The organism is Nocardia sp. NPDC041819, assembly GCF_055590505.1.
On record NZ_JBVJAP010000001.1, the window covers coordinates 112,979 to 168,950 of the forward strand.

54 protein-coding genes, 1 other RNA gene and 2 pseudogenes (2 of these 57 cut by a window edge) are annotated in these 55,972 nt (G+C 68.4%); 26 read left to right on the forward strand and 31 right to left on the reverse strand.

The annotated features are described in order from the left end of the window. The 5 genes in view from ACZ6DL_RS00540 to ACZ6DL_RS00560 are tightly spaced (at most 28 nt apart) and all read right to left on the reverse strand, a layout consistent with a single transcriptional unit that may run on beyond the window. Nucleotides 1-1,280, reverse strand: partial view of an N-acyl-D-amino-acid deacylase family protein gene (locus tag ACZ6DL_RS00540; RefSeq protein ID WP_466048017.1) — the 5' portion only. It extends 472 nt beyond the left edge of the window; the window shows 1,280 of its 1,752 coding nt (coding positions 1-1,280); the start codon lies at nt 1,278-1,280; its stop codon lies off the left edge, out of view. Nucleotides 1,281-1,284: 4 nt separating this feature from the next. Continuing rightward, a complete protein-coding gene (gene casG, locus ACZ6DL_RS00545) occupies nt 1,285-2,934 on the reverse strand; it encodes a steroid-24-oyl-CoA synthetase (protein ID WP_466048019.1) in 1,650 nt (549 codons plus the stop codon). A 28-nt stretch (nt 2,935-2,962) separates the two neighbouring features. Next, nucleotides 2,963-4,009, reverse strand: coding sequence for an NAD(P)-dependent alcohol dehydrogenase (locus ACZ6DL_RS00550; protein ID WP_466049497.1), 1,047 nt, complete (start codon nt 4,007-4,009; stop codon nt 2,963-2,965). Continuing rightward, nucleotides 4,009-5,166: a serine hydrolase domain-containing protein gene (locus tag ACZ6DL_RS00555; protein ID WP_466048020.1), complete on the reverse strand. Its 1,158-nt coding sequence runs from the start codon at nt 5,164-5,166 to the stop codon at nt 4,009-4,011. Before ACZ6DL_RS00555 ends, ACZ6DL_RS00550 begins: the two co-directional genes overlap by 1 nt. 7 nt (nt 5,167-5,173) lie before the next feature. Further along, nucleotides 5,174-6,541 carry a flavin-containing monooxygenase gene (locus ACZ6DL_RS00560; protein ID WP_466048022.1) on the reverse strand — a complete coding sequence of 456 codons (1,368 nt, stop codon included), beginning with the start codon at nt 6,539-6,541 and terminating at the stop codon, nt 5,174-5,176. A 209-nt stretch (nt 6,542-6,750) separates the two neighbouring features. Here ACZ6DL_RS00560 and ACZ6DL_RS00565 point away from each other — a divergent pair, with 209 nt between their 5' ends. Together ACZ6DL_RS00565 and ACZ6DL_RS00570 are read left to right on the forward strand one after the other, a co-directional pair. Beyond that, entirely contained in the window at nt 6,751-7,371 is a 621-nt protein-coding gene (locus tag ACZ6DL_RS00565; protein WP_466048024.1) for a TetR/AcrR family transcriptional regulator, read from the forward strand. Between the two features lie 332 nt (nt 7,372-7,703). Continuing rightward, nucleotides 7,704-8,462: a DUF6319 family protein gene (locus ACZ6DL_RS00570; RefSeq protein WP_466048026.1), complete on the forward strand. Its 759-nt coding sequence runs from the start codon at nt 7,704-7,706 to the stop codon at nt 8,460-8,462. 1 nt (nt 8,463) lies between these two features. On the opposite strand, the gene ACZ6DL_RS00575 is transcribed toward ACZ6DL_RS00570, so the two are convergent. Both ACZ6DL_RS00575 and ACZ6DL_RS00580 read right to left on the reverse strand, forming a co-directional pair. Beyond that, nucleotides 8,464-9,996 (reverse strand): diguanylate cyclase domain-containing protein, encoded by a 1,533-nt coding sequence (locus ACZ6DL_RS00575; RefSeq protein WP_466048028.1) that lies wholly within the window; start codon nt 9,994-9,996, stop codon nt 8,464-8,466. Nucleotides 9,997-10,040: 44 nt separating this feature from the next. Beyond that, complete coding sequence (locus ACZ6DL_RS00580; RefSeq protein ID WP_466048030.1) at nt 10,041-10,190, reverse strand: hypothetical protein; 150 nt, start codon at nt 10,188-10,190, stop codon at nt 10,041-10,043. A 327-nt stretch (nt 10,191-10,517) separates the two neighbouring features. Between ACZ6DL_RS00580 and galK the strand changes: the two genes are divergently transcribed. From galK to ACZ6DL_RS00595, 3 genes are all read left to right on the forward strand, one after another. Next, nucleotides 10,518-11,642, forward strand: a complete 1,125-nt coding sequence (galK, locus tag ACZ6DL_RS00585) for a galactokinase (RefSeq protein WP_466048032.1) — start codon at nt 10,518-10,520, stop codon at nt 11,640-11,642. A 265-nt stretch (nt 11,643-11,907) separates the two neighbouring features. Continuing rightward, nucleotides 11,908-13,599 (forward strand): sodium:solute symporter family protein, encoded by a 1,692-nt coding sequence (locus ACZ6DL_RS00590; protein ID WP_357963143.1) that lies wholly within the window; start codon nt 11,908-11,910, stop codon nt 13,597-13,599. A gap of 12 nt (nt 13,600-13,611) precedes the next feature. Continuing rightward, nucleotides 13,612-13,866, forward strand: a complete 255-nt coding sequence (locus ACZ6DL_RS00595) for a hypothetical protein (RefSeq protein ID WP_466048034.1) — start codon at nt 13,612-13,614, stop codon at nt 13,864-13,866. Nucleotides 13,867-14,100: 234 nt separating this feature from the next. Here the strand turns inward: ACZ6DL_RS00595 and ACZ6DL_RS00600 are convergent. Then, nucleotides 14,101-14,559 (reverse strand): annotated as a pseudogene (locus ACZ6DL_RS00600) (SRPBCC family protein); the annotation flags it as partial. Nucleotides 14,560-14,692: 133 nt separating this feature from the next. Then, complete coding sequence (locus ACZ6DL_RS00605; RefSeq protein ID WP_466048036.1) at nt 14,693-15,886, reverse strand: helix-turn-helix domain-containing protein; 1,194 nt, start codon at nt 15,884-15,886, stop codon at nt 14,693-14,695. 313 nt (nt 15,887-16,199) lie between these two features. Between ACZ6DL_RS00605 and ACZ6DL_RS00610 the strand changes: the two genes are divergently transcribed. Together ACZ6DL_RS00610 and ACZ6DL_RS00615 are read left to right on the forward strand one after the other, a co-directional pair. After that, nucleotides 16,200-16,496 carry a hypothetical protein gene (locus ACZ6DL_RS00610; RefSeq protein ID WP_466048038.1) on the forward strand — a complete coding sequence of 99 codons (297 nt, stop codon included), beginning with the start codon at nt 16,200-16,202 and terminating at the stop codon, nt 16,494-16,496. A 151-nt stretch (nt 16,497-16,647) separates the two neighbouring features. After that, on the forward strand, nt 16,648-17,343 hold the full coding sequence (locus ACZ6DL_RS00615; RefSeq protein ID WP_466048040.1) for a hypothetical protein: 696 nt from the start codon (nt 16,648-16,650) through the stop codon (nt 17,341-17,343). Between the two features lie 101 nt (nt 17,344-17,444). Here the strand turns inward: ACZ6DL_RS00615 and ACZ6DL_RS00620 are convergent, their stop codons facing one another. Beyond that, nucleotides 17,445-17,804 (reverse strand): Rv2640c family ArsR-like transcriptional regulator, encoded by a 360-nt coding sequence (locus ACZ6DL_RS00620; protein ID WP_466048042.1) that lies wholly within the window; start codon nt 17,802-17,804, stop codon nt 17,445-17,447. A 98-nt stretch (nt 17,805-17,902) separates the two neighbouring features. Here ACZ6DL_RS00620 and ACZ6DL_RS00625 point away from each other — a divergent pair, with 98 nt between their 5' ends. The 4 genes from ACZ6DL_RS00625 (at nt 17,903) to ACZ6DL_RS00640 (ending at nt 20,040) form a co-directional block, all read left to right on the forward strand. Continuing rightward, a complete protein-coding gene (locus ACZ6DL_RS00625; protein ID WP_466048044.1) occupies nt 17,903-18,433 on the forward strand; it encodes an ArsI/CadI family heavy metal resistance metalloenzyme in 531 nt (176 codons plus the stop codon). Nucleotides 18,434-18,508: 75 nt separating this feature from the next. Then, a complete protein-coding gene (locus tag ACZ6DL_RS00630; RefSeq protein WP_466048046.1) occupies nt 18,509-18,886 on the forward strand; it encodes an ArsR/SmtB family transcription factor in 378 nt (125 codons plus the stop codon). Then, the gene (locus ACZ6DL_RS00635) at nt 18,883-19,614 is read left to right on the forward strand and encodes an aquaporin (protein ID WP_466048048.1); all 732 of its coding nucleotides are present in this window, start codon (nt 18,883-18,885) and stop codon (nt 19,612-19,614) included. Before ACZ6DL_RS00630 ends, ACZ6DL_RS00635 begins: the two co-directional genes overlap by 4 nt. Nucleotides 19,615-19,629: 15 nt before the next feature. Continuing rightward, a complete protein-coding gene (locus tag ACZ6DL_RS00640) occupies nt 19,630-20,040 on the forward strand; it encodes an arsenate reductase ArsC (protein ID WP_466048050.1) in 411 nt (136 codons plus the stop codon). Between the two features lie 111 nt (nt 20,041-20,151). Here the strand turns inward: ACZ6DL_RS00640 and ACZ6DL_RS00645 are convergent, their stop codons facing one another. From ACZ6DL_RS00645 to ACZ6DL_RS00670, 6 genes are all read right to left on the reverse strand, one after another. Beyond that, the gene (locus tag ACZ6DL_RS00645) at nt 20,152-20,772 is read right to left on the reverse strand and encodes a DUF8020 domain-containing protein (RefSeq protein ID WP_466048052.1); all 621 of its coding nucleotides are present in this window, start codon (nt 20,770-20,772) and stop codon (nt 20,152-20,154) included. A gap of 274 nt (nt 20,773-21,046) precedes the next feature. After that, nucleotides 21,047-21,835, reverse strand: a complete 789-nt coding sequence (locus ACZ6DL_RS00650) for a DUF8020 domain-containing protein (RefSeq protein WP_466048054.1) — start codon at nt 21,833-21,835, stop codon at nt 21,047-21,049. A gap of 98 nt (nt 21,836-21,933) precedes the next feature. Next, nucleotides 21,934-23,403: a PepSY-associated TM helix domain-containing protein gene (locus ACZ6DL_RS00655; protein WP_466048056.1), complete on the reverse strand. Its 1,470-nt coding sequence runs from the start codon at nt 23,401-23,403 to the stop codon at nt 21,934-21,936. Nucleotides 23,404-23,740: 337 nt separating this feature from the next. Further along, nucleotides 23,741-24,304 carry a hypothetical protein gene (locus ACZ6DL_RS00660; RefSeq protein WP_466048058.1) on the reverse strand — a complete coding sequence of 188 codons (564 nt, stop codon included), beginning with the start codon at nt 24,302-24,304 and terminating at the stop codon, nt 23,741-23,743. A 146-nt stretch (nt 24,305-24,450) separates the two neighbouring features. Continuing rightward, nucleotides 24,451-26,109, reverse strand: coding sequence for an acyl-CoA synthetase (locus ACZ6DL_RS00665; RefSeq protein WP_466048060.1), 1,659 nt, complete (start codon nt 26,107-26,109; stop codon nt 24,451-24,453). 176 nt (nt 26,110-26,285) lie between these two features. Continuing rightward, nucleotides 26,286-27,911, reverse strand: a complete 1,626-nt coding sequence (locus ACZ6DL_RS00670) for an acyl-CoA synthetase (protein ID WP_466048062.1) — start codon at nt 27,909-27,911, stop codon at nt 26,286-26,288. A 250-nt stretch (nt 27,912-28,161) separates the two neighbouring features. On the opposite strand from ACZ6DL_RS00670, the gene ACZ6DL_RS00675 reads away from it, so the two are divergent. Beyond that, nucleotides 28,162-28,764, forward strand: coding sequence for a carboxymuconolactone decarboxylase family protein (locus ACZ6DL_RS00675; RefSeq protein ID WP_466048064.1), 603 nt, complete (start codon nt 28,162-28,164; stop codon nt 28,762-28,764). Here the strand turns inward: ACZ6DL_RS00675 and ACZ6DL_RS00680 are convergent. Continuing rightward, complete coding sequence (locus tag ACZ6DL_RS00680) at nt 28,732-29,232, reverse strand: ArsR/SmtB family transcription factor (RefSeq protein ID WP_466048066.1); 501 nt, start codon at nt 29,230-29,232, stop codon at nt 28,732-28,734. The two genes, ACZ6DL_RS00675 and ACZ6DL_RS00680, sit on opposite strands and share 33 nt — an antisense overlap. Nucleotides 29,233-29,317: 85 nt before the next feature. Then, complete coding sequence (locus ACZ6DL_RS00685) at nt 29,318-29,950, reverse strand: hypothetical protein (protein ID WP_393227938.1); 633 nt, start codon at nt 29,948-29,950, stop codon at nt 29,318-29,320. Nucleotides 29,951-30,421: 471 nt separating this feature from the next. Between ACZ6DL_RS00685 and ACZ6DL_RS00690 the strand changes: the two genes are divergently transcribed. Together ACZ6DL_RS00690 and ACZ6DL_RS00695 are read left to right on the forward strand one after the other, a co-directional pair. Then, on the forward strand, nt 30,422-30,586 hold the full coding sequence (locus ACZ6DL_RS00690; protein WP_466048068.1) for a hypothetical protein: 165 nt from the start codon (nt 30,422-30,424) through the stop codon (nt 30,584-30,586). After that, a complete protein-coding gene (locus tag ACZ6DL_RS00695) occupies nt 30,586-31,509 on the forward strand; it encodes a phosphatidylinositol mannoside acyltransferase (RefSeq protein ID WP_466048070.1) in 924 nt (307 codons plus the stop codon). Before ACZ6DL_RS00690 ends, ACZ6DL_RS00695 begins: the two co-directional genes overlap by 1 nt. Before the next feature lie 255 nt (nt 31,510-31,764). Here ACZ6DL_RS00695 and ACZ6DL_RS00700 read toward each other — a convergent pair whose 3' ends face one another. From ACZ6DL_RS00700 to ACZ6DL_RS00735, 8 genes are all read right to left on the reverse strand, one after another. Then, nucleotides 31,765-32,994 (reverse strand): acyl-CoA dehydrogenase family protein, encoded by a 1,230-nt coding sequence (locus ACZ6DL_RS00700; RefSeq protein ID WP_466048072.1) that lies wholly within the window; start codon nt 32,992-32,994, stop codon nt 31,765-31,767. A 33-nt stretch (nt 32,995-33,027) separates the two neighbouring features. Beyond that, on the reverse strand, nt 33,028-34,422 hold the full coding sequence (locus ACZ6DL_RS00705) for an acyl-CoA dehydrogenase family protein (protein WP_373686132.1): 1,395 nt from the start codon (nt 34,420-34,422) through the stop codon (nt 33,028-33,030). Nucleotides 34,423-35,212: 790 nt separating this feature from the next. Further along, nucleotides 35,213-36,118: a permease-like cell division protein FtsX gene (gene ftsX, locus ACZ6DL_RS00710; RefSeq protein WP_062969379.1), complete on the reverse strand. Its 906-nt coding sequence runs from the start codon at nt 36,116-36,118 to the stop codon at nt 35,213-35,215. Beyond that, the gene (ftsE, locus tag ACZ6DL_RS00715) at nt 36,118-36,807 is read right to left on the reverse strand and encodes a cell division ATP-binding protein FtsE (RefSeq protein ID WP_040868868.1); all 690 of its coding nucleotides are present in this window, start codon (nt 36,805-36,807) and stop codon (nt 36,118-36,120) included. The genes ftsX and ftsE overlap by 1 nt, the downstream gene beginning before the upstream one ends. A gap of 84 nt (nt 36,808-36,891) precedes the next feature. Next, nucleotides 36,892-37,017, reverse strand: a complete 126-nt coding sequence (locus tag ACZ6DL_RS00720; protein WP_357808226.1) for a hypothetical protein — start codon at nt 37,015-37,017, stop codon at nt 36,892-36,894. Between the two features lie 16 nt (nt 37,018-37,033). Next, nucleotides 37,034-37,894 carry a mechanosensitive ion channel family protein gene (locus ACZ6DL_RS00725; protein WP_062969381.1) on the reverse strand — a complete coding sequence of 287 codons (861 nt, stop codon included), beginning with the start codon at nt 37,892-37,894 and terminating at the stop codon, nt 37,034-37,036. Beyond that, complete coding sequence (gene prfB, locus ACZ6DL_RS00730) at nt 37,895-39,010, reverse strand: peptide chain release factor 2 (protein ID WP_062969587.1); 1,116 nt, start codon at nt 39,008-39,010, stop codon at nt 37,895-37,897. Nucleotides 39,011-39,402: 392 nt separating this feature from the next. Further along, nucleotides 39,403-40,263, reverse strand: coding sequence for a helix-turn-helix transcriptional regulator (locus ACZ6DL_RS00735; protein WP_466048076.1), 861 nt, complete (start codon nt 40,261-40,263; stop codon nt 39,403-39,405). A gap of 142 nt (nt 40,264-40,405) precedes the next feature. On the opposite strand from ACZ6DL_RS00735, the gene ACZ6DL_RS00740 reads away from it, so the two are divergent. Both ACZ6DL_RS00740 and hisN read left to right on the forward strand, forming a co-directional pair. Beyond that, nucleotides 40,406-41,002, forward strand: a complete 597-nt coding sequence (locus ACZ6DL_RS00740; protein ID WP_466048078.1) for an NADPH-dependent FMN reductase — start codon at nt 40,406-40,408, stop codon at nt 41,000-41,002. 49 nt (nt 41,003-41,051) lie between these two features. Beyond that, complete coding sequence (hisN, locus tag ACZ6DL_RS00745) at nt 41,052-41,837, forward strand: histidinol-phosphatase (RefSeq protein WP_466048080.1); 786 nt, start codon at nt 41,052-41,054, stop codon at nt 41,835-41,837. 229 nt (nt 41,838-42,066) lie between these two features. Here the strand turns inward: hisN and ACZ6DL_RS00750 are convergent, their stop codons facing one another. Continuing rightward, a complete protein-coding gene (locus ACZ6DL_RS00750; RefSeq protein WP_466048082.1) occupies nt 42,067-43,038 on the reverse strand; it encodes an NHL repeat-containing protein in 972 nt (323 codons plus the stop codon). 187 nt (nt 43,039-43,225) lie between these two features. On the opposite strand from ACZ6DL_RS00750, the gene recQ reads away from it, so the two are divergent. The 5 genes from recQ to ACZ6DL_RS00775 all read left to right on the forward strand — a co-directional run bounded on the left by recQ (nt 43,226) and on the right by ACZ6DL_RS00775 (nt 47,964). Beyond that, on the forward strand, nt 43,226-45,109 hold the full coding sequence (gene recQ / locus ACZ6DL_RS00755; RefSeq protein ID WP_466048084.1) for a DNA helicase RecQ: 1,884 nt from the start codon (nt 43,226-43,228) through the stop codon (nt 45,107-45,109). 75 nt (nt 45,110-45,184) lie between these two features. After that, nucleotides 45,185-46,264, forward strand: coding sequence for a metallophosphoesterase (locus ACZ6DL_RS00760; RefSeq protein ID WP_466048086.1), 1,080 nt, complete (start codon nt 45,185-45,187; stop codon nt 46,262-46,264). A gap of 67 nt (nt 46,265-46,331) precedes the next feature. Continuing rightward, nucleotides 46,332-46,574 carry a hypothetical protein gene (locus ACZ6DL_RS00765; protein WP_466048088.1) on the forward strand — a complete coding sequence of 81 codons (243 nt, stop codon included), beginning with the start codon at nt 46,332-46,334 and terminating at the stop codon, nt 46,572-46,574. A gap of 56 nt (nt 46,575-46,630) precedes the next feature. Beyond that, nucleotides 46,631-47,104, forward strand: a complete 474-nt coding sequence (gene smpB, locus ACZ6DL_RS00770; RefSeq protein WP_062969387.1) for an SsrA-binding protein SmpB — start codon at nt 46,631-46,633, stop codon at nt 47,102-47,104. Beyond that, nucleotides 47,101-47,964 carry an EamA family transporter gene (locus ACZ6DL_RS00775; protein WP_466048090.1) on the forward strand — a complete coding sequence of 288 codons (864 nt, stop codon included), beginning with the start codon at nt 47,101-47,103 and terminating at the stop codon, nt 47,962-47,964. The genes smpB and ACZ6DL_RS00775 overlap by 4 nt, the downstream gene beginning before the upstream one ends. Nucleotides 47,965-48,142: 178 nt before the next feature. Here ACZ6DL_RS00775 and ACZ6DL_RS00780 read toward each other — a convergent pair whose 3' ends face one another. Further along, nucleotides 48,143-49,441, reverse strand: a complete 1,299-nt coding sequence (locus ACZ6DL_RS00780; RefSeq protein WP_466048092.1) for an ABC transporter substrate-binding protein — start codon at nt 49,439-49,441, stop codon at nt 48,143-48,145. A gap of 11 nt (nt 49,442-49,452) precedes the next feature. After that, a complete protein-coding gene (locus ACZ6DL_RS00785; RefSeq protein WP_466048094.1) occupies nt 49,453-50,766 on the reverse strand; it encodes an ABC transporter substrate-binding protein in 1,314 nt (437 codons plus the stop codon). A 424-nt stretch (nt 50,767-51,190) separates the two neighbouring features. Here ACZ6DL_RS00785 and ssrA point away from each other — a divergent pair. Beyond that, nucleotides 51,191-51,561, forward strand: a transfer-messenger RNA (tmRNA) gene (gene ssrA, locus ACZ6DL_RS00790). A gap of 192 nt (nt 51,562-51,753) precedes the next feature. On the opposite strand, the pseudogene ACZ6DL_RS00795 reads toward ssrA, so the two are convergent. After that, nucleotides 51,754-52,442: pseudogene (locus tag ACZ6DL_RS00795) on the reverse strand (DUF899 domain-containing protein). A gap of 306 nt (nt 52,443-52,748) precedes the next feature. On the opposite strand from ACZ6DL_RS00795, the gene ACZ6DL_RS00800 reads away from it, so the two are divergent. Next, the gene (locus tag ACZ6DL_RS00800; RefSeq protein WP_466048096.1) at nt 52,749-53,639 is read left to right on the forward strand and encodes a phosphotransferase; all 891 of its coding nucleotides are present in this window, start codon (nt 52,749-52,751) and stop codon (nt 53,637-53,639) included. A 36-nt stretch (nt 53,640-53,675) separates the two neighbouring features. Then, nucleotides 53,676-53,972, forward strand: a complete 297-nt coding sequence (locus ACZ6DL_RS00805; RefSeq protein ID WP_466048098.1) for an MmyB family transcriptional regulator — start codon at nt 53,676-53,678, stop codon at nt 53,970-53,972. Between the two features lie 93 nt (nt 53,973-54,065). Here ACZ6DL_RS00805 and ACZ6DL_RS00810 read toward each other — a convergent pair whose 3' ends face one another. Continuing rightward, entirely contained in the window at nt 54,066-54,974 is a 909-nt protein-coding gene (locus tag ACZ6DL_RS00810; protein ID WP_393227978.1) for an EamA family transporter, read from the reverse strand. Between the two features lie 255 nt (nt 54,975-55,229). Here ACZ6DL_RS00810 and ACZ6DL_RS00815 point away from each other — a divergent pair, with 255 nt between their 5' ends. Together ACZ6DL_RS00815 and ACZ6DL_RS00820 are read left to right on the forward strand one after the other, a co-directional pair. Next, entirely contained in the window at nt 55,230-55,628 is a 399-nt protein-coding gene (locus ACZ6DL_RS00815) for a hypothetical protein (RefSeq protein WP_466048100.1), read from the forward strand. 67 nt (nt 55,629-55,695) lie between these two features. Continuing rightward, nucleotides 55,696-55,972, forward strand: the beginning of a protein-coding gene (locus ACZ6DL_RS00820; protein WP_466048101.1) for a universal stress protein. 629 nt of this gene lie beyond the right edge of the window; only the first 277 of its 906 coding nucleotides appear in the window; its start codon is at nt 55,696-55,698; its stop codon lies beyond the right edge, outside the window.

Below are 55,972 nucleotides of genomic sequence, written 5' to 3' on the forward strand. Positions count from 1 at the left end.
CGATGATTGGAGATCGTCGTGCGCCAGCGCACCTTGCTGCCGTGCTCCACCACGAGGTCGAGGAACGCGTCCACCGGATGCACGCCGCCGCGCTCGGAGCCCACCTGGCCGAAGGTCTTGCCGATCACGGTGGGGTCGGGGCATTCGACGATCTGCGCGTCGAAGAAGTCGCGGTGCCATACACGTGGACCGAACTTCTTGTCGTAGTCCGCGCGGAAGCGGCGCCGATAGTTCTCGTCGCGCAGCAGTTCCCGTCGTTCGTCCACCTGATCGGCCAAGTGCAGCGCTTCGGCGCCGGAGCCGAACTCCTCGAACACCACCAGGTCGATGCCGTCGGCGTAGACCTCGAAGGGCACCGGAAGGTGCTGCCAGCGGAAATTGCCGCCCAGCTTGTTCAACACCCGCGCGATCAGTGGAAACAGGTGCACGACAGCGGGAATCGCCTTGATGTCGGCGGCCGAGAGCAGGCTGACCTTCAGCGGCCTGCGGAACAGGCCGAGACTGCTGGCCGCCATGGTGATCAGGCTGTGCGGCCGGGACACGTCCGGCCCGCCCTGCAACGCCCCGCCGCGCCGTCGCAGCACGGTGTTGAGCCGGTGCCGTTCCCGCAGCGTCGCGTAGGTGGAGGGCAGCGTGCGCGATCGGCACACCTCGCCGTCGAGTTTGTCGAACAACAACTGCTGAGAGGACATGCCGACGAATCCCGCGTCCAGCGCCTCGGTCAGTTTCGCCTCCATCCCGGCCAGTTCGGCGGCATCGGGCCGGACGTCCTTGCGGGTGGCGCGCTCCAGACCGAGTTCGGCGGCGCGAATATCCGAATGCCCGATGAACGCGGCGACATTCGGTCCCAAGGGCAGCCGGTCCAGGGCGGCCGCGTACTCGTGCGCCGAGCGCCAGGTCTTGTGCTCGTCCACCGCCGCGACGACGTGCTTGCGCGGAATCGCCTCGACCCGGGCGAACAAGTCGCCCGCGTCGGAGGCGTCGACGTGCACGGTCGACAACGAACACGAGCCCAACAGCACCGTGGTGATGCCGTGCCGCAGCGATTCGGTCAGCGCCGGATGCTGGAGCACCTCCACGTCGTAATGGGTGTGGATGTCGAGCATCCCCGGGATCACCCACTTCCCGGTGGCGTCCACGACGTTCGGACAGGCCGGGTCGTCGATCGGCTCGGCCGAGATGGTCGCGATCCGCCCGTCGTGGATGCCGAGGTGCCTGATCGCCGAGGGCGCGCCGGTGCCGTCGAACCAGCGGCCGTTCGCGATGATGGTGTCGTACATGGATTCACACCTCGAGTTGGGCGCGTACGACCTTGCCGGTCGCATTGCGGGGGAGTGCGGTGGTGGTGAGCCGCCAGCGGGCGGGCACCTTGTAGTAGGCGAGCCGCTCGGCGGTGAACGCGCGCAGCTCGTCTTCGCTGATGGCCGTGCTGTTGTCGACCACGACCAACGCGGCGACCTGCTGACCGAGGTCGGCGTCGGGCACGCCGATGACCGCGCATTCGCGCACCGCGGGATGCTCATCGAGGCACTGCTCGATCTCGGTGGGATAGACGTTCTCCCCGCCGCGCAGGATGAGATCCGAACGGCGCCCGGACAACCGCAGTCTGCCGTCCTCCAGGATCCCGATATCGCCGGTACGCAACCAGCGATCCGCGGTGATCGCCGCCGCGGTCGCCGTCTCGTCCTGCCAGTACCCCAGCATCACGTAGGGGCTGCGCACCCAGATCTCGCCTTCCGCGCCGTCGGGGACGGCGTTGCCCGCGCTGTCCCGGATCTCCAGCGTGACCCCGACGACCGGTCGTCCCACGGTGTCCGGGAACGCCGCCAGCTCGGCCGGACTCGCCAGCGTCGCGGCGGTGCTGCATTCGGTGAGCCCGTAGCTGGTCACCAGCGCGTTGCGGGCGACGGGCAATTGATCGCGCAGCTTCTGTTGCAGCGCGGCCGACGACGGCGCCGAGTTCAGTGAGAACGAGGCCAGCGAGGACAGGTCGTAGCCGGACAGGTCGAGCTCCAGCATCCTGGTGGCCATGGTCGGCATGGCGCCCCAGTTGGTGACCCGTTCGGTCTCGATCAGTCGCAGCACCCGGTCGGCGTCGAACGACCCTCGGTGGATCACCGCCGCGTCGCCGGTGACCAGCCGGGGGACCACCAGGTTGTGCAGGCTGGCGATGTGGAACAGCGGCGAGGTGAGCAGGAAGCGTCGCCCGCTGGGCAGCTCGGTCGCGCCGGTGAGCGCGGCGGCCAGCGCGTCGTTGAAGAGGTGGTAATCGGTGACAGCCACCAGGTTCCGGTGCGAGTGCACCGCCCCCTTGGGGCGTCCGCTGGTGCCGCTGGTGTAGAGGATCACCGCGGGGTCGTCTTCGTCGATATCGGCGTGCGGCAATTCGTCGGTCCGGTGTGCGGCGATGAGCGCTGGTACGTCGTGCTCCATGGTGAGCAGGGGGATCCTGATGTCCAGTTCCGCCACCGTCGCGGCGCGCTTCGCGTCGACGACGAGCACGGTGGGGCTGGTGTGCTCGACGCCGTAGGCGATCTCGCGCGGCGCCCACCACGCGTTGTAACCCACCGCGATCGCGCCGAGCGCCTGGGCCGCCCAGAAGGTGATGACCCACTCGGGTGTGTTCGCGGCGAGAATGCCGACGCGGTCGCCCTTTCCGACGCCGAATCGGTCGCGCAGGGCCGTGGCCAGTGCCGCGACCGCGGCGGCGTGCTCGGTGAACGATATCCGGCGGTCCGCCGTGACCAGGTAGTCCTGGTCGCCGTGCGCCGACGCGGCGAGGAGTACCTCGCGTAGCGAGGACTTGCGGTGGCGTAGCACCGGCATCGGTGCGCCGAGCACATCCTCGACCACCATCTCGAATCGACCGCCGGGTCCGGTGAGCCGGCCCGCTGCTTCCGCCACGAACGCCTGCTGGTCCAAGGGCTTTGTCATATCGGGTACTTCCTAGTGGGTCGATGAGTCACGGCTCGGGGATCAGGACCGCTCGGCCGGTGACCAGGCCGCGTTCCAGCCGGTCCAGGGCAGCGCGCCCCTCGGCCAGGGGATAGCGCTCCACCTCGACGCGTAGCTTGCCCGACGTGGCCAGTGCCACGGAGTCGATCAAGTCGGATCTGGTGCCGCCGTAGGTCTTCCGTACCGACGCTCCCCACGGCCAACCGGTGCCGTCGGCCGGCGCCGCGGTGATCTCCGGCGCGCCGCCGCCGAGGCCGATCATGCGGTATGCCCCGTTGGGCGCCACCGACTCCACCGCGAGCCGTGCGGTGGTCTGGACGCCGACGAAGTCGAACACCGCGTCGGCGCCGCGGCCTGCGGTCCGGGCGAGGATCTCTGCGGCGGTGTCGTCGCCCGCGACGAATCCCTCCGCCGCTCCGCAGCGCGCGGCGAGTTCGAGTTTGTCGGCGCTCACGTCCACGGCCAGCACCCGGGCCGCCGTGGTCGCGGCGAGGATCTGCACCGCGACGTGACCGAGCCCGCCGATCCCGATGACCACTGCCACCGACCCGGGGCCGAGGTGCTCGCGAGCGCCGCGGATGGCGTGATAACTCGACAGCGCGGCGTCGGCCAGCGGCGCGGCCTGGGCGAAATCGAGGTCGCCGATCGGCACGAAGGAACTCGCGGGCACCCGGATGTAGTCGGCCATCCCGCCGTCCGGCCCGAGACCGGGGCACGGCGGCATGGCGGTGCGGCCCGCGGCGCGGCAGACGTTCTCGTTGCCGCTCACGCACTCCCGGCAGACCCCGCACGACCAGCACAGGTACACGATGCCGCGCTCGCCGGTCCCGCGGCCGTCCACCCCGTCGCCGACGGCCTCGATGGTGCCCGCGATCTCGTGGCCCAGGGTCAACGGCTCCTCGCGCATCCGGAACGGGAGGTGCAGCACGTGCAGGTCCGAATGGCAGATGCCGGCCGCGCCCACGCGCAGCAGTAGATCGGTGGGACCGATCTCCGGAATCGGCACCTCGCGCAGTTCCAGCACGCCGGGGTCGGTGAGCTGCAATGCCCGCATCATCCGCGTACCGCCGCGAACGTCGCGCGCAGATAGGCGTCGGCACGCTCGGAGCCGATCAGGCCCGGCGCCATCCGGTTCATGGTGTAGGCGAACGTGGTGCGGTGCTCGAGGTCGTTGACCACCATCGCGCCTCCGTACCCGGCCCACCAGCACACCCGGCCCTCGGGCACCTCCGGGGCGGTCTGCCGCTGCGGCAGACCGTAGCCGATGCCGAACCGCAGCGGCGTCGCGAGCGCGAGATCCACTCCGTCGGACTGCTGCCGGAAGATCAGCTCGATCGTGTCCTCCGACAGCAGCCGCCGTCCGCCGAGTTCGCCGCCGCAGGAGACCAGTGATTGCACCCGCGCTACCGAACGCGCGTTGCCGTGACCGTTCACCGCGCCGATCTCGGCTTGCCGCCATGCCGCGCTCGCGGTCTCGGCGATGTCGAGCAGCGGGCTGGTGAGCGTCTTGACCAGCACGCTGTCCTGATCGAGCGCAGCCATGTCGAACTCCGGCATGGTGGGCGGGACCAAGGTGGCGATCCGCCCGTGGTGCTCCGGTGCGGTGCCGATGTGGAAGTCCGCGCCCAGCGGCCCGGCTAGTTCCGCGGCGAAGAACTCGCCCAGCGAGCGTCCGGTGACGCGGCGGATCACCGCGCCGATCAGGTGGCCGTAGGCGAGCGCGTGGTACCCCGAGGCGGTGCCCGGCTCCCACCACGGCGGTTGGCTCGCCAGGCGGGCGGCGGACGCTTCCGCGTCGTAGATGTCGGCGAGTTCGATCGGCGGCTGCCATCCCGAGACGCCAGAGGTGTGTGCCAGCAGATGACGAATCTCGATGTCGCCCTTGCCGTTCGCCGCGAACTCCGGCCAGTGCTCGGCCACCTTCGCGTACACGTCCAGCTCGCCGCGCTCGACCAGCAGCAGGGCGCACAGCGCCGTCATGGTCTTGGTGAGGGAGAAGACGTTGACCAAGGTGTCCTCGGTCCACGGCGCGGTGCGTCCGGGGTCGCGGTACCCGCCCCAGAGGTCGACGACCGGTTCGCCGTCGACGCTGACGCAGATCGAGGCGCCGAGTTCGTCACCGGAAGCGAGCCGGGTCTCCAGTTCCGTTCGGACCTGCGCGAATCGCTCGGCGCAGAAGCCCGATGTGGCAGTTCCCGCGGTAGTGGTCATCGCCGCCTCACACCTGTTCGAGTGCCCAGGCCCGCACCGGCAACGCGTTTCCCGCGGCGGTGGCGCGTTTCGCGCCGCGCGCGAGTTCCCGCCGCAAGTCCCGCACGTAAGGTTCGAATTCGATCTGGATGGTGTGCCGGGGCGAGTCGTAGTAGCGGCCCGTCCTGGCCGATTCCGCGGACCGGATGGCCGCTCGCATCTCCTCCGCCGACGGCAGGTGATAGCGGCCGGTGAGGTAGGCGGCGACCAGCTTGCTCTGCTGCTCGGCGAAGTTCACCAGCGTGGGCAGCGGCTGGGCCAGCCCGAGGAAGAACAGATTGTCGATGCCGGGCTTGATCATCTGCTTGAACAGCGGGAAACGGTTGTCGCGGTCGGGCAGCAGCTCGGGGTCGGAGAAGAACGGGAAGGAGATGCGGTAACCGGTGGCGCAGACGATCACGTCCACCTCTTCGACGCTGCCGTCGGCGAAGCGCACCCGCGAGCCTTCCAGCGCGGTGATCGCGGGCTTGAAGGCGATGTCGCCGCAGCCGGCGCGGTGCAGGAATTCCTCGCTCGCGGAGGGATGGGCCTCGAACGGCAGATGGTCCGGCTCGGGCAGGCCGTAGTCCCGCATATTGCCGCGGAACTTCCGGACGAATCGCTGCTTGAGCTTGAGACCGAGCTTCGGCGGCATCCATCGTGGCATCGAGCGCTTGTCGCCGACCTTGCCGTTGACGTACTTCGGCAGCACCCAGACCCCGCGCCGGGCGGAGACGTAGAGCTTCGCGGCGATGAATCGCTGCGACAGCTCGGAGGCGATATCCAGTCCCGAATTGCCCATGCCGACCACCACGACCCGTTTGCCACGCATGTCGACGGGGTCGAACGGGTCGTTGTAGGCGTGGCTGTGCAGCAGCGTGCCGTCGAATTCTCCCGGGTAGTCCGGCAAGCGCGGATCCCAATGGTGCCCGTTGCAGACGACGAGCGCGTCGTAGTCCTCGGTGTGCCCGTCGCTCGTCGTGATCAGCCAGCGACCGTCCGCCCCGCGCTCGGCGGCGGTCACCTTGGTGCCGAACACGATCCGGTCGCGGATGCCGAAATGGTCGACGTAGTCGCGGAAGTACTGGAACAGCTGCGAATGATGCGGGAAGTCCGGCCACTCGTCGGGCGCCGGATAGTCCTCGAAGGCCAAGCGGAACTTCGACGTGTCGATGTGCAGGCTCTGATAGCAGGCCGACATGCCGTTGGGGTTCTTGAAGTACCAGTTGCCCCCGACTTCGTCGGACGCCTCGTAGCAGTCGAAGGGGATGCCGTGGTCGTTCAGCCGTTTGGCGGCGGTGATCCCGGAGGGGCCCGCCCCGATCACGCAGACGCGGGGGAGTGCGGTTGACGTCATTCACTGTCCTCGTGCTGGGGGGCCGTCGTCGATGACGGCCGAACAATCCGGCGCGGGTGGCGCCGGAGTGACGTAGGCAACAAAATAACACTCGCTAGACATTGCGTCCAGTGAATGACGCACTGTCTATCAAGACCGTCCGTGCGTAGACTCGGTCAGCGGAAGCAGCACGTCAGCCCGGCTTTACGGAGACGAGGTACCGGTTCACCATGCGGACGAACGCGAACACGAACCTGCGGGAGGAGCAGAAACAGCAGACCAGGGCTCGCCTGCTGGAGGCCGCCAAGGAGCTGTTCGCCACCCGCGGCTACGCGGCCGTGCGGGTGGACGAGATCGCCGCCGCGGTCGGTTGCAGCCGCGCCACGTTCTACCTGCACTTCGCGGGCAAGCTGGAGATCCTGCGCGCGATCGCCGAGCAGGGCACCGCGCCCACCGCGCTGCACTTCTACCAGGACCTCGACCGGGTGCTCGAGACCGGTTCGCGCGCCGAGTTCGCCGGCTGGATGACCCGCGCGATCGAGTGGTTCCACGAGTACAAGGACATGCTGCCCGCCTGGGACGAGGCGACCGCACTGGAGCCGGAGTTCCGCGAAATCGCCCGCAACGGCATTCTCGCGCTGCCCAACGCGATGACCGCCTATCTCGCCGCGTGGCCCGCCGATCGGCGCGACGAAGCGAGGTTGCGGGTGGAATTGCTTGTCGCGCAACTGGAACGATTCTTCACCCGCTGGGCGATGCAGGGCACCATCGACGTTTCGGCGGACCGAGCCGTCGAGGTGCTCACCGACATCTGGTTCCCCGCGCTGCGCCCACCGACGGCGTCGAGCTGACCGCGCCGCGGGGAATTCGGTGTGCGGTGGCGCTGCCGCGAGCATCGTCGTATGCCGCGCATCGCTGATGTCCCCCGTTGCCTGTTCGAGGGGAGCGGCGCCTGATCACCGGTGCTGCATACCGATTCGCCGGAGCGGATCATGTCGCGCATGGGGTACCGGAGTCGACTGCCGAGTCGCCGCTCGCGCAGCCCGAAATCTGTTGCCAGATATTCGCTGGTTGCTCGGATCGGACTATCCGCGGCCTCGATCCGACGGTGGCCCGCGAATCTGTCGGCGGCGTGGGGCATCATCTGTGCACGCAGCCAACCACGAAATCGCTCGGAGTCACCATGCCCTCCCCACGAACCAAGCCGCAACCATTGTCGGACAGCGAGATTCAGCAGATCGCCACGGACATCGCCGGTGGCCGCCCGCCCATGGTGTGGTTCACCGCCGCCGCGGTCGGCGTTCCGGAGGGGCGCTCGGGCAAGGTGATCGCCCTCGGCGACCCTGCCGACGGTGACTTCCTGCAGGTCCGCCCGACCGGATCGAAGGATGTACTGTCCTTCTCTCCCATCGAGGTGACCTTGACCAAGCCGCCGCGAGGGGCGGCGGGCGCCACCGCCCAGCCGAAGTCGACACCTAGGAAGGAAAACCCTGTGACCCAATCGTCGACCACGACGAGCACCGCGACTCAGCCCGCGCAGGCGAGCGCACCCCAGCCGTCGGCAGGCCCGAAGCCCGCGGAGACCCCCGCGGCCGCGAGCCGTGCCGAGAGCGCGGGCAAGCAAGCCGCGACGGCGACGGCGCCGAAGCCCGCCAAAGCGCCCGCCCGCAAGACCAAGGCGCCCGAGGTCACCGTGACGCTCACCGGCACCGCCGACGGCGAGTGGTCGATCGACGTGGTCAGCGGTAAGAAGCGCACCCTGCGCGGCCTTCCGGTGGCCGGATCCACCGTGGCGCAGGCGGCGAAGATCCTGCATCCGGAGGTGGCCGAGGTGGTCGCCGGGGTCCTGGACGCGTTGCGCGGTGTGCAGGAGGCCAAGGTGCAGCAGTTACAGGCCGAGCTCGAGGAGGCCAAGCGCCTGCTGGACGAGCTGAGCGACTGAGTCACACCGCGGGACTGGCGGATCGGGCGGCCGCGCGCCAGATCCGGCGTTCGGCGCCGGGAGTCTCGCGCCGCACGTCGTCGTGGAACGCGTAGCCGAGCGAGTACTGCTTCGCGTGGTACATGGCCGCGTCCGCGTCCCGCAACAGGCTGTGCGCATCGGTGTTCGAGCTGCGCGGACCCACGCACGCCACGCCGACACTCGCGGTGATCGGGATCTCGCCCGCGCTCAGCCCGAACGGCCGGACGAACGCGCCGAGCAGCCGTTCGGCCAGCACCGCGGCCTCCGGCCGGGCGAGCGGGGCGAGCACGACGAACTCGTCGCCGCCGTAGCGGGTCACCACGTCTTCCTGGCGCACCACCCGCCGGATCCGGCTCGCCGCCGTCGCGATCAGCTCATCGCCGACGGCGTGGCCGTAGCTGTCGTTGACCCGCTTGAAGCCGTCGAGGTCGATGAACAGCAGGCAGATCGGTCGCTCGGCCCATTGTTCGCCGCGCTGCCGCAGCGCGCGCAGCAGCGCGGCGCGGTTCAGCAATCCGGTGAGCATGTCGTGGTCGGCCTGGTACTGCGCGCGCCGCTCGCTGCGGGCACTGCGCACGATCGCGCGCTCGCTGCGCACCAGCATCCCGATCAGCAACAGTGCGAACAGCGACGACACCACCACGCGGTCGAGCGGGCGCAGGCTGGACCCGACCACCGGCACCAGCGAGGCCACGATCAGCGCGATCGCGATGAGGCTGGCGCGCTGTCGGGAGTGGTGCGGGTGGATGCGCCGCGGCATGCCGAGCGCGGCCATGGTCGGGTGCAGCGCCGCGACGCCCACGGTGGCGTAGGCGGCGAGCAGGGGAGCAAGCAGCACCTCGCGCCCGAACGCGGTCGCGCCCGCGGTCTCCAGGCTGTAGCCCAGGTCGCCGAGCAGCACCGCGATCAGCCCGGCGTGCAACAGCCACAGCGAGGTCTCCGCGCGCGTGGAGGTGGCCATCGAGTGCGCCACCAACGTGAGCAGCAGTGCGTCGAGCACCGGGTAGGTCGCCGCTACCACCGCGTCGAGCCCGGTCTCGGTGGACTGGAGAATCGGGGAGATGAGGAAGGTCCAGGAAGCCAGCAGCGCGCCGAGCCCGATGAGGGCGGAGTCCAGCAGCAGGTCGTAGTTGCCGTGCACGTGGCGCGGCCAGAACCAGATGAGCGCGGCGAGCCCCACACCGAGATAACCGAGCAGGGTGAACGCGTCGTCGAGCGGATGCAGCGCATGGTCGCCGATGTCACGCAGCGTGGTGCCGGTGGCGAACAGCACCGCCGAGCCGGACAGCAGATACCACGGCAACGGGTGCGCGGGCCGGTGGATGTGCACGCCGACGGCGATCATGGCGAGGGTCTCGCCGACGATGACGGCCATCGTGGCGAACGCCACCACCTGCGAGTCGAGCGTCAGGTGGACCGCGATCGCGGCCGCGCCTCCCCCGAGAAGCACCGCGTACCAGCCCGATCCGATCCCGCGCCGACAGCCGGGCTGTGGCTGTTCACTGGGTGTCATCAGCCCCCCTTGGTCGCTCCATCCCCGGTGCACCGGGCCGCGTACTAGATCTGGGAATCCTCCACCGCGACTTCGACGTTCGCCTGTTCGTCGAGCACTGCCCGGATGCTGTCGGCGAACGGGAACCGAGTGTTGTTGTACGAGCAGATGTCCCAACCGACCGCAGCGCGCTCGGCAACCAATGCCCTGGACAACTGATTTGATCATGGCATGGAATGCCGCCCCCTCGCGGGCAGTTGGCGCAACAAGAGTGAAACCGTGCGCGCCACGTACTCCTGCACGCGCGGGTCCGCCATCTCGGCGCGAAACTCCTCGGGACGCGGCACCGGCCGTGCGATGAAATCGCCGCGCGGGCGTCGTGCATCATGATGCCCTCCCGGTCCGACGCGGCCACCGAATTCGCAGACCGGTCTTGCGTCGGAATCGACTGTGCGTCACGAGCGCGATCGCGCGGCGCGAACAACGGTCGGGCGGGGTGTCTCGTACCCTGACACGACCGACGAGGACAGCGAGGGACGAGCTTGCGGACATGGGTGGCGCCGGGGCGGGTCAACATCATCGGTGAGCACACCGACTACAACGACGGTTACGTCCTGCCGATCGCGTTGCCGCTGGTGGTGCGGTGCGCGGCGGCGGCGCGCACCGACGGGTTGGTGCGGGTGGGCTCGCGGCAGCGGCCCGGCGAGCCGGTGCTCGTCGCGGTATCCGATCTCGACCGGCGGCGGGCAGTGGTGCCCGGGTGGGCGCGCTATCCGCTCGGCGTGGTCGCCGAGTTCACCCGGCGCGGGCACCGGATTCCCGGCGTGGATCTCGACCTCGACGGCGCGGTGCCGATCGGTGCGGGGCTGTCGTCCTCGGCGGCGCTGTCCTGCGCGGTGGCCATAGCGCTGCGTGACCTGTTCGCGCCCGGCCTGACCGACCGGATGTTGATCGACATGGCCCGTGCCGCCGAGAACGACTACGTCGGCGCGCCGACCGGCTTGCTCGACCAGTCGGCCGCGCTGCTGTGCACGGCCGGGCACGCGCTCTTGCTGGACGTGCGGGCATTCGCCGCCGACACCGCCGCGCCGCGCGGGACCGGGCACGAACAGATCCCCTTCGACCTCGCCGCGTTCGGACTCGAACTGCTGGTGATCGATACCGGGCAGCCGCACGAACTCGTGGACGGCCACTACGCCGAGCGACGCGACCAGTGCGCCGCGGCGGCCGAGGCGCTGGGCGTCACCGCTTTGCGCGATGTGGCGGCGGCCGACGTCGACCTGATCGCCGACGACGTGCTGCGCCGCCGCGCCAGGCACGTGGTGACGGAGAACGCCAGGGTGCTCGCGGTTGCCGAGAAATTGCGAGAAGGCGTCGACCCCCGGGGAATCGGGCCGATACTCACCGCGGGGCACACCTCGCTGCGCGACGACTTCGAGGTGTCCACCCCGGCACTCGACGCGGCGGTCGAGGCCGCGGTGGCGGCGGGAGCGCACGGCGGGCGCATGGTCGGCGGCGGGTTCGGCGGAAGCGCCATCGCGCTCGTCGACCGGGAGGGCACCGAGGCGGTGGTGGCGGCGGTGCGGCGGCGTTTCGCCGACGCGGGTATGGCTGCTCCGCGCACCTTCGCGGTGGTCGCCGCCGCCGGAGCGCACCGAGCCCGCTGAGCGACCGACCTGATTGTGCGCGAATGTGCCGCGCCGGTAGGGCATGATCACGCAGAGTGGTGTCAGCCGACACCATTCGGCGGGCGACGAGGAGGTCGCGCGACGCCGGGCAGGACAGCACGACGCATGCTCTCGCACGACGGACGATCTCACTCGCCGCCCCGGTTTCACCGCCAGGAGGAACGCTGTGCCGCTCGCCGATCCGTCCGTTCTCGCCGCCGTGCCGATCGTGTCCGACCTGCACCCGGCCGCCCCACCCCCGCACCTGGTAGCCGCCGAGACCCTCCGGTTGGACGCGCAGCCGGTCGATTACGCGCTGGTCGCCCTGTATTTCGTGTTCGTGATCGGCATCGGCCTGCTGGCCAGGCAGCGCGTGTCCTCCAGCATCGACTTCTTCCTGTCCGGGCGCTCGCTGCCCGCGTGGGTGACCGGCCTGGCGTTCATCTCCGCCAACCTCGGCGCGGTGGAGATCATGGGCATGTCCGCCAACGGCGCGGAGTACGGGTTCCCGACCTTCCACTACTTCTGGATCGGCGCGGTACCGGCCATGCTGTTCCTCGGCGTGGTGATGATGCCGTTCTACTACGGCTCCAAGGTGCGCAGCGTGCCGGAGTTCATGCGCCGCCGCTTCGGCACCGGCGCCCACCTGGTGAACGCGCTGAGTTTCGCCGTCGCGCAGATCCTCATCGCCGGGGTCAACCTGTATCTACTCGGGTCCATCGTGAACGTGCTGCTGGGCTGGCCGCTGTGGGTCTCGGTGATCGTGGCCGCGGTGATCGTGCTGTCCTACATCACCCTCGGCGGTCTGTCGGCCGCGATCTACAACGAGGTGCTCCAGTTCTTCGTGATCGTGGCCGCGCTGCTGCCGCTCACCCTGGTCGGCCTGCACAAGGTCGGCGGCTGGGACGGCCTGCGCGACAAGATCGGCGCGTCACCGGGCGGAGCGCAGCAGTGGGAATCCTGGCCGGGCAACGCCCTCAGCGGGTTCGGCAACGACTTCCTGTCGATCCTCGGCATCGTGTTCGGACTGGGTTTCGTGCTGTCGTTCGGATACTGGACCACGAACTTCGTCGAAGTGCAGCGCGCCATGGCGACGCATTCCATCTCGGCGGCGCGGCGCACCCCGATCATCGGCGCCTACCCGAAGATGTTCATCCCGTTGATCGTCGTGATCCCCGGCATGATCAGCGCGGTGCTGGTGCCGCAGATGTCGGAGTACAAGGCGGCGGTGACCGCGAACCCGGACTTCGAGAGCGACACCACCTACAACCAGGCGCTGCTGTACCTGATGAAAGACGTGCTGCCCAACGGCCTGCTCGGGGTGGGGCTGGCCGGCCTGCTCGCGGCGTTCATGGCGGGCATGGCGGCCAACATCTCCGCCTTCAACACGGTGTTCAGCTACGACCTGTGGCAGCAGTACGTGCGCCGCGACCGCCCGGACGGCTACTACCTCGGCGTGGGCCGGTTGGCCACCATCGGAGCGACCGTGGCGGCGATCTTCACCGCGTTCATCGCCTCCGGGTTCAGCAACATGATGGACTACCTGCAAACCCTGTTCAGCTTCTTCAACGCGCCGCTGTTCGCCACGTTCATCCTCGGCATGTTCTGGAAACGGATGACGCCGACCGCGGGCTGGATGGGGCTGGTCTGCGGAACCGGTTCGGCCATCCTGGTTTTCCTCCTGCACGAGACGGGCGTGTTCGAGTTATCCGGGCAGGGCGCGAGTTTCGTCGCCGCCGGTGTGGCCTTCGTGGTCGACATCGTGGTCAGCGTCCTCGTCACCCAGGTGACGCGGCCGAAGCCGGCGTCCGAACTGGTCGGGCTGGTGTACTCGGAGACGCCCAAGGAGGTCCGCACCGATCCCGAGGCAGGCACGCTGCCCTGGTATCAGCGCCCGGTCCTGCTGGCGGGCATCGCGCTCGCGCTCGTCATCGCGCTCAACGTTGTCGTCGGATAAGGAGCCGCCACAATGCTTTTCGATATCCGCACCATCGTCGGCGCGTTGCTCGGGTGCTACGCGGTCGTTCTCGTCGTCACCGGCCTGGTGCACGACACCGCGGCGGAGCAGGCCAAGACCGGCGGGATCAACGTGAACCTCTGGGCCGGGCTCGGTATGGGGGCCGTGGCGCTCGCCTTCGTGGCTTGGGTCTTGCTGCGCCCGGTCCAGGTGCCGCCCGAACCGCGCCCGGCGGACGACGCCGATGAGGAGCGCGACTCCGCCTGACACGACGGTGCCCCCCGGGAAAACCCGGGGGGCACTGGTTGTCGCGAGGATCAGGCGTCAGGGGCGGGTGGTTCCGCCGGGCCAGGCGCCGGTTCCGCCGGTGCCCGGCGTACCACCGACGCCTGGCGTGCCGGTTCCGCCCATTCCCGGTGCGCCGGTTCCGCCGACACCAGGGGTGCCGGTCTGGCCGGCGCCGGGGCGGGGAGCCGCACCGCGCTCCGTGGCGGTGTCCGCGGCGCCCGGGCGCGGAATATCACCGCGCCAAGCGCCTGTTTCGCGCCCTCGTTCTTCGACGAAGTGCTTGAAGCGCTCGAGGTCACCGCTCACGCGGTGCTTCAGCACCCCGAGCTTGTCGGCGACGTTCTCCACGAACCCTTCGGGGTCGACGTCCATCTGCGCGGTCACCCGGGTGTGGGTGTCGTCGAGCCGATGGAAAGTGACGACGCCCGCGTGTTTGGGTCCGCTGTCGGACTTCCAGGCGATCCGTTCGTCGGGATGCTGCTCGGTGATCGTCGCGTCGAACTCACGCGTCGACGGGCCGACATGAACACGCCAGTGCGTGTGCCGGTCGTCGAGCTGGTCCACTGCTTCGACACCCTCCATGAAATGCGGAAACGACTCGAACTGCGTCCACTGGTTGTAGGCGGTACGAACCGGAACCTCGACGTCCACCGTGGCGGCCATTGTGCTCACTTGCTACCCCTTTCCTCGCCCACCCACACCATCTCGCGTGGACGGGCGTCTTTCGGTTGACAAGCGCTCCCTTGGGGGCGACTCGGGACATTCATCGCTTACCCGAGGGGTGGGAGGACAAACAGGGCGAGGCCTACACCAATACGGTCGCCGCGTAAAAGTCCAGCTCCCGGACCGGTTGTGTCGCGGCCCACGGTTCGAATCCCGCCCGGGTTTCCGTGTATGCCCGGCGCAGCCGCGGCGAGGTGTTCCGCGCGGCCAGGTCGATGGCATGCCTGGCGGCCGCGCACGCGCGGTCGACGTCACGTGGCGCGGTCAGTTGCGCGAGGCTGAGATTCCACAAGGCCCGGTCGCGGGCCGCATGGGCCGGAATCAGTCCCAGCACGCCGTCGATCGTGTCGGCCGCCGCTTCGAACTCGCCACCCGTTTCCAGGCAGCGGGCGGTCATGGCGCCGGTCGTCCACGCGCTCTGGTAGTAGCAGTACGACTCGTCCGGAGTCGTCTGCTCGGTGAATTCGTCGCGTACTCGAAGCAGCTGTCGCCACGCGTCGAAGTTCCGTCCGGCGGAGGCGAATGCCTGCGCGGCGCACAGCTTGCGAAAGTCGTCGACGCGACCGTCCTTCACCTGCGGCCGCAGCATTCCGTCCGCGAGGGCGGCGGCAGGTCGGAATTCGCGCATGTGGACCGCCAGTTGGGTCCGGTGACAGAGGATGCCGGTCGCGATATCGGGATCACCGGATTCGTCCGCGTGCCGATAGGCGATTCGAAACTGCTTGTCCGCGTTTTCCAGATCGCCCTGATCCCACGCGGACCACGCGCTGCTGGCCATGGCCTCCGCGGTCAGCGATTGCAGTGCCGGGCGAAGACTCGGCGGACAGTCGCGCAGCAGCGACACGCATGTCTGCGCTTGGGCTTCGATGATCGGTCGCGCCGCATCCGACCCCAGCTGGTCGTCCAGGAGTTGTGCGGAGTGCACGGTGTTGCGCAGATGGCCGATCGCGTCGGGCGTGACGGTCGGACAACCACCGCTGCTCATCGTCGCCACGCCGATGACCGCGCTGGTGGCGGCGATGAAGTGTCGCCGGTTCACGTCCAGGTCTCCGATCAACACCCGGAAACGCTGCTGCGCCCCATGGTCCGCATCTTTCAACACCCTGTCCAGCCGCGCTTGATGGCCGATACCGACGTGGCGGTTCGGTCGGCTCTCCCAGAAGCTCACCGTCCGTTGACCGCAACGCAGCAGCTCCGCGAGTTCGCTCTGCGTCAACCTGCACGCGTGCCGGAGCGTCTTCACATCCGTGCCGGTCCACATCGTCACTTCTGCCACGGTTCCCCCTCGGCCCGCTGAACGGTTGTTGCTGCCGATTGCTCGAACTTGCGTGTCCGTTGCCTTCCACCAGGCATTTTCCCCCGGCATTGTGGCCTGTGTACCTGGAACCGGGAAACCTTGTCGCACAACCGAACCCTGTGTGACGGGACGTCCGAATCGGGCACGCCACCTCGTGCCGGGTGGCGTTGCGTCCCCGGTCCCGGCTCGATCGACGACCGCGAAGGGCCTGTCAGTGCAGAAGATTCCTGATGGGGACGCTCCGTCGCCCCGCCGCGGTCGACGACCACCAGCGCGACCCAGAGGCGACCGCATGATCTACGACGAACGCGCCGAAGCCGAGATAGCCGTTCTCACCGACGTCATCGTCGCCGTCGACGCGGCGCTGACGGTCGCCGCGTGCCGGGGCCGCCACCCCAGCGATCAACGCGCTCACGTGGTCGCGATCGTGCTCTACGAGTTGATCGCCAGTGCCCGAATGGTGGCCGGCCCCGATACCGGCCGCCTCTACGCCGCCCCCCTTCTCGATCACCCTGTCGAAAACGCGGCCCCCGACCTGTCCCCGCTCGATCTCTTGATCCCCCTCCTCGTCAACCGGCACACCTCTTGACGCCCTCCGCGCAGCCACCTCGGGCCAGGTGCGAGGACCACCCGAAATGTGCGAGGACAGCCGAGAACGCGCTGCGCCATTCTTGGGGATGCGGCAGTGACCGCTTTCGTAATGGCGACTGCACATGACCATCGAGTCGAGGAGGGTCCGAATGAAGAAGGTCGACATTCTCGAGATGCCCACCCGGAGCGAGATGCGGAATCCCGAGGCACTGAAGAATCGCATGCGGGCCTCCAACGGGGGCAGGGCCGACGCGTTCGACACGTTTCGGTTCGGCTGCCTGATCGCAGCCACGGGGGCGGAAGAGAACGGCAGCGACGACAACGCATGTGTCCACCAGTTCGCGGACGCGCTGCCGGGCTGGCTGAGCCGCCTCGGCTTGAACCTGGACGTCCACGCGTGCGGCGTCCTCCACACGGCGGACGGCAACAACACCACCGATCGTGGCGATGCCTCATCGATCTATTGGACGATGACGGGATTCAGCGACCGCCCTCGTGTCTACGAGGCCATCGCTTTCCCAGCCGGTACACCGGCGCCTTCCGACTCGTTGATCCAGCAATACGATGGCTGGTCGCAAAATGCCGCCAGGATAGCGGAGGAGGAGTCCAGTGACTCGGCGCGATTCTCCGCGTTCGTGGAAGCGATGTCCGGCTCGCTGAACTCCTCGGGCAAGAACTTCGGCGGAACCTCGTTCAGTTACTGCAACTGCGACGGCAGCGAAACGTACATCCCCGCCACCGAAGACATCCGAATGCTATGGAGCGTTTCAGGATTGCCCTCCTTCGCATCCAGGGCCTCCTACGACAACCACATGTACGAGTGTGTCTCCACCCTCCCGAAGTAACCTCTCCGGCGATTTTCATGATCAACGGCACGTGACTGCGGCATTTCGCGAGGAGTCGCTCCACCATGTGCCGTTGATCATGACGCAGACGGCGAAGGCGTTCAGCGGCAGCAGTTGGGGTCGAGGACTACGCAGAGAGCTGCCAGGGCATCGCGACGGGCGCGGTGGAAGGTGTTCATGCCGCGCCGTTCCGACTCCACCAACCCGGCCTTGCGGAGCTGGCCGAGGTGATGGCTGACCGTCGACTCCGACAGTCCCACCGCTGTGGCGAGGTCGCCGCCGTTCTCTTCGCCAGGAGCGCTGGTCAACAGCAGGGACAGCAGCTTCACCCGCACCGGGTCGGCGATCGCTTTCAACCGCAACGCCACCTCCAGCGCGGCATTGTCGTCCACCGGCCCGGCCGCGACCGGCTGGCAGCAGACCGGGGCGGACATGTCGATCACGGGCAGTGTCTTGGGCATGCGGTCAACCCTACCCACTTCATTGACATATGTCGAAAAGGTGGCAGACTCGACCTCGAACCGGTTCTTCGATATATGTCACACAAGTGGAGGTAGTCATGTCCCGCATCCAACTCGCCCTCAACGTCGATGACATCGATCGTGCCGTGCGGTTCTACTCGACGCTCTTCGGCGCCGAGCCCGCCAAGCGCAAGCCCGGCTACGCCAACTTCGCCGTCGGCGAACCGCCGCTCAAGCTCGTCCTGATCGAGAACCCCGGCCACGGCGGCAGCGTCAACCACCTCGGTGTCGAGGTCGAGACCTCCGACCGGGTGCACGCAGAGATCGCCCGCCTCTCCGCGGCGGGGTTGTTCACCGAGGAGGAGATCGCCACCACGTGTTGCTTCGCGACCCAGGACAAGGTCTGGGTCACTGCCCCGGACGCCGAGCGCTGGGAGGTCTACACCGTCCTCGCCGACAGCGACACCTTCGGCGGAGCGCCCGAACCCGAGAGCGCGTCCGAGCAGTCCGACGCCGAGGCGGTCCAGGCGTGCTGCGGCACCGCCGAGGAAGCCGCCGTCGAGGGCGCGTGCTGCGGCTCGAACGCGAAGAAGGAAGCCGTCGCCTCCGGCGCCACCTGCTGCCGCTGACCGGAGACCGCTCGCGGCAGCGAATTCACCAGGTGTTCGCTTGCCCATGGATTCGATACACATCAATATCGATGGGTGTCGAAATCGGAGTTACCGCTGTCCGGCGTGACCTCACCGTCTTGTGAGGTCACGCCCCTGGTCCGGCAACCGCTCACCACCGAGGCCGCCGCCGAACTGGCCGGCGTCTTCAAGGCCCTGTCGGATCCGGTGCGGTTGCGGTTGCTGTCGGTCGTGGCCGGCCACGCCGGGCAAGAAGCCTGCGTGTGCGATCTGTCGGAAGGGTTCGACGTCGGCCAGCCCACCATCTCGCACCACCTGAAAGTGCTGCGCGGAGCCGGGCTGCTCAGCAGCGAGCGGCGCGGGTCGTGGGTGTATTACCGCATCGAGCCCGCAGTGCTGCGGCGGCTGTCGCGCCTGCTGGACAACGCCTCTCCGGAAGCGCTGGTGCGATGAACGAAATGACGCGGCGGCTGGTGGCCGAATTCCTCGGCACGGCCCTGCTGGTCACCGTCGTGGTCGGCTCCGGCATCGCCGCCCAGCAACTATCCCCGAACGACGGCGGCGTGCGACTTCTGGAGAACTCCACCGCCACCGTGCTCGGACTCGCGGTGCTCATCCTGGCCTTCGGACCTGTATCCGGTGCTCACTTCAACCCGGTCGTCTCCCTCGCGGACTGGTTGCTGGGTCGCCGCCACGGCACCGGTCTACCGGGCGGAGATCTTCTCGGCTACGTCGCCGTTCAGGTCGCCGGCGGCGGCAGCGGGGCGATCCTGGCGAACGTCATGTTCGACCGACCGGCAGTGCAGATCTCGACGCAGCACCGCATCACCAGCGGACACCTCATCGCGGAAGTCGTCGCCACAGCCGGGCTCGTCGCGGTCGTCTTCGCCCTGGCGCGATCCGGACGGGCCGCGCTGTCGGCAGCCGCGGTCGCCGCTTACATCGGGGCGGCCTACTGGTTCACCAGCTCCACGTCTTTCGCCAACCCCGCCGTGACCATCGGCCGCGTCTTCTCCGATACCTTCGCCGGAATCGCCCCCGCCTCCGCGCCCGGCTACATCGCAGCCCAGATCATCGGCGCGCTGATCGGCCTCGCGCTCATCACACTCCTCTACCCGGCCACCACGGCGACAGCCGCCGACAACGCTGTCGTTCCCGGCGACACCACCGCAACCCACTGAAAGACACCGAGCCGAATGTCAGCCAAACCGACCGTGCTATTCGTCTGCGTCCATAACGCCGGGCGTTCCCAAATGGCCGCCGCATTGCTCGCTCACCTCGCGCACGACCGAGTCGAAGTGCGCTCGGCAGGCTCCGCGCCCGCCGACCGCATCAATCCCGTCGTCGCCGATGTCATGCGCGAGATCGGCATCGACATCACCGACCGGAAACCGAAGATCCTCACCCCCGAAGCCGTCGAAGCCTCCGATGTCGTCATCACCATGGGTTGCGGTGACGCCTGCCCCTACTATCCGGGAAAACGTTATCTCGACTGGAAACTCGACGACCCCGCCGGACAAGATCACGACGCCGTGCGTGCCATCCGCCACCAGATCGAACGACATGTACGCACCTTGCTCGCCGACCTCGCGATAGCGACGACATGACGTAGCCCGCCGCATATCGCGACCCCCAGGCGCATTTTTCACAGAGAAAGCCGGGTGGGTTCGTGACCCGCCCGGCTCGTGGAGATACTTGGATTCGGTCCTCCGTATCGATCAGAACGGCGTGAAGAAGAAGCCGAACCACGCACCGACGGCTGCACCGACAATGCACCCGACGACGGCGCCGACGATGAAGAACCAGATGCCGATGGCGATGCCGATCGCGCAACCGATCGCCGCGCCGAGCACGGCGCCGCCGAACAGGGCGTCGTGCATCAAGCCCTGCACCTCGGGTGCGACCGCGCCGGGTGACGGCACACCGGCCGCCGGTGTCAGCGTCAGTGTCCTAGCCGACGGGTCGACCGATGGTATGACGCTGAAGTTCTGACCGGTCTCCATACGCAGTGTCGTCGGGATCGCGCCGACGATCGCGCCCTCGTCGGAGAGCACGTTGACCGCTGCCGGTGTGACTTCGAACCGTCCCGAAGCCAGGTCGACCGTAGCCGTGCGGTGATCCGCCGCGAGCGTTGTCGTGTAGGAGATAGGCCCATCCACCCCGTTCATCGTGAGGTCTGCCAGGGTGCCCTCACCGTGTGCTGTGGCCATTGCTATGCCCGTTGACGCGACGGCCAACAGGGCGGTAGCCACCAATTTCTTGATAAACATTGGAAGTCCAATCATCGGACGATGTTGTTGGATTTCCCCCGGACGGGCGACAGTGACCGTCGGGTACAATCTTTCACCCGCAACCCGAGCAGTGTCGATAGGTGTCGGGTATGAGAAATTTTCGTAATCTCGGTCGGATTTTTCCCCTAAAGATCGACGCTGCCGCCCCCCTCCGCTTGCTACGCGGCGGCATCGAAGAGGCGAGTTCTACAGCGCGCAAGCCTTTGATTCTTCTCGACGAGAAATAGCCCGATTACCGGGTCGGAAATGAATAGTCCCGTCCCTCCCCGGATCACGCCGAAGCCCCGGCCCCGGTGCCGGGGCCGGGGCCGGGGTGAAAAGGTTACTTCTGGGGTTCCGGTGCCTTGGGCATGGGCGAGTTGATCGTGCTGAAGTACATGATCGCCGCGCCGACGGCGACCGGGGCCGTCACCAGGATCTGGCCCGCGACCGTGCCGAGGGCGCCGACGGCGACGATGCCGCCGAGGCAGCCGACGGCGGCGGCCGGGATGAACGGGCCGAACATGCCGACGATGGTGGCGGCGGCCACGGTCGCTCCGGCGATGCCGCCGAGGATGCAGCCGACCGAGGCGCCGCCGATACCGCCGACCAGCGTGCCGATGGTGGCGCCCATGGAGACGGTGCTGGTCAGACGGGACCAGGCGGCCTGCTCGCGGTCGTACTCGGTCTTCCACGGCGCCTTGTCCTCGAACGGCAGGGCGACCGGCTTGTAGGTCGCGTGCGCCAGGTCGAACTGTGGCGTCAGCGTCGCGGTGCGCTCGGAGATCTCGGCGGCGATGGGGAATTCGAACTCGTCGAGGTGGAAGGTCAACGGCGCGCCCGCGACGACGGTGCCGTCGGCGGCCTTCAGCTTCAGCACCTGGTCCTCGACCACCAGCGAGCCGGAATCGGTGGTGATGATGCTGGAGGTCTCGGTGGCGTGCGCGGTGAAGCCGACACCCGCGGCGGCGGTCTCGGTAGAAGTGGCCCCTGTGGACGTGGGCTCCGTCGACGTGGCCTCCGTGGACGCGGCGTCGGCGGGAACGGCGGGCACGGCGGAACTCGTGCCCGCGCAGATGCTCACGGCAGCGGTCGTGAACGCGGCGGCCAGGGCGAGTTTCGTGAGGTGCATGGAAATCCTTGGTTTCGGAGGCATGGCGAAGCGACGGCCATACCTTGTGAGGTTCGGTAGGTCGTGGAAGAACGGGCGTTCACCCGTGGATATGGGATTCAGGCGGTGGCGCGACTGCGTCCGGCGACGCCGATCAGCACGTCGATCGCCAGGAAGACGAGCAGGCTCCATCCGACCAGTGGGACGAACCACCCCACCACCAGCGCGGCGGCCGCCAGTGGGATGACCAGCCACAGCGAGGACTTGCGCAGCGCGCCGCGTCGCGGAGCCCGGCCGAGGGCGAACCGGCCCGCGTCCCGGGTCGGCCGTCTGCGCCACCACATCAGGTAGCCGCGCACGATCACGGTGATCAGGCCGATCATCGCCGCGAGCAGCAACACCTGATTGAGCAGCCCGAACATCAGCCCCATGTGGAACTGGATGCCCCAGTTGGTGAGCTTGGCCATCAGCGGCCACCCGGCGTAGGGCAGTCGATCGGTCACCGTGCCGGTCGCGCCGTCGACGGCCACCGAGTCGACGGTGTAGATACCGGGCATCCGGCGTTCCTTCACCGCGAACGCCTTGCCGGGCGCGGCCGGGACCGCGATCTCGACCGCCTGCGTGATGCCTGCGGCGCGGGCGGTCGCGTACACCCGATCCAGCTGGGCGATCCGGTCTGCCGGGTCGGCGAGCGCGTGCTCCGCGTGGCCGCCGCCGTGGTGGTCGGAGCCCGAATCATGCTCGGACGCAACGGCCCCCGGCAAGGAGGTGCTGACCGCCGGAGTGGTCCAGCTGAGCTGCTCGCGCAGTTCGGTGATGTTCTCGCCCGCGTAGGTCGACCAGGTCATGCCGGTGACCGACAGCAGCAGCGCGAGCGGAAGCACCCACATCCCGACCGCACCGTGCCAGTTCAGGGTGCGGCCCCGGGCGCGCTGTGACCGATCGGCCGCCCAGAGCCATCCCCAGCCGTTGCGGGCTCGGCGGCCCCGCACCCGGCGCACCCAGACGAGAAGACCGGCCAGCGCGACGATCCACAGCCAGGACGCGGCGAGCTCGCTGTAGAGCCGGCCGGGCTCGCCCAGATGCAGGTCGCGGTGCAAACGATCGATCCAGGTGCGCATCGGCAGCGCACCGGAACTGCCGTACACGACGGCATCGCCCACCGGCTGCGCGGTGTACGGGTTCACGAACACCGCCCGCCGCTCGGATTCGCCCAGCGACGGGTCACTGAACAGTACGCGAGTGGTGTCTTCGGCGCCGGCCGCCGGGGCGACGGCGACGAGCGGCAGATCCGGCCGGGTGGCGACGGCCGCGCCGACCTGGTCCGCCAGCGGCTTCGGCGTTCCGCTCTCGGTGACCGTCAGCAGGTCGCGCGACGCGATCGACTCGAGCGTCGGCGAGATCGCGTAGAGCGCGCCGGTGACGGCCGCTATGAGGATGAACGGCCCGACGAACACTCCTGCGTAGAAGTGCAGCCGCATGGCCAGCGCGTACAGGCTATTGCGCGCGGTGGTCCGGCGGGCGGCGGCGGGGGAGTCCGACGGCTCCGGCAAGTCGGCGTCGGAAGTGATGGTTTCTGTTGTACTCACGGTCGTTTCGTTTCTCACGGCGGGAACCCCGGACGGGCGCACACCGCTTCCCGGTGGCCGTGGACAAGCGGCCACTGCGGCGACAGCGCGTACCTCGCGGACGCTGGTCGCGGACTACGTGAAGCGGCGGCCTTTCGGCCGACGGTGAACGCGCTCATCAGAGGAAGCGTGATCGCACCGCGGCTCGGAAGGATGGTTCGCGACCCGGACGGCACATCGCGTCGGCACGCTCAGGTATGGGCACGAGAGTGCGCGGCGATACCGTGCTGCACGGGAAAGCCATGACGGTGAGCAGTACTCGCGCCACGGCGCCACGTGCACCGGGTAGGGGAGGAAATCAGAGAACGACCGCGAAGGGCGGAGCCCGCGTGCGCAACGCCTCCGCGGCGAACACGCGCAGGACGACGCGATCGCGGTGGTGCGTCCGCAGAGCGGCGCGGTCCGCGACGCGGGGCGGGGTGTGGCGCAGCGGGAGCACGCGGCGCAGCACCGCGGTCCCGATCCGGTATGCGGCTTCCGCGCCGCGGATCACGATGGCCGCCGCGAAGGCCGCGCACAGGTGGGCGGCGAGCATGGCCGGAGTCAGCTGGGCATCACCGTGATGCAGGTGTCCCGAGCTGATCCCCATGGTGAAGTGCCCGAGCAGCTGTCCGGCGACCAGCGCCGCGATCAGCCCGGACGACGTGTCGCGCAACGGGGCCAGGCTCGCCACCAGCGCCCCGATCACGGCGGACGCGGCGGCGAGCAGCGCCACCGCGGTGGTATCCGGCAGCATGCCGCCCGAAACCCAGCCGTGCGCCGCTACGGAAATGGCCCCCGAGATCGCACCGGCCGACCCACCGCGCAGCCGCGCGACGGCGCCGCGACGTCCCGCGGCAGACCGGTCGAACTCATAACTCACCCGCTGATGATAGCCGACCGATTGCAGGCCCTCGACCGCATCGGCGAGCGCCGATAGGCGACGTGACGTGCGGTTTTCCAAGTGGAAATAGTTCGGTCTTCCGGGGAGCGGCGTACGCCACCCCGGAAGACCCGGTCCGCGCGCCGTCAGCCCGCCTCGACCTCCATCTCGATCAGCGGCTTGCGCAGCAGTTTGCCGGTCGCGTTGCGGGGCAGCTCGTCGAGGAAGACCACCTCGCGCGGAACCTTGTAGCGGGCGAGGTTCGCCTTGACGTAGTCCTTGATCTCCTGCGGGTCGCGCTTGGAGTCGGGGCCGGGAACGACGAAGGCGCGCAGCCGCTTGCCGAACTCACGGTCGTCCACGCCGACGACAGCGGCTTCGAAGATGTCGTCGCGGCCCGCGATGAGGTTCTCCACCTCGAGCGGGAAGACGTTCTCACCGCCGGAGACGATCATGTCGTCGTCGCGGCCGTCGATGTAGAGCAGGCCGTCGGAGTCGAAATGTCCCACGTCGCCGCTGGACATCATGCCGTCGACGACCTCCTTGGTACGGCCGTCGGTGTAGCCGGTGAAGGCGAAGCCGTTGTCCACGAAGATGGTTCCGGTGACGTTCGGCTCGGTGATCGGCTTGCGGTTCTCGTCCAGCAGCACGATCCGGATGCCGACCGGCGCCTTGCCCGCGGTGGTCGGCGCCTTGCGCAGATCCTCGGGGGTGGCGACCGTCATGACGGCGCACTCGGTGGAGCCGTACAGGTTGTAGAGACTGTCGTTGAAGTGGTCCAGCGTGCGGGTCACCACATCGGGCGCGATGGCCGAGCCCGCCGCGAAGATCACCTTGACGCTGCTGACGTCGTACTTCGCCAGTACGTCCGCATCCAGGTCGAGGATGCGTTGCAGCATGGTCGGCACCGCGACCAGCGAATCCGCCTTGTAGGTCTGGATGTTCGCCAGCGTCTGCTCGGGGTTGAAACGGCGCTGCTGGAAGACCACCCGATTGCCCAGCGCGAGACCGAGGGTGAACTGGGACAGGCCGGTGCCGTGGAAGATCGGCGCCGCCATGAGCATGGTGCCGTTGTTGGGCAGCGGCACCCGGTCGATGAACTGAGCCGAGGCGAAGGGGCTGACCCGGTCGCGCGGCGCTCCCTTCGGGGTGCCGGTCGTGCCGCTGGTCAGGATGACCATGCCGCCCGGCTTGGCGGGCGCGGGCAGCGCTGCGCCGGACTGCCCGGTGATCAGCGAGTCGATGGTCGGTATCGCGGGATCGGCGTTGTCCTTCTCGTCCACCCAGGTGAGGATGCGCGGGATCGCGGCGGGAATGGCGCTCATCAGGTCGATGAACTCGCTGTCGTGCAGCACCGCCTTGACGTTCTCCCGCTCGGCCACGTCGGCGAACTGCGGCTTGGCGAACCCGGTGTTCATCAGCACCCCGCGCACGCCGAGCTTGCCGGTGGCCAGCAGGCTCAGCACCATGCCGCGGTGGTCGCGGGCCAGGATCGCCACCACGTCACCGGGATTGATGCCTTTGTTCTGCAATCCCCGGGCCAGGGCGTTCGACTGCTCGTTGAGCTGGCCGAAGGTCAACTCCCCGCCTTCGTCGACGATGGCCACGGCGTGCGGCCTGGTCTGCGCGGCGTGCATGACGACCCCGGCGAACGGGCCGAACTTCAAGATATTGAACGCCGACCGCGCCGCGTGGTCGGGGCGCAGCGGATTGAACAGCCGCCGCTTGACCATCACGTTCACGCCAAGGGCCAGATCGCCCGCCTTGCGGGCGGTGCCGCCCAGCGCGGGGAGGGAAAGAGACATCGACGACAACCTTCCGGCGGTGTCACCCGGTGGTCCTCCGGGTGGTGCGGACCGCAATTTCGATACCCAGTGCTGGCGCTAACAGTAGCAAGCTCGTGTAACCGGCTGTGTCATGTATCTCAGCGGGTGCTACCCGCTGGTAGCGGGCCGGGCGGGGAAGCCCGGCCCGCTGCGGATCAGGCCTGGACCTCGTAGTCCACCAGCACGCGGCGCAGCAGCTTGCCGGTCGCGTTGCGCGGCAGGTCGTCGAGGAAGACCACCTCGCGCGGCACCTTGTACCGCGCAAGGTTGTTCTTCACGTACGCCTTGATCTCCTCGCCGTCGGGGGCGTGGCCCGGCTCGGGGACGACGAAGGCGCGCAGGCGCTTTCCGAACTCCACGTCGTCCACGCCGACCACCGCCACGTCGAAGACGTCGGGCCGCTCCAGCAGCAGGTTCTCCACCTCCTGCGGGAAGACGTTCTCGCCGCCGGACACGATCATGTCGTCGTCGCGGCCGTCCACCATGAGCAGGCCGTTCTCGTCGAAGTGGCCCACGTCGCCGCTGGACATGTAGCCGTCGATGATCTGCTTGTGCCTGCCGTCGGTGTAGCCCTCGAACGGCGCGCCGCTGCGGATGAAGATCCGGCCCGTGGTGTCGATGGCGGTGACGCGCTGGTCGTTCTCGTCGTAGAGCCGCACTTCACAGGTGATCGGCGCGCGTCCGACGGTGCCGGGCGCGAGTGCCAGATCCTCCGGATTCGCCACGGTCGCCACGGCGCACTCGGTGGAGCCGTAGAGGTTGTAGAGCACCGGGCCGAACGCCTCGGTGGCCTTGATGGTGAGTTCGGGCGACAGCGCCGAACCGGCCAGCACGATCGCCTTCAGGGAGGACGTGTCGTACTTCGCCCGGATCGCCGGATCGAGCTCGACCATCCGGTGCAGCATCGTGGGCACCGCCACGAGCATGTCGGCCTTGTGCTCGGCGACCAGGGCGAGCGTCGCCTCGGCGTCGAACCGGCGGCGCACCACCACCTTGTTGGACAGGGCCGCGCCGACCAGCCAGGTGGCCAGGCCGGTGCTGTGGAAGATCGGCGAGACGATCACCTGGGTGCCGCGCTGCGGGAACGGGATGCGATCGACCATCTGCGCGGTGGACAGCGGAGTGACCTTGGTGCGCGGCGCGCCCTTCGGCAGGCCGGTGGTGCCACTGGTCAGGATGATGAAGCCACCGGGCTTGCTCGGCGCGGGCAGCGGATCGGCGGAGTTGGCGGCGACCAGGTCGTCGATGGTCTGCGCGCCCTCGGGCAGTGCGGTGCCCTCGTCGACCCAGGTGAGGTAGCGCGGCAGGTCGGTGGGCAGCGCGTCGAGCAGGCCGAGGAACTCGCTGTCGTGCAGCACCGCCCTGACCTTCTCGCGCTGGCACACCTCGGCGAACTGCGGCTTGGCGAACCCGGTGTTCATCAGTGCCACCCGCACGCCGAGCTTGCCCGCGGCGGCCATGGCGATGATCAGGCCGCGGTGATCGCGCGCGAGCAGGCCGATCACCATGCCCTCGGTGATGCCCGCCGCCTGCAATCCGCGGGCGACGGCCGTGGACCGGTCGTCCAGTTCGCGGTAGGTCAAGGCGCCTGCCTCGTCCACGATGCCGGGCGCGTCCGGCGCCACGCGCGCGGAGTGCCTGATCAAGGTGGCCTGGGGGCCGAGGATGCGCGATTCCTTCATCGTCCGCAGCGTTTCCAGTGGCTTCCTGGGATCGGTGACACCCCGGGAGCGCAGCACACCCAGCGCCTTCACGGCCTCCAGCGTGTGGGCCAAGTTCATGTCGAATTACCTCCACAAAACCCTCGCGTCGGTCCTCGACCTAGCGAACCGGTACGGCGTGTTGACTTGCCACCGTAGCAGTGCGGAGTGTGACAGGTCACAATTGAACCGGACAAATCAGTCTCGGATCGGCAGCGTCCGCCGCTGGTAGGAGCGGTGCGCGGCCCGATTCCAGGTTTCGGCTAGTGGCTACCGGTCGGTAGCGTTACCCTCGCAACGTCCCGAGCCCGCTCGAAGGGAGATGCGGCCGATGTCCGCTCCACAGGACCGCCAACCGTTCATCGATGTTCCCGCCGATCTGCCCGGCATCCGGAGTCTGTTCGCGTTCAAACCCGAAACGGGCGCGGCGCTGAGCGAATTCGCGCAAACCTTGTTGCGTGGGTCGTCTCCGCTGACGCCGGGGGAGCGCGAGACGATCGCCGCGTACGTGTCCTCGCGCAACGAGACCTATTTCTGCACACAGTCGCACGCGGCGACGGCGGCGGTGCTGGTGGACGGCGGTCGCGACGTGATCGATGCCGTCATCGAAGACGTGGAGTCCGCCGCGATCGGTCCGAAACTCCGTGCGCTGCTGCGGATCGCGGACAAGGTGCGGCAGTCGGGGCTGGCGGTGACCCCCGAGGACGTCGAGCAGGCGCGCGCGGCGGGTGCGAAAGACGAGGACATCCACGACGCGGTACTGGTAGCGGCCGCGTTCTGCATGTTCAACCGCTACGTCGACGGCCTCGCTACGATCGCGCCCCGGGAACGCGCGGCCTACGAGCAGATGGGCGCGGTGCTCGCCACCGCCGGATACGTCGCCGCCGGGGCGGCGCCCGGATCAGCGCCTGGCGCTGGCGAGGGCGACCAGTAACGGAACCACCCTGGCGGCCGGGACCTCGAACCGGCCGCGGCCCGCGGTGTGCAGCCAACCCACCGCGGCCAGCTGCCGCAGATGGTGATAGATCTGGCCGGAGTCGCCGACACCGTCCACCCCGGCGAGTTCTGCCGCGGTTCTGCGCCCGCCCATGATCTCGCGCAGCAGACGCAGCCGGACCGGGCTGCCCAATGCGGCAAGGCATTCGGCGGTCTCGGCCCAGTCGTCCTCGATGAGGTCGCCGGTGGTGAACCTGGCTTGCCATGCGCGCTGCTGGTCGTTGGGCAGGCGGACCGACCCGGCGAAGAGGACGCCGCCGTTGGGCTCGTCGGCCGCCGCGAACTCCTCCTGCAGGCGAGCCACCGCCCACTCCGCGGTGACCGGAGGAAGGCTCTCCGGCCGTACATTCTCTTCCAGCGCGCTGAGCCGCCGCTCCAGCTCGGCGACTCGGTCTTCCAGACTCACGAATCCAAAAGTTACGGAAGTACGTATCGTCCGACAAACCGAGGGCTCCGGCCCCGCGGCGGCGGGAGCCGGAGCCCGCGCGATCTCAGTTGTAGACGGCGCCGAACGACGGGACCGAGATCGTGCCCAGCCGGTAGGCGTATCCGTCCGGGTTCTCGTCGCTCACGGGCACCGACCAGCGGTGCCACAGCGATCCATACACCGCGGCGACGACCGGGCCCGCGCCGGTGTCCAGGGCGCGGGTGCGAATGGTGGTGTCCACCGGAACATCGTTGTGCTCGTAGAGAAGTTCGGTGCCGCTGCGTCCGTTGGCCAAGTTGATCCACAGCACTTCGAGCTTCGCGCCGCCCTGGTTCGGCGAGATGGTGCCGGGTCCGCCGAAGAACCCCAGACGGAATCCGTCGACCCCGAGAGCGATTCCCGATCCGTATACGCCAGGACCCTCTCCTCGTCCGATATCCGACTGCGCGGGAATCTGGAACGGTTGCGCGGGCAAGGCCACCTGCTCGGCCTCGGCCAGCTGCCCGGAGGCGATCAGCCGATCCACCGCCTGCTCGGCCGCCGCGTTCCCGGCCGCGGCTGCACGCAGTTGCTGCGCCGCGGCAGTCCAGTCCATCGTGGCCGGCTGCGCGGCGGCGTGCCCGGCGAAGGGCGCTACCAGCACCGCGGAGGCGGCGAAGGCGGTAGCGAGGCGACGCGTAAGACTCAGTCGTTGCATAACCAGTTCTCCTCGAAGTTTTCTGGTACAGCTCGAGTGAAAATACGTCCGCTGATTCGTCGATCCAGCGACTCAGGGCGATAGGCTGCCTGGTCGGTGCGCCGCCTGTCCAGGGGTGAGCGCCGAATGGCGTGATCGTGTCGTTGACTCATCGACGCAGCGGCTTGCTCGTCAGCGGGCCGAGCGCAATAGATCCCAGGGGCGCAGCGGTTTCCATGCCGCGCGAGGCCTCTGCGAAACGGGCCGCCGACGGCGTTCGCAGGCCCGCTCGTGGACATCGTGGCATCAACGATGTGGCTGCCGACCGGGGGCGTGCGGGGGTGCATCCTCGATAAACCGTTCCGTATGGTCTGGCCGAGGGTAGTGTGGGTTTCGAGGCGACCGCCGAATCCGCGGCGGCGGTGACCGTATCTGTACGGTGTGCCACCCAATCGGGCGTCATCGATCGCGAATGAGCGGAGAATCCAGAAAATGCATCGAAGTAACCGGTCACCGTTGTTCAGCCATCCGAGTGAGCCCGCCGAGGTCGGCGCGCCCGCGGCCGGCGTTCCCGTGCCCGTATTCAGCGACGTCGTCTCGGCGACGCCGTCCGCGGTGACCGACGAAGCGGGACCGGTCGACTCCGGCGGCGATTAGTGCATCCGGCCGGCCGGGTTTGGGACCTGGGTTACGCCGCCGGCTGGCGGCTGGTGCGTGCCCTGCCGGAATCGCTGGCCGTCCGCCTCTTCGACGCGGGAGCCGAACGCGCGGCCCGCGACGGTGGACCGAACCAGTTGCGCCGCAATCTCTCCCGTGTCCTGGGCACCGAGCCGGACGAGGTGCCGCATGCGCTGGTCCGGGCGAGCCTGCGCTCCTATGCCCGGTACTGGCGCGAAGCCTTTCGGCTGCCGTCGATGGACCCGGTGCGGCTGGCCGACGCCATCGAATCCTCGGCGACCGGGCTTGAACACATCCACCAAGCGGTCGAACGCGGCACCGGCGCGGTGCTCGCCCTGCCGCACAGCGGTAATTGGGACCTGGCCGGAGTCTGGCTGGTACAGCGCGTCGGCTCACCGACTGTGGTCGCGGAGCGGCTCGCGCCGGAATCATTGTTCCGGCGCTTCGTCCGTTTCCGTGAACGTCTGGGTTTCGAGATCATCCCGCTCACCGGCACCGCGACGCCGCCGTTCCCGCAGCTGCTCGCCAGGATCCGGCAGGGACGGATAGTCGGACTGCTCGGTGAACGCGACCTGTCCGGTACGGGCGTACCAGTCACCTTCTTCGGTGAGCCTGCTCGGCTGCCTGCCGGTCCGGCCCGGCTGGCAATCGACACCGGCGCGCCACTGCTTCCCGTGCACTGCTGGTTCACCCCGGACGGTTGGGGAGTGCACGTGGATCCCCCGCTCGACACCAGCCGTGGAGTGGGCGAGACCACCCAGGCGCTGGCCGATCGCTTCGCCGCCGGTATCGCCGCCCACCCCGCCGATTGGCACATGCTCCAGCCCCTCTGGACGGCCGACCTCACCGCCGCGCAGCTCGCGCGCCGGAGTGCCGCACCGCCGGATCGAACCCGATCCTGAGCTGCCTCAGTCGCCGGGCAACCCCCACGCGAATCCGGCGGCGATCGCGAAACAACTGACAATCGAAATGAGAACAATGCTCCACATGGGCGCGAAGGATACGGAACATCCGGTCCGGAAGCCATAGACGCCTGATCACCAAATCTGTTCGGTGGACACGTCATTCGTTTTGCTCGATGGACTGGAAACGGAAAATCCGGTGCGAGTCCGAGAAGCTCGCACCGGATTTCGCTACCCGGATCGTCTACGCCGGTATCACTTCAGCTCGGCGCTGGTCTTGCCGAGGACGCGGCGGGCCACGATGAGCTGCTGGATCTGCTGGGTGCCTTCGAAGATGTCCAGGATCTTCGAGTCACGGCCCCACTTCTCCAGCAGGGTGCGCTGGGAGTAGCCGATGGCTCCGGCCAGTTCGACGGCCTTCAAGGTGACGTCGGTGCCGGTGCGGCCCGCCTTCGCCTTGGACATGGACGCCTCGAGTGAGTTGGGCTTCTTGTTGTCGGCCATCCACGCGGCACGCAGGGCGAGCAGGTAGGCGGCCTCGTAATCGGCTTCCATCCGCAGGAATTCGGCGGCGGCGGCGTGCTGGTTGTTGGCCGGGGTGTCGTAGGAGATCTCCACACCGGCGTCGGTCAGGATCGAGCGCAGCTCTTCGAGCGCGGCGCGGGCGACGCCGATCGCCATCGCGGCGACGAGCGGTCGGGTGTTGTCGAAGGTCTGCATGACCCCGGCAAAACCCTTCTCCACGTTGACTTCCGGGCTGCCGAGGATGTTGTCCTTCGGAATCCGGCAGTCCTGCAACAGCAGCACGGCGGTGTCGGAGGCCTTGATGCCGAGCTTGTGCTCGAGCCGGGCCACCGAGAGGCCGGGAGCGTCGCGCGGCACGACGAACGACTTGATCGCCGCGCGTCCGAGGCTCTTGTCCACCGTCGCCCAGACCACGATGTGGGTCGAGCGCTGGCCCGCGGTGACGAAGATCTTCTCGCCGTTGAGCACCCACTCGTCGCCGTCGAGCACTGCGGTGGTGGACACGGCGGCGGAGTCGGAGCCGAACGACGGCTCGGTGATCGCCATCGAGGCCCACACCTTGCCGAAGCGCTTCAACTGCTCGTCGGTGGCCACGGCGGCGATGGCCGCGTTGCCCAGGCCCTGGTAGGGGATCGACAGCATGAGGCCGACATCGCCCCACGAGGTCTCCAGCGCGTTCAGCAGCGCGGACATGTTGCCGCCGTTGGTGTTGCCGAGCAGCTCGGTGGCGTGACGGTCGGTGTCGCTGTCGTCGGAACGGCCACCGGCGGCGCCGCCGATCTTCTGGGTGCCGGAGTCGGCCAGACCCTCGACCATGGCGGCCATGGTGTCCAGCTCGACCGGGTAGTCGTGCTCGGCGAGGTCGTACTTGCGCGAGATCGGGCGGAAGATCTCCTGCGCGACCTGGTGCGCCTGGTTGGCGCTGGCCCGCAGCTTCTTGGGGAGTTCGAGATTGATCATGGGGGAGGTCTCCTGGAAAACGGAACGGGCCGGTTAGATGAGCACGACACCTTCGGCGATGCCGATGGCCCGCAGGTCGCGGTACCAGCGCTCGACCGGGTGTTCCTTGGTGAAGCCGTGACCGCCGAGCAGCTGCACGCCGTCGAGGCCGATCTGCATGCCCTTGTCGGTGGCGAGCTTTCGGGCCAGCGCCGCCTCGCGGCCGAAGGACAGGCCCTGCTCCGCGCGGGAAGCGCCACGCAGCGTCACCAGCCGCAGGCCGTCGAGTTCGATGGCGATGTTGGCGACCATGAAGGCGACCGCCTGACGGTGCGAGATCGGCTCGCCGAACGCTTCGCGCTCGTTCACGTACGGGATCACGTAGTCCAGCACGGCCTTACCGGTGCCCGCGGCGAGCGAAGCCCAGCCGAGGCGGGCCAGGCGCACGGCGTCGGCGTACTCCTCGGCGCGGGTCGCCGCATCACCATCGCCCAGGATGGCGTCGGTGCCGACCGCGACGTTGTCCAGGATCAGGCGGCCCAGGCCCGCGGCGCGCAGACCCATGCTCGGGTCGGCCTCCACCACCAGGCCCGGGGCGTCCGACTCGACGATGAACAGCGCGGGACGGCCGTCCAGCTCCGCGGCGACGAGGAACAGCTCGGCATCGGCCGCAGCGGGGACCAGGCTCTTCACGCCCGAGATGCGGTAGCCGCTCGGCGAGCGCACCGCCTTGGTGTCCAGGGCGAACGGATCGAACAGGGCGCGCGGCTCGCTGATCACCACGGAGGCCTGCGGCACGTTCTCGCCGGTGAAGGACGGCAGGTAGGTCTTCTGCTGCGCGTCGCTGCCCCACTGCGAGAGCGCGACCGCGACGCCGCTGGGCGCCAGGATGGGCAGGGCCAGACCCATGTCGCCGTGCGCGAGCGCCTCGGCGACCAGTGAGTTGGTCACCGCACCGCGCTCGGAGGCCGCACCCTCGAGTTCCTCGGGCACGTTGATCAGGGTGATGCCGAGTTCGGCGGCGCGCTCGAGCAGGTCGCGGGGCGCCTTGGCGGCGTTGTCGGCCTCGTAGGCGGCCGGGCGCAGGATCTCGGCGGCGAATTCCCGCACCGTCTCGACGATCATCTGCTGTTCGTCCGACGGCGTCAGGTCGAAGAAGTCCTTGTTCTTCGCCTCGTTGGTGGCCAGGCGCTTCGGCGCGCCGCTGCCCGCCACCCTGGCGAACGCGCGGGTCGCCGCGCCGAGCGTGCGGAAGCCGGTCTTGGTGCCCTCATAGGTGACGCGCTCGATCGGCTTGCGCAGGTTGTATTTCTCGGCGAGTTCCGACCCGGTGAGAGTCGTCATGACCCGCATCGCCGCGCCCATCCAATCCCGCTTGGGTTGGGTCAGGCCGACCGCGGACGTGTCTGGACGTCGCTTCGTTGCGCTGTCTCGAGTGCTCATCATCACCTGTTTTCTCGGACGGTTCGGTGCGGTCTGTCTCCGGCTATCTTACTCCAGAGTAAGGCTATCTTACTGCTGAGTAAGAACGGCGTCGAGAGGCAGCATACGCGGGGAATCCGCGCCTTGCTGGACAAGTGCCCAAAGCTGGGCAGTCGGCGATCGGACACCGTCCGCGCCGCGCGCGAGACCACGCGTGCCAGGGCGGTGAGCTGCACTTTCCGGCTTGCTGGAGAAGCTGCCGGGCCGAACAGTCGAAGCGGCCGCCGCCGATTCGCCCGTTCCAAGGCGAAAGTGATGATCGATCCTGTTTCGTTACCGGCACTCGGATGCGCGTCCGCCTCGCGACGACGGTGTGGATCTGTCGGGACCGACCGGCTTGCGAGGTTGGAAGCGGCGGCCCGCGAGAATATGGCCGAAGATCCCTCGGCATATCTGGATGCCAACCACGACTTCGCCGTGGTGTTCTGGGAAGTGCCCCGCGCGACGATTCGGCGTCCCGAGATCCCCGTTCGAGTGCCTACCGGCGGACGTGCGACCGGTGCCCGCCCACTATTCGAAGATCGCCATCGAGGTCATCTCGCCCAGTCATGTCAACGGACCGGCTCGACGGTCTCGACCACAGCGTCGGCCCCTATCGGCTCGCCCGGCTCGAAACCGCAGACCGCGTTCGCCGTCGACCTGCCGATCCGGATCCAGCTCGACCGGGATCAGTCGACCGACCTCGTGCTGTGAGGTTCGCAGACAGGAAGGCCCGGCCCGGACGAGCCGGTGGCGCGGTGGCCACCGGCTCCGGCGCTCACTCGCGCACGTAGTAGCGCAGCGTCGCGTAGGCCGTGATCGCCGCGAAGACGATGCCGACCGGGGCGATGACCAGCGCGGTCATCGCGATGTCGTCGCCGGTGATGCGGGGGAAGACCTTGCTGGCGAACAGGTCGCCGAGGGCGCGGTCGATCACCAGCGGACGGGCGATGAGCAGACCCAGCACCGCGAGCACCGAGCCGGCCAGCGCGGCGACCATGGCCTCGAGCAGGAACGGCAACTGGGTGTACCAGCGGGTCGCGCCGACCAACCGCATGATGCCGACCTCGGTGCGCCGGGTGAACGCGGCGATCTGCACCATGTTGGCGATCAGCATCACCGCGGCCAGCGCTTGCAGCACGGCCAGACCGAAGGCCGCGTTGCGCAACCCGTCGAACAGGCTGACCAGCCGGTCCACGATGTCCTTGTCGTTGCGCACCATGCCGACGCCGGGGCGATCGTAGAACTTCTCGTAGATCGTGGGGTAGAGCTCCGCGTCCTCCATCTTCACCCGCAGTGACGCGGGCAGCGGCGTCTCGCTGACGTATTTGGCCAGCTCGGGCTGGTCCTTGAAGGTCTTCTCCTTGGCCTCGCGGACGGCCTCCTCCCGATTGAGGAACTGGACCGACTCCACGCCGCCGGTGGCCTTCAGGTCCGCCATGAGCGACCGGCACGGGTCCTGCGAGCAGTCCGGATCGTTGGCCGAGACGTCTTCGGTGAGGTACAGCCGCACCTCCAGCCGGTCCAGGAAGTACTGCTCGGTCTTGTCCGCGATGCGCACCGCGAGCAGACCGCCGCCGAGCATGGTGAGCGAGACCGCCGTGGTCAGGATCATCGCGATGGTCATCGTGACGTTGCGGCGCAGGCCCGCGAAGACCTCGCCGAACAGGAAGCTCGCGCGCATTACCGGCCCACCCCGTACACGCCCGTGGCCTCGTCTCGCACCAGGCGCCCGTGGTCGAGCTCGACCACCCGCCTGCGCATCGCGTCGACGATGTGGTTGTCGTGGGTGGCCATCACCACCGTGGTGCCGACGCGGTTGATCCGCTCCAGCAGCATCATGATGTCGGCGCTGGTATCGGGATCGAGATTGCCGGTCGGTTCGTCGGCCAGCAGGACCAGCGGCCGGTTCACGAACGCCCGCGCGATCGCGACGCGCTGCTGTTCACCACCGGAAAGCTCGGTCGGCAGCCGGTCGGCCTTGCCGCCGAGTCCCACCATGTCGAGCACCTCGGGAACGGTGCGGTCGATGAACTGGCGCCGCTTGCCGATCACCTCCAGCGCGAACGCGACGTTCTGGTACACCGTCTTCTGCTGCAGCAGCCGGAAATCCTGGAACACGCACCCGATGCGCTGGCGTAACTTGGGCACCTTGCGGCCGGGTAACCGGTCGACCCGGAAATCGGCGACTCTGATCTCGCCCGCCGTCGGCGCCTCCTCCTTCAGCAGCAATCGCATGAAGGTCGATTTGCCCGAGCCGGACGGTCCGATGATGAAGACGAACTCGCCCTTGCCCACATCGACGGTGATGTCGTCCAGCGCGGGTCGCGTCGAGGTCTTGTACGACTTGGTCACGTTCCGCATGGTGATCACGGGGAGCCAGTGTAACCAGCAACCGGTCGCGGCCTGCGTCGTCAACCATGGGTGACAGCGCGGCGGCGGGCCGTCGCGCTCGGCTCAGCGGCCCGGCGGTTCCGTGATCACCGCTGCTGGAACAGCGTTGACCAGGGTGGCCGGAGCGGTGGTGGTTTCGTCGGGTTTGACGAAGACGTACAGCACGAACGTGGCGACCCAGGTTGCCAACAAAATCGCCGTGGATCTACGTGGTCTCACTGATTCCCTCCCGGCGCAGCGCCGCGGCGACTCGCACCCGCAGCTCGCGTCCGACTTCGAATTGTTTGCCCGGCAACGTCCGGGCAACCATTCGGATGTTCATCTGGTCGACGGTGAGGTCTTCCACACCCATGACGGTGGGCTCGTCGAGCAGCAACGGCTTCAGACGAGCGTCTTCGTACGCCTTTGTACCGACCTCGTGCAGGATCTCGTTGACCCTGGTGATGTCAGCGCTGGCGGCCACCGGCACGTCGATCGCGGCGCGTGCCCAGTCCTTCGACAGGTTCGTGACCTTCACGATCTGGCCGTTGGGCACCGTGATCACTTCACCGTCGGCGTTGCGCAACGTGGTGATCCGCAGCGTGACGTCCTCGACCGTACCTTCCGCCTGCTCCGCGGCTCCAGTCACCGCGATGCGGACCACATCGCCGAACCCGTACTGCCGCTCGGTGATCAGGAAGAATCCGGCGAGGATGTCCTGCACGATGCGCTGGGCGCCGAAACCGAGCGCGGCGCCGAGCACCGCGGCGGGCGCGACCAATCCGGTGACGGCGAAACCGAGCCGCCGCAGCACCTCCATGGTGATCAGCACGTAGACGATGGTCAGCACCACCCAGGTGATCACCTGGGCCAGCGCGTGCCGATGCTTGGCCGCCTCGGTGCGCACCAGGGCGTCGCTGCTGTGGAATCCGGCGTCGATCCGGCGGGTGACCCGGTCCCTCAGGTAGGTGGCGAACCGGCTGAACAGGATGGCACCGAGGATGAGCAGCACGATCTCCAGGCCCGCGCCGCGTAGCCACGTGGTGAAACCGGTGGAAGCGATCGCCTGGATGCCCGCGACATTCATCTAGCTCGCCTGCTCTCGCATTCGCCAGCGGATACCCGACTCGATGAACCCGTCGATGTCACCGTCGAGCACCGCCGACGGATTGTTGACCTCGTAGTTCGTCCGCAGGTCCTTGACCATCTGGTAGGGGTGCAGCACGTAGGAGCGCATCTGATTGCCCCAGGACGCACCCTCGTTGGTCTTCAGCGCGTCCATCTCGGCGCGCTCTTCCTGTCGTTTGCGCTCCAGGAGCTTGGCCTGCAGCACGCGCATGGCCGAGATCTTGTTCTGCAGCTGCGATTTCTCGTTCTGACAGGTGACCACGATGCCGGTGGGCAGATGGGTGATGCGGACCGCGGAGTCGGTGGTGTTGACGCTCTGGCCACCCGGGCCCGACGAGCGGTACACGTCGACGCGGATCTCCGTCTCCGGCACCTCGATGTGGTCGGTGGTCTCGACCACGGGTAGCACCTCGACCTCGGCGAAGGAGGTCTGGCGGCGACCCTGGTTGTCGAACGGGCTGATCCGAACCAGCCGGTGGGTGCCCATCTCGACCGACAGCGTGCCGTAGGCATAGGGCGTCTTCACCGCGAAGGTGGCGCTCTTGATGCCCGCTTCCTCGGCGTAGGAGGTGTCGTAGACCTCGACCCCGTACTTGTGCCGGTCGGCCCAGCGGATGTACATGCGCATCAGCATCTCGGCCCAGTCGGCGGCGTCCACGCCACCGGCGCCGGAGCGGATGTTCACCAGCGCGTCGCGCTTGTCGTACTCGCCCGACAGCAGCGTGCGGACCTCCATCGCCTCGACGTCGCTGTGCAGCGCGACCCGCTCGGCGTCGGCCTCGGCGAGCGCGCTGGTCCTGGCCTCGCCCTCTTCCTCCTCGGCCAGTTCGTAGAGCACCGGCAGATCGTCGAGCCGCTGACGCAGCTCCTCCACCCGGCGCAGTTCACCCTGGGCGTGCGACAGCTCACTGGTGACCTGCTGGGCGTGGTCCTGGTCGTTCCACAGGTCGGGGTCGGCGGCCTGATGCTCGAGCTCGTCGATACGACGGCGCAGCTCGTCGATGTCGAGGACCGATTCGACCGTCTTCAGGGTGGCGTCGAGTTCGGCGAGATCAGCGGAAACGTCAGGATGCACGATCGTCAAGCCTAGCTGCCCCTCTGTGACGGCAGCACACGAGTGCGCACGGGATGACCGGGGACGGCGTCGCCGGGGGTGGCCGCTGTCGTGCGCGGGCCGGCCGGTCGGGTCGCCGGGACGTCACACGCACGTTCCCGGCTCCGCACGGGACGGGTGCGCTGTGACGGACGCCTCATGGGTTTCCACCCTAAACGGCGACCGCGCTTGGCGCAGTTGGTGATTGGAATTCGCAGGGTTGATGACCGTTCTGCCGCGCGGTGAGATGCCGTCGCGGCCGATCGTTCGTCTTGCCGGACCGACGGACCGGGCCGGCCGGGCGGTGTGTCGAACTCCACTGACTCCGCCTGTGGGTGAAGTGCGTGCTCCGCCCGCGCCGCGATACCGACCGCTCAGCCCGAGACCGCGTGCAGTCCGCCGGGACGGCGTCCGTTGAGCGTGTCGAGCGCGGCGGCGGTGGCGTCGTCGGCGGGCAGGTAGACGATCACCCGCTGGTCGTCGTCGGCGGAGAGTTCGAGGGATTCGTAAGCCAGGCGCAGCGAACCGGCCTCGGGGTGGGCGAGACGGGTGATGCCGGTGGCGGCGGCCAGGCTCGGCACCGTCTCGACCCGGTCGGCGAACGCCGGGCCCACGGTGACGGTGAGTTCGTCGGCGAGGGCGGCGATATGCGGGTCGGCTCGGAACGGTCCCTGTTTCAACGTGGCGACCGTCGCGTCGGCGATGTGCTCCCAGTCCGGGTAGAGGTTCTGGGCGCCGGGCAGGCAGAAGACGAAACGCGCCAGGTTGGGCGGGGTGTGCGGGCCGTCGAACAGTCCGGTCGGCGCCATCAGCCGGTGGTAACCGCCGGTGTAGGCGAGCACTTCGGTGAGGCGGTTGACCACGACGGCGGGCGCGGGTTCGAGCCGATCCAGGATCGCGCGCACCGTCGGCCGCACCTCGCGCAGCGGCTGCGCGTCGCCCATGCAGGTGAACCCGCTGTCCACCGACTTGCTCAATCGGTGCAGGTGGATGCGCTCGGCGGGGCTCAACCGCAACGCGTCCGCGAGTGCGGACAGCACCGGGGGCGAGGGATGCCGGTCACGCCCCTGCTCGAGGCGCGTGACGTACTCCACGCTGACCCCGGCCGAGGTGGCCAGTTCGGCGCGCCGCAAGCCCGGGGTACGCCGCCGCGGGCCGGTGGGCAGGCCGACCTGCGCGGGTGTCACCGCTTCACGGCGGCTGCGCAGGAAGAGCCCGAGTTCGTTGTCGCTCACCTCTCGAAGCTAACAAGGCGCGCAGCGCGGAGGGTGTCCCTGTCACTACCACTCTTACGGCGGTCTCCCTGCTCCGCGCGCCGGGCAGCAGATTGAGTGGGCGGCCCGAGCCGGGCCGCTTCGTGATCCGAGGAGGAACAGCATGTCCAACGCTCCCTTGAAGCTCGCGGTGATCATCGGCAGTGTCCGGGAGGGCCGCTTCGGGCCCGTGGTGGCAACCTGGTTCAGCGAGCAGGCGCAGCGGCACGGTGGGTTCGAGGTGGACCTCATCGACTTGGCGGAAACGCACATCCCCCTGGAGTTGCCCGCGGTGCCTCCGGCGATGGACCCGAACCCACAGCGGCCCGAGGGCATGACCGACCTCACGCGCAGGCTCGCGGCGGCCGACGCCTTCGTCATCGTCACGCCCGACTACAACCGCAGCATCCCCGCCTCCCTCAAGGCCGTCATTGATTGGCACTTCACCCAGTGGGACGCGAAGGCGATCGGCTTCGTCGGCTACAGCGGAGCCTCCGGCGGCCTGCTCGCCATCGAGCACCTGCGGCAGATCTTCAACGAACTCAACGCGCACACCGTTCGTCACTACGTGTCCTTCCCGCGCTACTACCTGCTGTTCGACGACGAGGGACGGTTGCGGGAGCCGGAAGAGCCCGCGGCCGTCGCGACGGCGATGCTCGACCAACTGCACTGGTGGGCGAGCGCGTTGGCCGCGGCACGGTCGCTGGAACCAGTGGGGTGAGCGCCGGACGGGAACGGTGGCAGCCGGGCGGACCGATAGGGTGCGGAGCGTGGCTGTGTACTCCTCCGATCTCGAACTCGCCCTGCGGCTGGCCGACGCCGCCGACGCGATCACCCGGGCTCGCTTCGGTGCGCTGGACCTGAAGGTCGACGCGAAGCCGGATCTGACGCCGGTGTCGGACGCCGATCTGGCGGTGGAGCAGGCGATCCGGCAGGTGCTGTCCGAGCAACGACCGGACGACGCGGTGCTCGGCGAGGAGTTCGGCGGCGACGCCGAATTCAGCGGAAGGCAATGGGTGGTCGACCCGATCGACGGCACGAAGAATTTCGTGCGCGGGGTGCCCATCTGGGCGACGCTGATCGCGCTGCTGGAGGACGGCGAACCGGTTGTCGGCGTGGTGAGCGCGCCGTCCCTGGTCCGGCGCTGGTGGGCGGCCGCGGGGTCGGGCGCGTGGTCGAGCTTCGACCGGCAGGCGGCCGAGCCGATCTCGGTCTCCGCCGTCGGCGAGCTGGGTTCGGCCAGCCTGGCGTTCTCCAGTCTGTCCGGCTGGCGCGAGCGCGGCCTGCGCGAACAGTTCATCGCCCTGACCGACGACGTGTGGCGCGTGCGCGGCTACGGCGATTTCCTCAGCTACTGCCTGCTCGCCGAAGGCGCCGTCGACATCGCCACCGAACCGGAGGTCTCGCTGTGGGACCTGGCCGCCCTGGACATTCTCGTCCGCGAAGCGGGCGGGCGTTTCTCCGCGCTGGACGGCGAACCCGGTCCGCACGGTGGCGACGCGATCGCCACCAACGGCCTGCTGCACGAGAAGGTCCTCGACCGCCTGCGCGGCTGAGTCATTACGGCGTGAGTGGTGCGATCCAACTGGGCGGCCGCGCCGTCTCCCATGAGTGCGGCTGCCCGATGCCGTTGTCGACCATCCACCGCTCCGGCCGATCGAGCAAGCGCGCTAGGTCCTCGGCGTCGCCGGGTGGCCGCCACCATGGATGCGGCTTCGACCACGGCTTCCCTCCCTTCGGAGGGTGGACAACGCGGCGACCTCCGCATGCCGGAAGTCGCTCGAGCTATCCGGCCCGCGCCGGGTTCGCCGGGGTGAGATCGATCCCCGGCGGTGGGCGCAGGCGGCGCAGGGTGCCGTCCATGCTCGTGACGTAGAGCGCCCACGCATTGCCGTCCCGGTCGATGCGCACCGACGTGGCGCCGTCCGGCGGATTGCGTAACGGGCCTGGCTTGATCAGGCCCGTGATAATCGCGCAGGTGGCGCCGGTCGTCGTATCCACCCGGTAGACGGCGCCGAGTATGTGATCGGCGACGAACAGCGCGCCCGCCCGGGTGGCCTCCATATCATCGGGCAGCGCGACCAGGTCCGGGATGCCGGAGACGACGGTGGGATGCGCCGGATCGTCGAGCCGCACGCGCAGGATCTGCAGCGTCATGGTGTCGACGAAGATCGATTCGCCGTCGGCGGCCAGCGCGAGGCCGTTGGACGGCGGCTGCGCCGACCAATCCCGCTCGTACTCATTCGTCTCGGGCCAGTAGCGGGAGATGCCGCTCGGACCGCTCAGGCCGATGGTGGTGAACAGCAGGCTGCCATCCGGCAGCAGCAACAGGCCGTTCGGCCCGTTCAGCCCGGTCAGCAGGACGTGCACCGCGCCGGTATCGATGTCGTAGCGCTGGAGCGTGCCCGGCGGTTCGCTGAGGCCGTCCCCGGTGAGGAAGTAGACATAGCGCCCGGCGACGCGCACCCCCGCCGGGCGGTGCAGATCGGTGACCAGCTTCGTCATTCGCCCGTCGCCGTCGACGTGCGCCAGGTAACCGTCCATCAGACCGGTGACGTAGAAACCGCCGCGTCCGTCGGAATCGAGATTCTCGAGATTGCCGACTCCTTCGACGAAGGTCGTGGTCTCCCAGCCGTCCGAGCACATGGCGGGAAAGGTCTCCGCCTGTGCCGCCGGCATCGCCGTGGTGAGCCCGGCGACCACGGCGGCGGCGCTCAGCACCGCGCCGCGCACCCGGAATCCTGTCCCTTTTGCCATGAGCGACAACATAACAGCGCCGAACCGAGCGGTAAGCCTCGAGATTTCCGCCGGAGCGGAGAAAACCCGAGGTCGGTGCGCCGCGGCGCAAGTTTCGGATCCCGGTTGTCCCCATGTGCACAACTCGGGCACCCACCAGGGTGAACGCCGAACCGTGCCGCTACCGCCCCGCCCCGGCGCTCGTAGGATGGGCCGGGTGACTTCCCCCGATGATTTCGCGGCTGTAGCGAGCGGTGTCGCGTCCGGATCGGACGCCGGATCCGTTGCGGCGCAACAGGTCCTACGCCGAGTCTTCGGTTACGACAGCTTCCGCGGCGATCAGCAGGCGATCGTCCAGCACGTGATCGACGGTGGCGACGCGCTGGTGCTCATGCCGACCGGCGGAGGCAAGTCGCTCTGCTATCAGGTCCCCGCACTGGTGCGCCCCGGCGTCGGGGTGGTGGTCTCCCCGCTGATCGCCCTCATGCAGGATCAGGTGGACGCGCTCAGCGCACTGGGCGTGCGCGCAGGCTTCCTCAACTCCACGCAGTACCCCGACGAGCGCCGGACCGTCGAGGCGCAATTCGTCGCGGGCGAACTCGATCTGCTGTACCTGGCGCCGGAGCGGTTGCGCCTCGACTCCACCGGGCAGCTGCTGGACCGCGGCAAGGTCGCGCTGTTCGCCATCGACGAGGCGCACTGTGTCTCCCAGTGGGGTCACGACTTCCGGCCCGACTACCTGGGTCTTTCCATGCTGCACGAGCGCTGGCCGGACGTACCTCGGATCGCGCTGACCGCGACCGCCACCGAGAAGACGCGCGACGAGATCATCGAGCGTCTCGACCTCCGCACCGCCCGCCGGTTCGTGTCCAGCTTCGACCGTCCTAACATCCAGTACCGGATCGAGCCGAAGAACCGCCCCGAGCGTCAGTTGCTGGAATTCATCCGCAACGAGCACGCGGGAGACGCGGGCATCGTCTACTGCCTGTCCCGCAACTCGGTGGAGAAGACCGCGGCGTTCCTCACCGAGAACGGCGTCGCCGCGGTGCCCTACCACGCGGGCCTGGACAATCGCATCCGTGCGGCGAACCAGTCGCGCTTCCTGCGCGAAGACGGACTGGTCGTCGTGGCGACCATCGCCTTCGGCATGGGCATCGACAAGCCCGATGTGCGCTTCGTCGCCCATCTCGACCTGCCGAAATCGGTCGAGGGGTACTACCAGGAGACCGGCCGCGCCGGCCGCGACGGGCTGCCCTCAACGGCGTGGATGGTCTACGGCCTCAACGACGTGGTGCAGCAGCGCAAGCTGATCGACTCCTCCGAGGGCGACGCCGCCCACCGTCGCCAGCTCCAGCTGCACCTGGACGCGATGCTCGCGCTGTGCGAGACGGTCGGCTGCAGGCGCACCCAATTGCTGGCCTACTTCGGCGAGCCCGGATTGCCCTGCGGCAACTGCGACACCTGCCTGTCCCCACCGCAATCCTGGGACGGCACGGTGGCCGCGCAGAAGCTGCTGTCCACGGTGCTGCGGCTCGAGCGGGAACGTGGCCAGCGCTTCGGCGCCGGTCACATCGTCGACATCCTGCTCGGCAAGAAGAATCCGAAGGTTCTGCAGTACGACCACCACGAGCTGAAGGTGTTCGGCGTCGGCACCGACCTGCGCGATACGGAGTGGCGCGGCGTGGTGCGGCAATTGCTGGCCCACGGGCTGCTGGCCGTCCACGGAGACTACGGGGTGCTGACGCTGACCGAGGCCAGCAGCGAGGTGCTGTTCGACGGACGGCGAGTACCGCTGCGCCGCGAGCCCGAACGCGCGACCAAGCCCGCGCGGGCCGCGAAGGCCGCCAAAGCGGCCTCGGCCGAGCTGCCGCCCACAGACCTGCCGCTGTTCGAGAAGCTGCGCGAATGGCGCGCGGCCACCGCGAAGGAGCAGGGCGTGCCCGCCTACGTCGTCTTCCACGACGCCACCTTGCGCGAGATAGCGGCACGCAAACCCGCCAGCCTCGCGCAGCTCGGCGGCGTCAACGGCGTCGGCGAGAACAAACTCGCCAAATACGGCGAACAGGTGCTCGAGGTGCTCGGCGCCGAATGAGCCGCTACCGTCACGCGGGACACAAGGGGTGAGGATGGCCGCCGGGCGAGGCCGTCGAGGACTGTGGAGGACCGCGTGAGTCGGAGCGAGACGATCGGGCGCCGGGAGTTCCTGGCCGGTGCGGCCACTCTCGCGGCCGGGGCCACGGTGGTCGGCCGCACTCCGGCCCACGCGGTACCCGTCGCCGAGGGGGTCACGAAGTTTCCTTTCCCGGCCGAGCGCCGGGTGCGGGTGCTGGTGACCGGCGACGCGGGCACCGGTACCCGCACCCAGTGGGCGGTCGCCGACGCCATGCGCGCGCTGCACGGCCGAGAACCCGTCTCCCTGGCACTCGGCCTCGGCGACAACATCTACGAACACGGGCCCGACGGCGCCGCCGATCAACAGTTCGCCGACAAGTTCGAAAATCCCAATACCGGTTTGGATTTCCCTTGGCTGATGGTGTTGGGCAACCACGACAACAGCTCGGTGCTCGGCGGTGACGGCGGGTGGCTGCTGCGCGGCAACGCCGAGGTGGAATACCATGCCGGCTCCAGGCGCTGGTGGATGCCGAGCCGCTACTACTCGGTGCGCATTCCCGCGGAGAACCCCGTCGTCGAATTCTTCGTCCTCGACGTCAACCCGCTCGCCGCCTACCTGCCGCCGGTCTTCACACCCTATTGGGCGGTCGACGGACAGTTCATGAACGAGCAGCGCGACTGGCTCGATCGCGCCCTCACCGAATCGCCCGCCACGTGGAAAATCGCCTGCACCCACCACCCGTATCTGAACAACGGCCCGCACGGGGACGCGGGCCGCTACGAGGGCTTGTCGCTGGAGCCGATCAACGGCGTGCACGTCAAGCGGTTCATCGAAGACCATGTGATCGGCCGCTGCCAGTTCATCCTGTCGGGGCACGACCACTCGCTCCAGGTGCTCGAACCCACGGCAGCGACGAAGGGAACCAGGCAGATCGTGTCCGGCGCGGCCGCCAAGACGGTCGGGGCCGAGCCGCGGCTCACCGCGAGCGCGGGCCACAGTGCGCTGTACGAGAACTATCACGAGCTGGGCTTCATGGTGCTCGAGCTCACCGACGACGGAGTCGAACTGGGCGTCCACACCGTCGACCTGACGACCGGCGCTTCCGCCGAGGCGTTCCGGCGGCGACTGGCCTGAGTTCCAACTGGGTTGCGCCGCGCGGGAATTGCGGCGGGTCGCCGTCGTGGCGGCTACCGTTCTGGCTATGGCACCGGGTGAGGGTTCCAGTGACGCGGGCGATGACATCTCTACCAGCTCGGTGGGCGGCGAGACTCCGGACGCGCCGCCGTACGTCCGCAGCAGAACCGATCCGGCCGTGGAGAACGTATGGCTGCGGCGTCGGCCACCGCCACCGCGCCCCGGCCTGCCGCGAATGTCGACGGTGGCGCTGCTCGCCGCGTTCCTCGCCGTCCTCACGCTCTACGTGGTGCTGCATCAGGGTGGTTAGGGCCTGCGCGACCTGCGGGAATAAACCGGTTGCCGGGTCACTTAGAGTGGACCGTTATGAAGGAGAAGGGGCGCAAGGTCATCGCGACCAACCGCCGGGCGCGGCACAACTACACGATTCTGGACATCTACGAGGCCGGAATCGCGCTGGTCGGCACCGAGGTGAAGAGCCTGCGCGAGGGCAAGGCCTCGCTGGTGGACGCGTTCGCGACGGTGGACAACGGCGAAGTGTGGCTGCGTGGGCTGCACATCCCCGAGTTCAGCCACGGCACCTGGACCAATCACGCGCCGCGCCGGGTGCGCAAGCTGCTGCTGCACAAGCGTGAGATCGAGCGGTTGGTCGGCAAGTCGCGGGAGGGCAACCAGACGCTGGTCCCGCTGTCGATGTACTTCTCCGACGGCAAGGTGAAGGTCGAGCTGGCGCTGGCCAAGGGTAAGCAGGACTACGACAAGCGCCAGGACTTGGCCCGGCGCACGGCCGAGCGAGAGGTCACCCGTGAACTAGGACGGCGGGTCAAAGGCATGCGGTGACCGCCGTCCTGCTCGCGCTGGTAGCCGCGTTGGGCTACGGCGTGAGCGATTTCTACGGCGGCGTGGCGTCGCGGCGGGTGACCGCACTGCGCGTCGTCATCTATTCCTATCCGTTCTCGGTGCTGCTGGTGCTCGCCCTGCTTCCGTTCGTGTCCGGGAGCGCGGACGCCGCCTCGCTGTGGTGGGGCGCGGCGGCGGGTGTCGCCAGCGGTGTCGCGGCGTGGTGGTTCTACGCCGCGCTGGCAGGCGGTCCGATGGCAGTCGTCTCACCGCTGACAGCGGTGCTGGTCGCGGGCATTCCGGTACTCGCTGGGCTGGTGACCGGCGAGCGCCCCGGCCCGCTCGCCTTCGCGGGCATCGTGTTCGCGCTGGTCGCGGTACTTCTCGTGAGCCGGGAGTCGCCGGACCAGGTGACGGAGGAGATCACCGGGGGACGCGAACTGCGGTTCACCCGCAAGGTCGCCGCGCTGACCATCGGATCAGGCGTCGCGTACGGATTCGCCTTCGTCTTCTTGCACGAGACATCGGCCCAGTCCGGACTGTGGCCGCTGCTCATGCAGCGCCTCGCGGCCACCGCGGTGGTATGGCTCACCGCGCTGACCGCCCGCGATTTCGGGCGGCTGCGGGGCGAGCCCCTACGACTGGCCTGCTATATCAGCGTGCTGGACGTCATCAGCAACGCCGCGCTGCTGTACGCCTTCCACGGCTCGCTGCTGTCGCTGGTGAGCGTCATCGGCTCGCTCTATCCGGCCGTGACCGTGCTGCTCGCGATGGTTCTGCTCGGCGAGCGCGTCCACCGGCAGCAGCAGGCGGGCTTGGTCCTGGCGTTGGCCTCGGTCGCCCTCATCGCCGCGGCCTGAGTCCACCGAGCGGCCGCACAGGTTCGACCGCCCAGGCCGACTCCGGCGCGGGGCGGGCCTGACCCGGGCGGCGGCTGATCGAAGGATGCCCGCTGCCCGAGTGAGAGAGAACGCGGAGTGCGGGTGCCCGCCTCCCCAGGAACCCGAATCCCGTCCTACCGCAGGCCGATCGCGCGGCTCATCGCGTGCACGGTTCGCGCAGCGATATCCGTTTCAAGGTCGGACTGCGGTAGTCGGCGACCACGGTGCGCGACCCCAATGACGTGGACGGATCGGGCACGTTGACCACCGCGCGCTGTGCCGCGACGTCGGGTTCGTCCCGCCCGTAGATCTGCTGGGCCGCCATTCCCTCGGAGTCGACGGTGAGCCCGGCAAGAGTCCTGCGCAGGGTCGGCCGGTCCAGTCCTCCGGTCTCGGCTGCCTTGGTGAGCAGCGCCTTCATCGGGTAGGAGATCGCCCAGCCCAGGTTGTAGCCGAAATTCGTCGGTTCGCTCGGCGCGGCGTTCCTGGCCCGTTGGGCGCCGAGGCTCATGCCGTCCCAACCGTCGAACGGAGAGGTGTAGTTGTAGAGCGACATCAGCGCGGGCGCGGCCGGGGTCTTGAGCAGTGCGCTGTTCCAGGTCGGTGTCGATCCGAGGAACCGGCCCGTGTAACCGGATTTCGCCAGTTTGCCGACGATCTCGGCGGCTTCGGCCGGTCCGGTGGCCAGCAGGACCACGTCGGGCGGATCGGCCATGATCTCGGCGACCGGGTAATCCTGGTTGCCGACTTCGGGGTTGGGCCCGGTGTCGACCCGGGCGGTGATGGTCGCGCCGTTGTCCAGTGCCCATTTGAGCGCCCCGCTGGCGTAGTCACCGCCGTAGTTGCCGCGGTAGGCGACCACGCCGAGCGTGCGCGGCTGGTAGTGGTTCTGCGCGAACCAGTCCAGACCCAGCACGGCTTCCGTGCAGTACGAGAAGCCGTCGTCCAGCACCAGGTCTCGGTCGGTGGAGCGGTACTGCCAGCCGGACCAGAGGGTGCCCGCCCCGGTGACCAGGTCCGCGTCGTCCATCTCGCCGAGGACGGCCAGGGTCTGCGCGGTCCCGAAGCTCATCGCGAGGGCCAGCACATGGGGGGCTATGTTCTCGAATTCCGCGACGTGCCTGCGCGGATCGTAGGCGGTGTCACGCGTGTAGGTCGCGATGTCGATCTCGTATCCGCCGATACCGCCCTGCTTGTTCACCTCGTTCCAGAACGCGAGTTGCCCGTCCTGCAGCGACTTTCCGAGCGGAGCGAAGGGGCCGTTGTTCAGGTCCGACAGAACACCCAGATAGATACAGCCCTTGTCGCGGTGGATCGCGTGCGGGCACGCTTCTCGGGTGACGCCAGGGGCAGCGGCGGACTCGGAAGCCGAACAGCCGCCGGTCACGACGAGCCCGAGCGCGAGGGGGGCGGCCACGAGACGCAGCAGCCGACGGAGATTACGGTGGAAAGGCATGTCTTGCTCGCTTACGGCTGCACGCAGGGCTCGGTGAGGGTGACGCGGTCCTGGGTCGGGCCGTGATAATCGGTCGCCAGGGTTTTCGCGCCCAGCGGCGCGGTCTGATCCGGCGCTTCGATGACCGCTCGCTGCCGGGTGAGGTCGGGTTTCGCCGCGCCGTAGGTGTATTCGGGTATCGCGCCCTCGTAGTCGACGCGCAGGCCGTGTACGGCTTGGCGGACGCCCTTGCGGGTCAGCTTGCCTTCGTTGACCGCTCGGGTGAGCAGCGCCTTCATCGGATAGGAGAACATCCACCCGGCGCTGTAGCCCCAGGTGGAGGGCTCGCGAGTCGCCGAGGCCCTGGCCTTCTTGGCGCCGGCGCTGATGCCGTCCCAGCCGTCCAGCGGCGAGGTCATGTTGTAGCGCGTCGTGATCGCCGACGCCGCGGGGCTTTTCAACATGCCGCCGTTCCAGGTCGGGCCCGAGCCGAGAAACCTGCCCGGATAACCGGCCAGCGCCGCCTTGCCCATGATCTCGCCCGCCTCCGCGGGGCCGGTGGCCAAGAGCACGAGATCCGCTCTGGCATTGAGGATCTTGGCGACGGCGGCGTCCTGGTTGCCGATCTGGGTGTTCGGCTCGGTGTCGATCTGCGCCACCATGTCGACGCGGTTGGCGGAGGCCCATTTCTTGGCGCCGGTGGCATAGTCGCCGCCGTAGTCGCCCTGATAGCTGACCGTGGCGATCGAAGACGGCTTCGCTTGGTGCTCGGCGATCCAGTCCAGGGCGATGATCGCCTCGGAACAATAGGAGTAGCCGGACTCCAGCAACAGACCCTTGTCGCTGTTCTCGAATTGCCAACCCGACCACAGGGTTCCGGCAATGGCGATCATGTTCGCCGCGTCCATCTCGGGAAGTACCTTCTGCGTCTGCACGGTGCCGAAGCTCATGGAGAGCGCGAGGACGTGCGGCTCGATTCGCCGGTACGCCTCGGCGTGCTTCTGCAGATCGTAGTTCGTGTCCTCGGTGTAGGTGGCGATGTCCACCTCGTATTTGCCGCCGATGCCGCCCGCTTCGTTCACCGCCTTCCAGAACGCCAGCTGGCCGTTGTGAATGTCCTTGCCCAGCGCGGCGAACGGCCCGCTGGTGAGATCGGACAGCACGCCCAGGTAGATACACCCCTTGCGGGAGTCGACCGCGTTCGGACACGGGTCGGAGGTGACCCCGGGTTCGGACGCGGCGGCCGACTTGTCGCCCAGGACAGAGCACCCGGTCAGGACCAGTCCGGCGATGGCGGTGAGGGCGGACAGGCGCAGCAACCTGTCCCGAATGGTGCGAACTGCCAAAGTTTTTCCTTAGTCTGAAATCGAGATCCGCTGCTCAGAGCCGATCGTACGGCTCGTGCAGTGTAAGTCGGGTTCCTCGCCGGGCACGGAGAACCGGCTACCAGCATCCGGGAAGGATGGGGTGTTCGAGCGGGCGGTGACGGGGATCCGGTTGAGCTGCGTGCCGTAACCCCCGGACCATATCGGAGGAATAGAGAACACGGTGCGTTCTCGACACCGCCCGAGGGTGGGGAGTTCGAAGGTTCCGGTCCGGGAACACGGCCACTCCGAAGGCTTCCTCCGACCCGCGGTGCCCACCTACTCACCCGCATCAGTGGGCCCGGCCCACGCTGCCGGGCGTGGGGTCCGCCACGACCGGATATCGGGATGATTCGGCCTCTCGCCGGTGTTAACATGAACAGCCCGGCAAGGCGCCGGGGCGTACGGGGCTGAACGGTTTCGACTGCGTACGTAGATCTAGGGGAAGCGTGTCGGTGCAGGCAAGAGACCACCGTAAGCGTCGTTGCAACCAATTAAGCGCCGATTCTCATCAGCGCGAGTACGCTCTCGCTGCCTAACCAGCGAAGCGTCTCTGTCGGCCCGGGGCATGCCCTCGGCTCCGGTGCCGGCATCAGCTAGAGGGCTAACCGTCCTACTCGGTCGCGGAGTAGGACGGGACATCGAACAGCGACTGGGATCGTCATCCGGGCTTGTTCGCGGGACCCGGAGATCCGAGTAGAGGCACAGCGGACTGCACACGGAGAAGCCCTGGAGACGCGGCGGAGGACCCGGGTTCGATTCCCGGCAGCTCCACGACGAGGCCCCTCACTTGCATCGCAGGTGAGGGGCCTTTTTCATGCCGCTTCGCCGGTCTCCTCCGGGGCCGTGCCCACATTGTGCCCGAGCTGCCGATGGACCGTCTTCACGTGCGCGCCGCTGGCGATCCTGGGGCCGGAAGCGGCAGCGGAACTGTTGACGAGGTTGGGGGCGGTGGGTCAACCGCTGGGTTCACGCATTCGGCTCGCCGTAGGTTGCGGCGATGTCCTGGGAACTGCTCCACCGGCTGTAGGTGGGCGACTGTGGCCATCCGTCGGGGGAGTCCTGCCATTCCTCCTGCCTGCCGTAGGGCAGTAGGTCGATCAGGGCGAAGGAGTGGCTGAGCTGTTCGGTGCCGCGGCCGCTGGTGTGCCAGGTGCGGTAGACGGTGTCGCCGTCGCGGAGGAATACGTTGACCGCGAACCCTGCGCCGGGCGGTGCGCCGACATCGGCGCCGAAGGAACTGTTCGCGGTGGAATACCAGGCCATCTTGTTCCGACCCGCCGCTTGTAGGCGAGTGCCTCTTGGATCGGGCCTTGGGTGACGATGACGAACCGGGCGTCGTAATTGTTCAGGAACTCCAACCGAGTGAACTGCGAGGTGAATCCGGTGCAGCCCCCGCACTGCCACTGCTCGCCCGGAAACCACATGTGGTTGTAGACGATCAGTTGCGACATACCGCCGAAGAGGTCGACCAGCCGGACCGGTCCCTCCTCGCCCTCGAGAGAGTAGCCGGGCATCTCGACCATCGGCAGGCGGCGGCGCTGAGCGGCGATCGCATCGAGTTCCCTGGTCGCCGCCTTCTCCCGAACGCGCAGCGCTTCGAGTTCGCGCTGCCAGGTATCGGCGTCGACGACGGGCGGCAGTGCTTGCGTGCTCATAGGGTCCTCCCTGTCCGGGTTCATAGCTCGAGGGCTGTAGGTGTAGACCCCGCCCGCTCGCAGAACTCATCGGTGACCTTCTACTTCCTCTCTACCAGGGCCTCGCACCCGCCTTCCGCTGACCGAAAAGCGGCAAAACGGGCGGATTCTGTTTGGTTGCTGACTGCGGTGGAATTGCCGGGGTAATGTCCACTGAGCAGGGAAAATGGGGTGTTTGCCCCTCGGTATCTGGATGGCTGCCATGAAGCTCGAAGCCGAGATTCGCAACTTCTCCCGAGACGGGAGCGGGGGGCTTGGGAGGCTGACATGACTGCGGGAATCGCGGGTAACGGGATGCGGTCGATCCTGCGTGCCGCCTGTGTGAGCGTCGGGATAGATGCGAGCGATGCCGAACCGGTGGGGTCGCAAGGGGTCTACCGGTTGCGCGGCGGGCTCGTCGTGCGGATCGGCGAGCGAGGACAAAAACTCGCGACCGGGCGGGAAGTCGCGGTCGCTCGATGGCTGGAGACCTGCGGGGTGTCCGCGGCGCGCGTCGTCGCGGACATTCCGCAGCCGGTAGTTGTCGACGGACGCCCGGTGACCTTCTGGCAGGAGCTGCCGCCGCATCACCCGGGCACGCCCGGTGAGGTCGCCATGGCGCTGGGACAGCTGCACCGGCTACCACTGCCGGGGTTCGAACTACGCCGGATGTCGCCCCTGGCCGGGGTGGAGGAGGAGATCGCCGCCGCGCACACGGTGACCGAGGACGACCGGCGCTGGCTGGGCAAACACTTGGAGGAACTGCGCGGCCGCTGGAAGGCGCTTCCGAAGGGCCTGCCGTGGTCGGTGGTCCAGGGTGGCGGCTGGGAGGATGGCGTGGTGGTCGGCGACGACGGCGACGTCATCCTGGCCGGCTTGGGGCAGGCGATGATCGGCCCGCCGGAGTGGGACCTGGTGCACACGGCGATCGAGTGCTGGACCGCGGGCGAGCTCACCGCTTCGCAGTACGCCGAATTCTGCGCCGGGTACGGCCGCGACGTGATGCGCTGGGACGGCTTCTACCTGCTTCGCGACATCCAGGAGTTCCGGATGGCCTTGCAGTCGATGCGCGCCGCCACTGTCGACCCCACCTATCAGCGGCAGGCGCTGCGCCGCCTCGCCTACATCCGCGGCGACGAGGGCATGCGGCCGTGGCCGGAGTGGGCGGACCTCGAATAGCTCGCCCGCCGTGCCGCGCCCGTCATCTGTGAACGGATGGCAGGCAAAGACGTCGGGGACGCGGCCCAGATGCGCGTCGCCCCCGGCCGAGTTACCCGACGCCTGAGGGAGGCGTGGCCGCATGCGCCCGCAGTGGTGCTCGGCAGATACCTGGACGTCCTGGCGGCGAATCCGCTGGCCGCGGCCGTCAACTCGTGCTCGGTGCCGGGCCTCGATCAGGTGCGCATGGTCTTTCTCGATCCCGAGGCGCGCGATCTCTACGGTGACTGGCCGACCATCGCGGCCGATACGGTCGCCAGCCTGAGCGATCGCTGGCCCTGCTCGGCAGTTTGATCGCGGACGAGGGGAAAACGACCGCTGCCGAGCGCCGCGACGCCGGTGCGTCTCGGCCGCCGCGCTGAGGAAGTCCGGCGCCGATCGGCCGAGTCAATCCATCGTTTCGGTCCGGGTCGCCCCCGCCGACGCCGCCACCACACACCCGACGCCCGCCCACTGTCCGAGGTTCATGACCTGACCGAGGACGACCAAGCCCGCGATCGCCGCGACCGCGGGCTCCAAGCTCATCAGCACGCCGAAAACGCGGGGCGGAATCCGCCGCAGCGCTTCCAGCTCCACCGAATACGGCAACACCGATGACAACATCGCGACCGCGAATCCGGCGGCGAGCACGGCGGGCTGCAACAGCGCGGCGCCCGCATCGATCACGCCGACCGGCAGCATCACCAGCCCGCCGAATGCCATGGCGAGCGCCAACCCGCCCCCGCCGCTGGTCCGTTCGCCGAGCGCGGCGCTGAGCAAGATGTAGCCCGCCCAGCACGCCGCCGCGGCCAGCGCGAACATCACCCCCACCCAGTCCACGTCCCCGTCCGCCCGGGTCAGCAGCAGCACCCCGGCCCCGGCCAGCACCGCCCACAGCGGGTCGATCCAGCGCCGCGATCCGGCCAGCGCGACGGTGAGCGGTCCCAGGAACTCGATGGTCACCGCCATGCCGAGGGGGATCCGGTCGATCGCCTCGTAGAACGAGAGGTTCATCAGCGCGAGCACCGCCCCGTACCCGAGCACGACCGGCAGCGCACCACGCCCCACTCGTAGCGACGAACGCCAGATCACCAGCAGGACGATCCCGGCGAAGACCAGCCGCAGCATGACCGCTCCGGCCGCGCCGGTCGCCGCGAACAGCTGCGTGGCCACCGCCGCGCCCACCTGCACGCTGACTATGCCCGCCAGCACCAGCGCCGTCGGCGGCACACCACCGAGCCCCTGTGCGGCGACCCTGCGTCGCACCGACAACGGCCTCGCGCCGCGCACCATCCGCTCGAAGTCGATCGCTACCACACCAGCACCTCCGTCGCTCCACGGGAAGACCCTCGGACACACAACCACGAGGGGACGACACGACGGAGCAGACCCGTCCGAGCGAGCGACCGAGGAGCACACGCACCGACGGATCTCGGTGCGCCGGTGCGAGCCGAATTCCGCGTTTTGCACCCCGTCGAAGCCGTGCGGGAGTGAGGATCTAGTAATCGCGTCGGTGCGCGCGGCCGGCGTCCGTTCGACGAGGAGCGACTCACGACCGATAGGACCACCCGAATGCGAAGACGAATCGGTGCGGCAGCGGCGGCGCTCGGAGCCGTCGCGGCGGTCACGATGGCCGACCCGCCCTCGGCCGGGGCCACGGTGACCCAGGTCGGGATGTATCCCGGCCTCAATTTCGGGTTGGTGACCAATTACGGGACGGGCTGCACCTATACCGCGCGAGCCACCGTGACCGACGTCGTCGCACCGGTGGTGTTCTACGACAACGGCATTCCGTTCGGTGTGGTCCGGCCTTCCGGCGGCGTCGCGCTGATCGACTGGGTCCCCGCCACGCAGGGACCGCACACCATCAGTGCCGTGCAGGAGCCGGACGCGCCGTATGTGGCGAGTATCGACCTCCCGGTCGGCGAAGGCATCCACCTGGGCTACGCGTGCGTCGTCCGCGGCGGTTGACGGCGACGTCCGCCGCGCCGGTGATCGGCGGTCCGAGCTCGATCTCTTCGGCGGGAAGGAAATGAGCATGCGAAGCAACGGGCCGATCATCGTCGGTGTGGACGGATCCGCCGGGTCGGCGGTGGCGGTCGCGTGGGGAGCACAGGCCGCCGCGCAGCATCGGGCGCCGTTGCGGTTGGCGCACGTGGTGGATCCGGTCGCCGACTACGGGCCCGGTGTCACCGAGCCGCTCACCAGCACCGACTACGCCCGATTGGCGGGGCACGGTCGCTGGGTGCTGGACACCGCGGCCGAGGAGGCGCGCATCGCGGTCCGGGCGCTGCACGACATCGAGATCAGCACCG

Coding starts and splice junctions, on each gene's coding strand:
- ACZ6DL_RS00765 (WP_466048088.1), top strand. CDS start 46,332: ATGGCACCGGGTGAGGGTTCCAGTGACGCGGGCGATGACATCTCTACC.
- ACZ6DL_RS00685 (WP_393227938.1), bottom strand. CDS start 29,950: ATGCAACGACTGAGTCTTACGCGTCGCCTCGCTACCGCCTTCGCCGCC.
- smpB (WP_062969387.1), top strand. CDS start 46,631: ATGAAGGAGAAGGGGCGCAAGGTCATCGCGACCAACCGCCGGGCGCGG.
- ACZ6DL_RS00670 (WP_466048062.1), bottom strand. CDS start 27,911: ATGAACTTGGCCCACACGCTGGAGGCCGTGAAGGCGCTGGGTGTGCTG.
- ACZ6DL_RS00555 (WP_466048020.1), bottom strand. CDS start 5,166: ATGACCACTACCGCGGGAACTGCCACATCGGGCTTCTGCGCCGAGCGA.
- ftsX (WP_062969379.1), bottom strand. CDS start 36,118: ATGCGCGCGAGCTTCCTGTTCGGCGAGGTCTTCGCGGGCCTGCGCCGC.
- ACZ6DL_RS00570 (WP_466048026.1), top strand. CDS start 7,704: ATGCCCTCCCCACGAACCAAGCCGCAACCATTGTCGGACAGCGAGATT.
- ACZ6DL_RS00815 (WP_466048100.1), top strand. CDS start 55,230: ATGCGAAGACGAATCGGTGCGGCAGCGGCGGCGCTCGGAGCCGTCGCG.
- ACZ6DL_RS00640 (WP_466048050.1), top strand. CDS start 19,630: ATGTCAGCCAAACCGACCGTGCTATTCGTCTGCGTCCATAACGCCGGG.
- ACZ6DL_RS00560 (WP_466048022.1), bottom strand. CDS start 6,541: ATGACGTCAACCGCACTCCCCCGCGTCTGCGTGATCGGGGCGGGCCCC.
- ACZ6DL_RS00625 (WP_466048044.1), top strand. CDS start 17,903: ATGTCCCGCATCCAACTCGCCCTCAACGTCGATGACATCGATCGTGCC.
- ACZ6DL_RS00595 (WP_466048034.1), top strand. CDS start 13,612: ATGCTTTTCGATATCCGCACCATCGTCGGCGCGTTGCTCGGGTGCTAC.
- ACZ6DL_RS00750 (WP_466048082.1), bottom strand. CDS start 43,038: ATGGCAAAAGGGACAGGATTCCGGGTGCGCGGCGCGGTGCTGAGCGCC.
- ACZ6DL_RS00665 (WP_466048060.1), bottom strand. CDS start 26,109: ATGTCTCTTTCCCTCCCCGCGCTGGGCGGCACCGCCCGCAAGGCGGGC.
- ACZ6DL_RS00800 (WP_466048096.1), top strand. CDS start 52,749: ATGACTGCGGGAATCGCGGGTAACGGGATGCGGTCGATCCTGCGTGCC.
- ACZ6DL_RS00565 (WP_466048024.1), top strand. CDS start 6,751: ATGCGGACGAACGCGAACACGAACCTGCGGGAGGAGCAGAAACAGCAG.
- ACZ6DL_RS00610 (WP_466048038.1), top strand. CDS start 16,200: ATGATCTACGACGAACGCGCCGAAGCCGAGATAGCCGTTCTCACCGAC.
- ACZ6DL_RS00700 (WP_466048072.1), bottom strand. CDS start 32,994: ATGATCAATCTCGAACTCCCCAAGAAGCTGCGGGCCAGCGCCAACCAG.
- ACZ6DL_RS00615 (WP_466048040.1), top strand. CDS start 16,648: ATGAAGAAGGTCGACATTCTCGAGATGCCCACCCGGAGCGAGATGCGG.
- ACZ6DL_RS00635 (WP_466048048.1), top strand. CDS start 18,883: ATGAACGAAATGACGCGGCGGCTGGTGGCCGAATTCCTCGGCACGGCC.
- casG (WP_466048019.1), bottom strand. CDS start 2,934: ATGACAAAGCCCTTGGACCAGCAGGCGTTCGTGGCGGAAGCAGCGGGC.
- ACZ6DL_RS00740 (WP_466048078.1), top strand. CDS start 40,406: ATGTCCAACGCTCCCTTGAAGCTCGCGGTGATCATCGGCAGTGTCCGG.
- ACZ6DL_RS00650 (WP_466048054.1), bottom strand. CDS start 21,835: ATGCACCTCACGAAACTCGCCCTGGCCGCCGCGTTCACGACCGCTGCC.
- recQ (WP_466048084.1), top strand. CDS start 43,226: ATGGGCCGGGTGACTTCCCCCGATGATTTCGCGGCTGTAGCGAGCGGT.
- ACZ6DL_RS00620 (WP_466048042.1), bottom strand. CDS start 17,804: ATGCCCAAGACACTGCCCGTGATCGACATGTCCGCCCCGGTCTGCTGC.
- ACZ6DL_RS00725 (WP_062969381.1), bottom strand. CDS start 37,894: ATGAATGTCGCGGGCATCCAGGCGATCGCTTCCACCGGTTTCACCACG.
- ACZ6DL_RS00690 (WP_466048068.1), top strand. CDS start 30,422: ATGCATCGAAGTAACCGGTCACCGTTGTTCAGCCATCCGAGTGAGCCC.
- ACZ6DL_RS00780 (WP_466048092.1), bottom strand. CDS start 49,441: ATGCCTTTCCACCGTAATCTCCGTCGGCTGCTGCGTCTCGTGGCCGCC.
- ACZ6DL_RS00805 (WP_466048098.1), top strand. CDS start 53,676: ATGGCAGGCAAAGACGTCGGGGACGCGGCCCAGATGCGCGTCGCCCCC.
- ACZ6DL_RS00550 (WP_466049497.1), bottom strand. CDS start 4,009: ATGCGGGCATTGCAGCTCACCGACCCCGGCGTGCTGGAACTGCGCGAG.
- ACZ6DL_RS00675 (WP_466048064.1), top strand. CDS start 28,162: ATGTCCGCTCCACAGGACCGCCAACCGTTCATCGATGTTCCCGCCGAT.
- ACZ6DL_RS00575 (WP_466048028.1), bottom strand. CDS start 9,996: ATGACACCCAGTGAACAGCCACAGCCCGGCTGTCGGCGCGGGATCGGA.